Origin of the sequence: Nonomuraea ceibae (assembly GCF_019396325.1) — a bacterium.
In the GTDB taxonomy this organism is placed as follows: Bacteria; Actinomycetota; Actinomycetes; order Streptosporangiales; family Streptosporangiaceae; genus Nonomuraea; species Nonomuraea ceibae.
In genome coordinates this window covers 1-54,324 of record NZ_JAHKRO010000014.1, presented here as the reverse complement: position 1 = coordinate 54,324, position 54,324 = coordinate 1, and the positions used below count along the sequence as shown (strand labels likewise).

Here is a 54,324-nt window from a genome sequence, read left to right as displayed (position 1 = left end):
CGCGTGGATGCGCGCCACGTCGCCGGGGTCGGCCCACAGGTGCACCAGCGTGTACGTGAGCCCGTCGGCGACCGGATCGTCGGGTGGATTGCCCAGGTAGGCGTGCGCCTGCGCCATCAGCCCGGTCACGAACGCGGTCACCGCCCGGTCATGGTCGGCCGGGGTCAGCTCCCCCGGATCGGGCAGCGCGCCCTGGACCGCGCTCTCGTCCAGCTCGTAGGTGTGCTCGACCGCGCCGCGCACCTTGCGTTCGCCGGTGACGTGGACGACGCCCGCGTCGGTGAGCCACCGGATGTGCCGGTAGAGGCTGCTGTAGGGCACCTCGGGCAGCGCCTGGCGGAGCTGCGTGCCGGTGTGGGGGCCGAGCGCCAGGATCTGCACCACCCGGACCCGTACGGGGTGCAGCACACCTACATCGCTCACTGACGTCCTCCCGATCTCCCGACCCCGGAATCGTAGCGCGGCCGTGGCTATTGATTTCATTTGTGGCTATAGTCTCAAAAATGAAGTCAATCGTCCCCGGAAGGACCCCCGCCATGCCCGATCTGCAAGAACGCCTCACCACGCTCGCCGAACGCCACCGCGTCCCCGGAGCCGTGATCGCCGTCCTGCACGACGACGCCGTCACCGAAGCCGCCACCGGCACCCTCAACCTGCGCACCGGCGTCCCGGCCACCACCGACTCCCTGTTCCAGGTCGGCTCGATCACCAAGACGTGGACGGCCACGCTGGTCATGCAACTCGTGGACGACGGCCTGCTCGGCCTCGACCGGCCGATCCGCGACCGGCTGCCCGGCTTCACGCTGCCCGACGAGGACGCCGCCGCCGCCATCACCGCGCGCCACCTGCTGGCCCACACCGCCGGCTTCTCCGGCGAGGACCTCGACGACTACGGCCGCGGCGACGACGCCATCACCCGTCTCGTCGCCAACCTCTCCCGCGCCGCCCAGATCGTCCGCCCCGGCACCCTGTTCTCGTACAACAACGCCGGGTTCGTCGTCCTCGGCCGCCTGATCGAGGTGCTGACCGGCCAGAGCTGGAGCCAGGCCGTGCACCGGCGGCTCATCGCGCCCCTCGGCCTGACGGCCACGGTCACCCTGCCCGAACAGGCGCTCCTCCACCGGGCCGCCGTCGGGCACGTCGAGGCGGGCGGCACCGTCCAGCCCGCGCCCGTGTGGTCGCTCCCCCGGGCGCTCGACCCGGCAGGCGGGCTCTGCATGTCCGCCGCCGACCTGCTGGAGTTCGCGCGCCTGCACCTCACGCTCGGCCTCGCCCGCGACGGCTCCCGCCTGCTCTCCACGGCCTCCGCCGAGGCGATCCGCACCCACCAGTCGTCCCCGCCGCCGCTGTCGGGGTTCCCGGCCTCGTACGGGCTCGGCATGGAGCTGTACGCGTGGGACGGCCGCGCGGTGATCGGCCACCACGGCGCCACCATCGGCCAGACGGCGTTCCTGCGCATGGTCCCCGACACCGGCACCGCCGTGGTGCTGCTGACCAACGGCGGCGCGCCCGCCGCACTCCACGACGAGCTGCTGCTCCCGCTGCTGGCCGAGCTCACCGGCGTCCGCCCGCCCGCCGCCGTGACGCCGCCCGCCGTCCCGGTCCCCTTCCACCCCGGCCGGTACGTGGGCGCGTACGACATGGGCCTGGCCTCGATCCGCATCAGCCACGAGGGCGGCCCGTCGCTCACCATGACGATCGTCCCGCACGGCGCCATCGCCGAGGCCGTGGTCACCAACCCGATCACCACGCTGGTGGCGCTCGACGACACGCACTTCGTCGAGACCGAGCCGGACGGCGGCCTGCACCGCGGCGTCGCCTTCCTGGACCCCGGCGCCGACGGGCGCTTCCGCATCCTGCACAACAGCCGGGCGCTCCCCCGCACGGCCTGACCGCCTCGGACAGCGCGAGCGGCCGGTACCCTTTCCCGACATTTCACGAAAGGACAGGTCACCGGCATGCCTCTCACCGCCCGGCAGCTCAACCGGGCCACCCTCGACCGGCAACTGCTCCTGCGCCGCGCCCCGCTCGGCGTCAGCGACGGCATCCGCCGCATCGCCGCCCTGCAGGCCCAGGAAGCGGCCTCGCCCTACCTGGCCCTGTGGAACCGGCTGGCCGGCTTCGACCCGGCCGACCTCGACGCCGCCTTCGCCACCGGGACCGTCGTCAAGGCGACGCTGATGCGCATCACCCTGCACGCCGTGCACGCCGCCGACTACCCGGCCTTCCACGGCGCGATGCGGGCCAACCTGCGCGCCGTCCGGCTGTACGACCGCCGCTTCACCTCGACCGGCCTGACCGCCGACGACGCCGACGCCCTGCTTCCCCACCTCGCCGCCTTCACTGCCGTCCCGCGCACCGCCGCCGAGATCGAAGCCCTCCTGGAGTCCCGTCTCGGCGAGCACGGCCGCCGCATGTGGTGGGCGCTGCGCACGTTCGCGCCCCTGCGCCACGCCCCCACCGGCGGCCCCTGGTCGTTCGCCGGCCGCGCCTTCGTCGCCTCGACCACGCCCCCGGCCCCGGAGGACGACTCCCTCCGCCACCTGGCCCTGCGCTACCTGGAGGCGTTCGGCCCCGCCACGGCGCCCGACCTCGCCCAGTTCACCCTGCTCGACCGCCCGGTCGTCCGCCGCGTCCTCCAGTCACTCACCGGCCAGGTCGTCGAGCTCGACGGCCCCGGCGGTGTCACGCTGTACGACCTGGCCGGCGCCTCCCTGCCCGCCGCCGACACCCCCGCCCCGCCGCGCCTGCTCCCCATGTGGGACAGCATCCTGCTCGCCTACGCCGACCGCAGCCGCGTCATCCCGCCCGCCTACCGCCCCCTGGTCACCCGCCGCAACGGCGACGTCCTGCCCACCCTCCTGGTGGACGGCCACGTCGCCGGCGTCTGGCGCCCGGTCGACGACGGCATCGAGGCCACGGCCTTCCACCCGCTGGACGAGGAGACCTGGCAGTCCCTCGCCACTGAGGCCGCCGCCCTGGCGACCTTGCTGGCGGCCCGCGACCCGGCCACCTACCGCCGCTACGCCCACTGGTGGACCAAACCCCTCCCCGCCGCCCAAGTCCGCATCCTCGGCTAGGAAATCTTCAGGAGCCCATGTTGTGGTGCATGTAGGACGGAAACGTGGAGCCGGAACACGGCAGGCGCATCCCGGTCGCCGTCAGAGCGTCCACGATGTTGCCGGCGCCCACGTCGTTGAGCTTCCCATCACGGCACGCCCGAGCCAGAATCCAAAGGGAGCCATGCACTTCCAGTCCGTGTGCTCTCCCTACCGCCACCGCCTCACGGTCGTCGGTGATGGCGATCCCGTGATGCAGTTCGGCGGCGGAGAACACGCTGGCCTCTCCCAGGTTCCGCTGCTCGGAACCGATACGCTGCACCCACTTGACGAAGCACTTGATCTCGTCCAGTTCGTCAAGCCTCGCCAGACCGAGCCAGTCGGCGTCGAGCACGGCTTGCAGGAGCGGGTGCGCCCCGCAGCCCGCCCGTATTTCTTCCCGCACCACGTGCGTTGTGAGACACGTGACCCCGGACAGCAGATCACGTAGGACGTCAAGTCGCTCGGCGCGCGAGAAGTGGCTGAGACACGTCGCGTCGAACACCAGGACAGGGTCCGGCTCCACGCTGCTCAAAGCTCGGGATCCGCATCGTCACGTAACGGCAGGTCGGCTGCCACGATCTGACCTCGCATCAACTCGACCGCACGGTGGGCAGTGATGAGCGACTTCTTGTAGGACTCCACCACCGCGTGAGCGTAGCCGGGCGGAACTCGTACGGTCTCCAGGTCAGGTTGCGGAGTCCATCCGACCGCCTCCATCAGCTCCGCACGCGTCGGATTCCGGCGGCGCATCTCCTTCGCCGCGCCCCTGTCGATGGCTTGCGCTTCGACGGCTTGCCGTACGGTCAGCGACCATGAGGTCCTGAAGCGTGCGGCGAGAACCACCAGGTCCTCCCGCGTCGCCCGCCCGTCGCTGCGGGTGACCGTACCGAAGGCCTCCACCGGCAACAGAAGCTCTGCGGAGAAGGCGTCGATGATCGCCTCGCGTTCATCCCTTGAGGCATGGATGCCCATGTCCGAGGAGTACTCGTCCCCGATGATCATGTGGCCGAGCTCGTGAGCCGCTGTCGACCTCCGGCGGCCCGGTTCGCCCGCCTTGCTGACGACCGCCACGGCGAGATCGCCGTCAATGAGGGAGGCGCCATCGCCTGGCGCCTCCACCACGGCGACCAGTTGCCCCAGCCGTTCGCAAACGCTCATGAGGGAATTGATGGGTCCTGTTTCGAGGGCGAGCCGAGCCCTCACCCAGTGAGCCGCACGGCGAGCACTGCGGACATCCTCGATCGCCTCCGGGTACTTTTCGCCGCGTGGCGGCGCATATTCACCGAGTTCCACAAGCTGGCGAATGTCGCCGAGCCAGGTGGAGAGTGCGATTTCCATGCCAAAGGACTGCCGGGCCGCGTCGGTCGCCGTGTCTTCAGCCAACTCGGTCCGGCGGGACACGACCCGTGGCGGCGGAGCGAGGAAGTAGTTCAGCGGAACCCTGAGCACCGTGGACAGGCGGGACAGCTCAAGCGCGTCGACACGACGAACTCCACGCTCGATCTTGGCAATCATCGTGCGATCGAGCTTCAGGGCCGACGCGAGCTGCTCTTGAGACATGTCCGCTGCTACACGGCATTCCCGGACACGCTCGCCAATATCGGCCCACTCCCCGGGCTCCTTCATAGTGCGATATTCGCACACGCCGATCCGAGGAACGAGGCATCCCCGATTCTTTTCGGCAATCGTTACCTCGAATGAAGCTCCCTGCTGACGGCGAACAAGTGCGGCATTCGGGGCATCCAACCTGGCATGTTGATCACGTTGCTCGCCGCCACGCTGGCGCTGTCGCCTGTCCAGGTGCCCGAGAACTTCCTGCTGACCGAGAAGGAAGCCCGTACCCCGCTGTCCGAAATGGAGAAGTCGGAGGTGTGGTGGAAGATCAGCGACAGGAAGACCGCGCCCCTCACCCTGAACCCGTGCGGCCGCAAGCGCGTCCCGGCGGCGGGCCGGGCGGCGGTGCGTACGATCACGCACGACACCAGCGCGCCCTCGCACTCCGCCGAGCAGCTCGTGATCCACCGGAGCGAGGTCGCCGCCAGGAGCGCCATGCGCGGCCTTCTCGCCGACGCCCGCCGCTGCCGCACGAAGCCGGACGGCAAGCCGTACTCGTGGTCCGGCGACGGGAGGACGCGCTGGGAGGTGGCGCGCACGCGGGTGGGCGACGAGGCGGCGGTGGTCCGGCTGATGATGTACGACAAGCTGAACAGGGAGTGGGCGCCCCTGATGTCGGGCATCGCGACGCGCAAGGGCCGGGCGCTGATCCTCTACACCGGCGACCTGGACACCCTCGGCCACTCGCGGAAGGGCGCGGTCAAGAAGCTGCGCGCGTCGGCCTCCCGCATGGCGGCCAAGGTGTGCTCGCTGCCCAAGGTGTGCTGACCGGCAGGTCGTTGGACAGGTTGATGCGGATCTCCGTATTGCGGTATCCGGCGCGCCGGAACGCGGCGGCCATCGGCGCGTTGCCCACGTCGGTGGTGGCGGTGACGCGCGGCTCCCCGTTCGCCGCGTGGAAGCGGGTGATCTCGGCCAGCACCTCGTCCACGTAGCCGCGCCCCCGCAGCTCGGGGACCACGCCGAGGTAGCCGACGTTCCGGTGGTACGGCGTCGCCGACGGGATGGCCAGCCCGCGACCTCGCCTTCCGGTGTGTACGCGAGCCGCCACCACGCACGCTCGCCCGGCGCGTCCAGGTAGAAGTCCATCTCCTCGCGGGCGGTCGCCTCGACGCCGTTGGCCGCCACGCTCACCCGGGTGTGCGCGTCCAGGCTGCCTTCGGCGATCCGCGCGAACACGGCCAGGAACTCCTCGTCGGACGCCTCGGCGAACCGCAGCGTGCCTGCCGTCGCGGGCGCGCCGTCGGCGGGCGTCCACTCGAACTGCAGCCGTTCGACCTCCCTGGTGAGGCCCGCGGCGTGCGCCGCCGCCCGCCGCCACGCCACGGCGGGGTCGTCGCGCCGGTCGCCGGCCACCTTGATCGCGTACTGCACCGGCTCCCCGAACCCGGCCAGCGCGGCCCGGACCAGCTCGGCGGCCACGGCGGCGCGATCACCGGCGGCGGGGTCGTCGGCGCTGATGCTGCGGAAGGAAATCACTTGCGCACCCTAACGGCGGACGCAACCGGGGAGCGGCCATCGGGATAGAGGGATATGTCAGCGTCTCGGACACGAGAGGAATCCATCATGGGGCTACGGCCGGCGTGGTGAGCCGACCCGCGGAGCAGCTCGACGACTCGGCGATCGTCGCCATCTCCTCGCACGACCCCGAAGCGTTCGGCGAGCTGTTCCGCCGCCACGCGCCGCGCCTGCACGCCTACGTCAAGCGCCGCCTCGGGCCCACGCTCGCCGACGACGTCGTGGCGGAGACGTTCGCCACGGCGTTCCGGCAGCGGGAACGGTTCGACGGGCGGGCGGAGTTCGCCGCCTGGCTGTGGGGCATCGCCGCCAACGCGATCGCCAGGCACCACAGGCAGGAGACCCGCATGTACAAGGCGTTCGCCCGCACGGGCGTGGACCCGGCCGAGGACGGCATCGCCGACCTGGTCGGCGACCGCGTGGCCGCCGCCGCGCACGCCCCCCGCCTGGCCAGGGCCCTCGCCACGCTGAACGCCCAGGACCGCAACGCCATCCTGCTGCTGGCCTGGGGCGAGCTGTCGTACGCCGAGATCGCGGCGGTCCTCGGCCTGCCCCTCGGCACCGTCAAGGCCAAGATCCACCGCGCCAGGGCCAAGCTCCGCAAGGCCATCCCGAGGGAGGACCACGATGGATGAACTGAACGCGCTCCGCCGGATGCGCGTCTCCCTGGCCGAGCAGGAGAGCCCGGAGACGCTCGCCCTGCGCGCCGACTGGCGCGCCACCCCGCCGCGCCGCCGCCGGGCGCCCGTGATGAGCATGCTGGCGACTGCCGCCCTGGTCGCGGCCACGCTGGTCGCCGTCGCCCTGCCATCGTCTCGGGACGAATCGCCGCGGGACGACCGGCCCGCGCCCCGCCCGGAGAACGCCCTGCTGGTGGCCGCGGCCAACGTCCGCGCCGACCCGCCCGGCACGTACTGGCACACCACCCGCGTCAGCGGGAAGATCTACGCGGTCGGCACGAGCGCGGCGAACCACTACAAGGTCGATTCCAGGATGCGCTACGACCAGTGGACCGACCGGACCGGCGCGTCCTGCACCGCGCTCCGGGACCTGCCCGCCCGCCCCTGGACCGCCCGCGACCGGCGCAGATGGCAGCAGGCGGGCTCGCCCGCGAAGGTACGTGAGCCCGGCGGCGGCACCCTGTTCTTCGAGGCGTCCGGCCACGAGCCGGCCTGCCGCCGGATGAGCGACCCGCGCGTCCACGGCATGACGCCCCGCGACCTGGCCGCCCTGCCCACCGACCCGGAGCCGCTGAAAGAAGCCCTGCTCGACCTCGAAGGCAACTGGGAGCCCTACGCCCCGAAGGTGAAGAGGCAACCGATTCGCGCCCTCGACGGCGAGGCCCGCGTCCGAGCGCTCAGCGACGTGGCCGGCACCCTGCTGGCCCAGGCCCCCGCCCCACCGGCCGTCCGCGCCGCCGCGTACCGCATGCTCGCCACCCTGCCCGGCGTCACGATCGAGGGCCGCGCCCCCGACCCCCTGGGCCGCACCGGCGTGGTGATCTCCCTGCCGCTGGAGACGACCATCCCCCTCGGCACCTCGACCGCGCCGCAGCAGCTCGGCACCTACCGACGCCAGTGGATCATCGACCCCGCCGGCGGCACCCTGCTGGCCATGCGCGACCTCGTGGCGACACCCCCGCACGGCTCCCGCGCCCTCCCGCCCGGCGACGACGGCAAACCGCGCCGCCTGACCGCCGCCACCCAGCCCGAACGCTTCCACCAGCCGGGCGAGGTGTCCGCGTACGAGACGTACGAGGTGGAATGGACCGACACGCCACCGGAGAGCGGCCGGCCTGGCTAGCGGGCACCGCGCCGGACCACCCATTCAGCCACCACCACATTGATCACCCACCCGGCGCCGAGAAGCAGCGCCTTGGCCGACTCCCCCGGAACCCCCACCGCGGAAACCCACAGCGCCTGCGTGAATGCCTGGGTCCCCGCCCCCAGGCCGATGGCGTACCCCCGGATCATCCACGCCCGATGCCGGGCGACCTCCCGCCGCCGGATCGCGGCGAACCCGAGCACGATGCAGACGGCCATCGCCGTCCCGAACCCGACCCTGATGCCCACCAGCAGCCACCCGTCCTCAGGACGAACGGCCATCCACACCCCCGTGAACGCCGCGACCAGCCCGAACCCGACCAGCCCCCGCCCCACCCGCCGATGCCAGCCGTTCCCCCCACGCCCCCGTAACCTCGGGACGAACTGGAACGCCCCCAGCACGGTGTACGCGGTCACGCAGAGGATGTGCGACACCAGCGGCACCGGCATCCCGGAAGCCGCGCTCTCCGGCATGCCCACCGGCCCCCCGGCCAGCTCGACCATCCGCATGCCCCCCGCGACCAGCGGGACGACACCGAGCCCGATCAGCCCGGCCGGAACCCGCCACCCGCCACGCGTTGCCGCCTTCGCATCCCTCATGCCTCCGATGGTGACGACCGGCGCCCCGAACCACCTCAGCCATAAGATCCCGCCCCGAACCGTACTTTCGGCTGATGAGACAGTGACCAAGCATGGACACCACCGGGATGCTGCACCACGTCGAAATCTGGGTCCCCGACCTCCACCGGGCCCGGACCAGCTGGCAATGGCTGCTGGAATCGCTCGGCTACGTCGCGTTCCAGAGCTGGGCCGACGGCCGGAGCTGGCGCCTGGGAGCCACGTACATCGTCCTGGAGCAGTCCCCCGCACTCACCGCCGACCACCACGACCGCTCCCGCCCCGGCCTGAACCACCTCGCCTTCCACGCCGGCCCCCGCCCCCGCCTGGACGCGCTGGTCGAACGAGCCCCCTCCCACGGCTGGACCCTGATGTACGCCGACCGCCACCCGTACGCGGGCGGAAGGCAGCACTACGCCGCCTACCTGGAGAACGAGGACGGCTTCGAGGTCGAACTGGTCGCCACCACCGAGCCCTCTGAGCCCAGGTGACTCCTGCTGCCCGGCGAAATTGTCCTTCCCCTCCGCCATGATTGCTCCGCTCGCATCCGCTCACGTGATCCCGAGGGAGCCGTCATGACCGCCAACGCATCCGCCGGATGGTCCGATCTGGGGTGGCACTCCTGGGACGACCTCGCCCTCGTCCGCGCCAGGCTCGACGCCGGCGCCGACCCGAACGACGGGGCGTACCCGTACACGCGTCCCCTGCACGCCGCGGCGGAACGCGGCTCCCCGGAGGTGATCGCCGAGCTGGCCGCCCGGGTCGACGACGTCGACGCGGAGTGTGAGGGCCGCACCGCGCTCTGGGATGCGGTCTTCAACAAGCGGCCCGGGATCGCCCGCGCCCTGGTCGCCGCCGGAGCCGACCCGTGGCGCACCATGATGAACGGCTGGTCGCCCGGCCGCCTCAGCCTGGCCGGCCCCACCCCCGGCCTGTTCTTCCCCTTCCCCCAGGGTCACGCAACCCTGACCGAGGCGGAGGCCGCCGCGGTCGCCGAGGCCGACCGCCTGATCGCCGTGCTGGACGAGCTGGAGGACGAGGACGGCTTCAGCCTGGCCTGCGTCCGCGGCATCACCGCCGCCGAAGCGGCACGCCGCCTGGCCGCCGAACCCGCCGACGAGGCAGAGGTGGACGAGATCCTCGAAGACCCCTTCCACGACGAGGCACTGCGGCTCATCGGCGTAACCGACGTCCCCGGCGGCTGCGTCGTCAGCCAGGCGTCCGGGTACATGGCCGACGCCCCCGGCGTCATGAAGGCCCTTTCCGCCGGCACGGTCGCGTACGGCATGTTCGCCAACCCCAAGAGCGGCAACCAGGGCTGCGTCTTCCGCGACGGCGAGGTCGTCGACTGGGACACCCACCCGGGCGGCGGCAACGTCTCCCCGGACGCCTCGGCCGAGGAGATCCTGCTCGAGTTCCTGTACGAGGGCCACGCCGAGGCCTACTGCTTCGCCGCCGCCGGCCTCCGCCCCACCGACACCCGCTCCCTCACCAGCCCCGACACCCACCTACGCCTACCAGAAGCCGACTACTGGCCCTGATCCGACCGCTTCGGCGGGTGCCTCCGTGACCCGGCCTACGCGTTCGGGCTCATGGCGCAACCTGTACCGGCCCGGAGTCCCCACTCGTAGGCCGGCGCGCCTCGGCGTATCGCGCAGGGTCAGCCTTGATTCTGGCTGTGGCCCGCCAGCCCGCGATGACCTCATGGGCGACGCCGTCGACATGCGGCTCGGCCTCGTCGGAAAGTGCTCCGCCGAGCTCCAGCATGAAAGCACGAAGTTCGTCGGGAGCCAGGTGGCGAACCCACGGTTCACCCTCAGGCCGCAGGAGCACGTGGAAGGATCCGTACTTCCAGATCGGCGTCCAGAGCTCGGGCCAGACGCTCGAGGACCGGCAACGTCGGAACGGTGCCTCCAGCCTCGAAACGAGCCACGGCCGACTGCGTCATGTCGGCAGCCCGGGCCAACTCGCTCTGGCTCCAGCCACGGGATTCCCTCATGCGCCGCACTGCCCGACCGAGTTCGAAGGCAAGACGAGTCGCATCGTAAGCCTCGGCCGCACCCGGCTCGGACAGCCGTCGATCCCGGAGATCGGCCCAATCGGTCCGCTCGGTCATCACCACTCCTCGTCTACCGAGTGCGCCTCGTCCCTACAGCGGTACAGCGCCCGCCGCGCCCGGTCAACTTCTCGATCTTCCCTCATTCGCGTTTTGCGGAAAACGGTCAGAAGGATGACCCGCCGCTGCGGTGCGATCCAGTAGCTGATCCGCATGGTCAGATCATCAAGGTAGAACCGTAGCTCGCGCAGCTTGCCATCAAGCTGTCGCGTGTATGGGTCCCCGAGGAGCGGACCCTCCGCCGCCAACAAGTCGATGTAAAAAGCCGCACGCGCGAACGACTCCGCCGATAGTTTCTCCAGCCACTCCCGAACCTCCGGCTCGAGCTCCACGGTACCCCAGGCCATAGCAACGATGCTATGGCCGCGCGAGCACAGCGTCCTGCGATTACCAGGATTCGGCTACTAAGAGTCACGTACCCGAGTCCCCCTGCAAACCGCTACGCCTCACCGGGCCTCAAGCCGACCGGCCAGGCCACGCCCTTGCCAGTGCCGCAGAAGGATGTCCCCCAGGCCCGCACCTCACCCACCAGAGTTCCGGCGCCGCGCGGTCGAGCTCGCACGCCAAGGCGACAAACCACTCGTCCAGCTCGCCAAGACCTGCGCGTCAGCCGGTCGCGCCTGCAGAACTGGCTACGACAGGCCGACGCCGACGACAACCGCGGTGCCGCCGACATCCGTGCGGCCCTCACGCAGCCTAGACAGCGACCACCTGCACTGCTTTCCCGCACAGCTTGCTCATGTCGTCCTCATCAGACGTCAGGACGACGGCAGGGCGCACCGAACGCAGCGCGGTGGCCGCGACCACGGCGTCAATGGCGTACTTGTGCCCATGCAGCCGGGCATCTCGAAGAAGCTCGATCGCTCGCGAGGAGATGTCCTCGGTCACCGGTTCGATCTTCAACCGGGACAGATACCACCTGAGACGATCCCCTTTGACCCGAACGTCTTGCGCCTCGATCGGCGTCATGGCGCTGACCACAACCCTAAAATCGTTGTCCTGCGCCTCCCTGACGAACGCCGTCACCCGCTGGTCGGCCTCGCACCACTTCACCAGCCCCTCGCAATCGAGGACGACGGTGCCCGCGCTCAACCGGCTTCGTGCGCGCGCCATGAGTCCTCCTCTTGGAGTTCGGGCGCGGACTTCACGTGGCGGAACAACTCCGCCGCCTCGTCACGCAAGTCCTGCGGGATGGGCCCGGAGGCGGCCTCGTTCACCTGCAGGGCTTCCTCCAGAAGGTCCCGCTCGATCTGACGCTCCACAGCGGCATCAACGTAGGCGGAAAACCCGCGGGCTCCGACCCGCTCTCGGACAGCGCGGATGTTGCCCGTTCTCAGAGACACACTGACCTTGGCAGCCGGACCGTCCCCCGGCCCGAAGTCTCGTTCTGGCATGCTCATGGCCTGAGTTTACTACTCGAAGTAGCAAAATGCTGACTCCGCCCTGGCTGCCGGTCAGCCGCACAGCACCTCCCCGCCGCCACACGTTGGGCAGCCCAGTGAGCCAGCAGTGAGCCAGCGCCGGGAAGCGAGGCATGAAAGAGCGACCCCCTCGTACTGGTACACCCTATTCGCAATAGAGGACGCTCCTTAACACACCCTAAGCTCTCTGTGAAGGAAGGCCCGGCTTTCCAAATCGATGTACTTCACTTACCCCTATTTGCTCTCGGCGAGAAGTGTCGGATGTGCCATTTACCCTCGCACCATGGTTTCCGTACGATCTCACTTGCGGCGCCTCAGGAGCGGCAAGACCGTTCGAGTTAGGGCCCACACGCGACGCGGTTCCGCCGCCGTCGCTCCCGCGCCCGTCGTCGGTTCCGACGCCGGCATGTCCGGTGTGTTTTTGTTGGTGCTGTTGCTGCTCTTTCTCGGGCTGCTGTCCGGCGGGGTCACGGCCTTGGTGAACTCGTCGCCGGTCGCTTCCGAGACGAACAAGAAATCGCAGTCAGCGCCCCCCGAGCCGTCCAGGCTCCCCGAAGGCCCCGAAGGACGACTGGCCGCGCAACTTCGCGACATACGCGAGAAGGCCGGCCTTTCACGGGAAGAGGCCGCAGCCCAGTCGGGGATCGCGGAAGCGACGATCAACGACTTCGAACATGCGCTGGCCGTTCCGAGCGCCCAAACCCTAAAGGCGCTTTCTTCCGTCTACGAGATGTCGTTCGACGAATGGACGATGCTTGAGATCGCGCGCGCAGAACTTCACTAGCCGAACGACGGCTGATGCGGTGGGGCAAGACTGAGGAACGAAGCCCTGGAGCGTCGATCGCCCTCAGCCTCCATCGAGCATCAGCCGCTCTGGCAACCCGTGAAGCGATCTAAAATAGGGCGGCTGGGCCCGTATACCTGACTACGGGCGGCTTGGCCTCTCTCCGCCGGGACAGTCCCCAAGGCCGCACGCCCGGCGGGAAGGCGGCCGTGCTGCCGCCCGCGCTGGCGGCGCGCAGCCGTCGCCGCCACAACCTCGTAGTGAAGGCTGTACCCCAAGACAGCGCTGGCCCATCATCGACGCCGAACGTATCGGCGACCATGGGCCACGATCCAACTATCTCCCCCCAGGTCTACGCGTCGCCGGAGGTCAGCCCCGCAGGGCAGCTCACGCCTGTGCCGCCGATGCCGCAATACCCGTCGGGCACCTTGAAGAGGTACTGCTGGTGATACTCCTCCGCAAAGTAGAACGGTCCCGCCGGTGCCACCTCCGTCGTGATGGCCCCGTAGCCCGCCTCCGTCAGCACCTTCTGGTACGCGTCGCGCGAGGTCTCGGCGGCCTTCTGCTGCTCCGGCGAGTGGTAGTAGACGGCCGACCGATACTGGGTGCCGACGTCGTTGCCCTGGCGCATGCCCTGGGTGGGGTCGTGCGCCTCCCAGAAGACCTTCAGCAGCTCCTCGTACGAGATCACGGCCGGGTCGAAGACGACGCGCACCACCTCGGTGTGTCCGGTGCGGCCGCTACAGACCTCTTCGTACGTCGGGTTGGGGGTGTAGCCGCCCTGGTAGCCGGCGGCCGTGGTGACGACGCCGGGCGTCTGCCAGAACTTGCGCTCCGCGCCCCAGAAGCAGCCCAGGCCGAAGTCCGCGACTTCCACGCCCGGCGGGTAGGGCGGGGCCAGCGGGGCGTCGAGGACGGCGTGGCGGGCGGGGACGGGGATCGGGTCGGGGCGGCCCGGCAGGGCGTCCTCGCGACTGACCATCGATGTCTTGGTTCCGAACAGCCAACCCATAGCGCACCTCCACGGTTCACTCTACAGAGGGCACAACGCTTTACACCTTCTACATAGTCCCGTATAGATGTGCACATTTGTGTTTAAGCATGGTAATGCCCGAAGATAGGGGACATGCCTGACTTGCGACGCGGTGTGCTGTTCGGGGTGGCCGCTTATGCCATGTGGGGACTGTTCCCCCTCTACTGGCCGCTGCTGAAGCCGTCCGGAGCGGTGGAGATCCTCGCGCACCGCATCGTCTGGTCGCTGGTCGCCGTCGTGGCGGTGCTGCTCGTGCGCCGGCACTGGTCGTGGGTCAAGGAGCTGGTACGGCAGCCGCGCAAGCTCGGGCTGCTGACCGTGGCCGCGGTGGTGATCACGGTCAACTGGGGCACGTACATCTACGCGGTCAACACCGGCCACGTGGTCGAGAGCGCGCTGGGCTACTTCATCAACCCGCTGGTCAGCGTGCTGTTCGGGGTGTTGCTGCTGAAGGAGCGGCTGCGGCCGTTGCAGTGGACGGCCGTGGGGTTCGGGGCGCTGGCGGTGCTGGTGCTGACCGTCAACTACGGGCGGCCGCCGTACATGGCGCTGGTGCTGGCGGTGAGCTTCGCCGTGTACGGGCTGGTCAAGAAGCAGGCGAACGTGGGGGCGGCCGAGAGCCTGACCGTGGAGACGCTCGTGCTGCTGGTGCCGGCGCTGGCGTATCTGACGTTCCTGCAGCAGCAGGGGCAGTCGACGTTCGGCACCCTGGGGGCGGGGCACGCCGCGCTGCTCGTGGGGGCGGGGGTGATCACGGCGCTGCCGCTGCTGGCGTTCACCGCCTCGGCGATCCGGGTGCCGCTCAGCACGATCGGGCTGCTTCAGTACATCGCGCCCGTGCTGCAGTTCCTGGTCGGGGTGCTGATCGCCAAGGAGACGATGCCGCCGAGCCGGTGGGCCGGCTTCGCCATCGTGTGGATCGCGCTGGCGATCTTCACGTACGACAGCTTCCGCGCGGCACGGGCGCGGCGGCCGAAGAAGAAGGCGTCAGCCCGACCGCTCGACCACGTAGTCACATAGCGCCAAAAAGGCGGACTTGGCCGGGATGTCAGGCAGGCCGGAGATGTCGTGCCGAGCCCGGTCCACCCACGCGTCCAGCTCGGCCCGCGCCTGAGCCATCGCCGGGTGCGCCCGCAGCAGCGTCAGCGCCTCGTCCAGGTCCGACTCGGCCACCGGCCCCGACAGCAGCTCGGCCAGCCGCGACGACGGGTCGGAGGCCAGCACGTAGAGCACCGGCAGCGTCTTGATGCCCTCACGCAGGTCGGTGCCGGGCGTCTTGCCCGACTCGGTGGAGGTGGAGGCCACGTCCAGCAGGTCGTCGCCGAGCTGCCAGGCCACGCCGATCGCCTCGCAGGCCCGGCTCAGCCGCTCCTCCACGTCGGCGGGAGCACCGGACAGCAGCGCCCCGAAGCGGCCCGAGGCCGCGATGAGCGAGCCGGTCTTGTCGGCCAGCACGCTGATGTAGTGGGCCACCGGGTCGTCACCGGCCTGAGGGCCGATGGTCTCGCGGATCTGCCCCTGTACGAGGCGGGAGAACGTCTGCGCCTGGACCCGGATCAGCTCGGGCCCGAGGTCGGCGAGCAGGTCGGAAGCCTGGGCGAACAGGTAGTCGCCGGTCAGGATGGCCACGGTGTTGTCCCACCGGGCGTTGGCCGACGGGGAGCCCCGGCGCACCGGGGCCTCGTCCATCACGTCGTCGTGGTAGAGCGACCCGAGATGGGTCAGCTCGATCACCACGGCGCCGGGCACCACGCCCGGCGCCGACGGGTCGCCGAACTGGGCCGCCAGCAGCACCATCAGCGTGCGGAAACGCTTGCCACCGGCCTCGATGAGGTGCTTGGACGCCTCCGTGACGAAGGCGTCCTCGCTCTCCACCGACGAGCGCAGCAGCTTCTCCACCGCGGCCAGCCCGTTGGACACGTCCTGCGCCAACCGCTCGTCCTCGATGGGAAGGTCAACAACGGGAGGCGCGGACATATGGGATCCCCTATCTAACGAAAAGGCCAGATGCAGCCTGCTGGGCAAGGTCGAGCACGGGCTCCGGGTACAGCCCGACTCCTACCGTAACCAGCAGCGAGACCGCGATGACCGCCACGGTCCCCGCACTGGGGATCGCGATGGCCGGGCCGTCGGCCGCGGGCTCGCTGAAGAACATCAGCACGATGACGCGGACGTAGAAGAACGCGGCGATCGCCGAGGCGATGACGCCGACCACGACCAGTCCGGTCATCCAGCCGCCCAGCGAGTCGCCGGCCTCGGAGGCGCTGCCCAGCGCCGCCGTGAAGACCGCGTACTTGCCGAAGAAGCCGCTCGTGAGCGGGATTCCGGCGAACGCCAGCAGGAAGAAGGCGAACACCCCGGCCAGGATCGGCGACCGCTTGCCCAGCCCCGCCCAGCGGGAGAGGTGGTTGGCCTCGCCGCCGGGATCGCGCACCAGCGTGACCACGGCGAACGCGCCGACCGTGGTGATGCCGTACACGAGCAGGTAGAACAGGATCGCCTGCAGCGACACCGCGTTGCCCTCGGCGGCCGAGTAGGTGGCCATGACGCCCACCAGCAGGAAGCCGGCGTGCGCGATCGAGGAGTAGGCGAGCATCCGCTTGATGTCGGTCTGCGTGATCGCCAGCACCGCGCCGACGATCATCGTCAGGGCCGCGATGACCCAGATGACCGGACGCCAGTTCCAGTCGAGGTTGCCCAGCGCCACCCAGAAGACGCGCAGCAGCGCGCCCACGGCGGCCACCAGCGTGCCGGAGGCCATGAGGGCGGTGATGGGCGTCGGGGCGCCCTGGTAGACGTCCGGCTTCCACGCCTGGAACGGCGCCGCGCCGATCTTGAACAGCAGGCCCACGCCGGCCAGCGCGAAGCCGATCAGCAGCAGCGGGTCCAGCGCGGCCCCGGTCGTCATGGCCTGGCCGATCCCGGCCAGCGACACGGTCCCGGCGTAGCCGTACAGCATCGCGATGCCGTACAGGAAGAACGCCGAGGAGAACGCGCCCAGCAGGAAGTACTTCAGCGAGGCTTCCTGCGAGAGCAGGCGGCGACGCCGGGCCAGGCCGCACAGCAGGTACAGCGGCAGCGACATGACCTCAAGGCCGACGAACATGGTCAGCAGGTCGTTCGCGGCGGGGAACATGAGCATGCCGCCCACCGCGAACAGCGCCAGCGGGTAGACCTCGGTGTGCGCGCTGCCGGCCCGCTCGGCCTCTTCCTCGTCGGCGCTGCCGGGCACCGACGCCGCCGAGGCGACGAAGTGGCCCTCGTCGTTGATCAGCAGCACGCAGACGATGGACAGGACGAGGATGACGCCCCAGATGAACAGCGCCGGCCCGTCGACCGCGAGCGCCCCCATCGCGACCGGCTCGGTCGGCACGCCGCCGCCGACGACGGTCACGAGCACCAGCGCGAACGCGCCGACCAGGCTGAGCAGCGTCAGCGGCACCTGGATGGACCTGCGCAGGTAGCGGGGCGCGAACGCCTCCACCAGCACGCCGACGACGGCGGCCGCGAACACGAGCAGCAGCGGCGCCAGCGTGCCGTACTCGATCGTCGGCGCCTCGATGACGTTGTTCACTGACCGGCTCCCTTCTCAGCGATAGCCGGGTTGTCGACCTGCACGTTGGACAGCGTGCTGGTCACCGCGGGTGTGATCACGTCGAGCAGCGGCTTGGGGAAGAACCCGAAGCCGATGATCAGGGCGACCAGCGGCGCGAGCACCCACACCTCGCGCGCGTTCAGGTCCTTGAACGCCTTGACCGGCTCGGCGGTCGGCCCGTTGAGCGTCCGCTGCACCATCCACAGGATGTAGACGGCGGCCAGGATGACGGCCAGCGCGGAGACGATCGCCGCGACGGTGAGCGCCCCCGACCCGAACGCCGGGCTGGAGTAGGTGCCGATCATCACCATGAACTCGCTGACGAACGAGGACAGCCCCGGCAGCGAGAGCCCGGCCAGACCGGCGACCAGGAAGAAGCCGGCCAGCAGCGGCGTGACCTTCTGCGCGCCGCCGTAGTCGGCGATGTGCGGGGAGCCGCGCCTGGCGATGAGGAACCCGGCCGCCAGGAACAGCGCGCCGGTCGCGAAGCCGTGGTTGACCATGTAGAGGGCGGCGCCCTCCTGGGCCACCTGCGACATCGCGAACACGCCCATGACGATGAAGCCGAAGTGCGAGATCGACGTGTAGGCGATCAGGCGCTTCATGTCGGTCTGGCCGATGGCCACGATCGCGCCGTAGATGATGCTGATGACCGCCAGCACGATGATCGGCATGGTGAACGCCTTGGCGGCGTCGGGGAACAGCTCCAGGCAGAACCGGAGCATTCCGTACGTGCCGACCTTGTCCAGCACGCCGACCAGCAGCACCGCGGCGCCGGCCGGAGCCTGCGCGGCGGCGTCGGGCAGCCAGGTGTGCACCGGCCAGAGCGGCGCCTTGATGGCGAAGGCGATGAAGAAGCCCGCGAACAGCCACTTCTGCGTCACCGGGTCCTGGATGGCGCCGACGAGCTCGGGGAACATGAACGTCCCCTTGCCCGCGACGACGTACAGGCCGATGACCGCGACCAGCATGAGCAGGCCGCCGAAGAGCGAGTACAGCAGGAACTTGACCGCCGCGTAGGACCGCTGCGCCCCGCCATAGGACCCGATCATGAAGTACATCGGGATCAGCATGGCTTCGAAGAAGACGTAGAACAGGAAGATGTCGGTCGCCGCGAAGACGCCGATCATCATCGCTTCCAGCACGAGCAGCAGCGAGAAGTACGTCTTGACCGACCGCTTGGGCGCGACCACGGTGCCGTCGGCGGCCTTGACGCCGGAGGCGTCGTGCCACGAGGCGAGCACCACGATCGGCACCAGCACGGCCGACAGGGCGATCAGCACCAGCGCGATGCCGTCGACGCCCACCCCGAAGTGCACCCCGAAGCTCGGGATCCAGTCGTACGTGGCCGCGAACTTGAACCGGTCACCGGGGGCGCCGGTGAACTGGAACGCCATGACGAGCGTCAGCGCCAGCACGACCAGCGAGACCAGCAGCGTGACCTGCTTGGCCAGCTTGTCGCTGCCCTTGGGAAGCAGCGCTACCACGATGGCGCCCAGCACGGGCACCGCCATGAGTATCGGGAGCCAGAGTGACGACATCAGATGTTCCCAACGAGGAGCAGGGCGCCGGTCAGCAGGGCGGCGCCGATCAGGATGGACAACGCGTACGTTCTGGCGAAGCCCGTCTGGAGCCGCCGCAGGCGCCCTGAGCTCCCGCCGATGCCCGCGGCCAGGCCGTTGACCAGCCCGTCGATGCCGCGGTTGTCGAAGTACACCGCGATGCGGGTCAGCCACTGGCCGGGGCGCATGAACAGCGATTCGTTGAGCGCGTCGCCGTACAGGTCACGCCGGGCGAAGGTGGTGAGGAACGAGCCGCGCGGCTGCACGGCCGGCACCTGGGCGCGGCCGTACTTCATCCACGCGATCGCCGCGCCGACGGCCACCAGCGCCAGCGTGGACAGACCCACCGTGGTGGTGCTGAACACGTGCGGGACGGGCGCGTGCTCCGGCATGCCCACCGCGGGCGCCAGGAAGTGCATGAGCCTGTTGTCCATGATGAGGAAGTAGCCGAGCACGATCGAGCCGATCGACAGCAGGATCAGCGGCACGGTCATCACCGAGGGCGACTCGTGCGGGTGCGCGTCCTTCTCCCAGCGCTTCTCGCCGAAGAACGTCATGAAGATCATGCGGGACATGTAGAAGCCGGTGATGCCCGCGCCGAGGACGGCCAGCCAGCCCATCCAGGCGCCGTGCTCCATGGCCGTCTCGATGATCCCGTCCTTGGTGTAGAAGCCGGACAGGAACGGGAAGCCGATGATGGCCAGGTAGCCGACCATGAACGTGGCGAAGGTGATCGGCATGTACTTGCGGAGACCGCCGTACTTGCGCATGTCGACCTCGTCGTTCATGCCGTGCATGACCGAGCCGGCGCCGAGGAACATGTCGGCCTTGAAGAAGCCGTGCGCGATCAGGTGCGCGATGGCGAAGGCGTAGCCCGCCGGGCCGAGGCCCGCGCCGAGCATCATGTAGCCGATCTGCGACATCGTCGAGCCGGCCAGGCCCTTCTTGATGTCGTCCTTGGCACAACCGATGATCGCACCGGCGAGCAGCGTGGCCACACCGACGATCGTGACGACCAGCGAGGCCACGTCGGACGCCTCGAAGAACGCGCCCGAGCGGACCACCAGGTAGACGCCGGCGGTGACCATGGTCGCGGCGTGGATGAGGGCCGAGACCGGGGTCGGGCCCTCCATCGCGTCCAGGAGCCACGACTGCAGCGGGAGCTGCGCCGACTTGCCGCACGCGCCGAGGAGCAGCAGCAGGCCGATGGCGGTCAGCGTGCCGTCGGAGGCCGTGCCGATCTGCTGGGCGCCCAGGTCCTTGAAGGCCAGCGAGCCGAACGACGTCCAGATGATGAACATGCCGACCAGCAGCCCGAAGTCACCGACGCGGTTGACGACGAACGCCTTCTTCGCCGCGACCGCCGCCGACGGCTTGAACTGCCAGAACCCGATGAGCAGGTACGAGGCCAGGCCGACGCCCTCCCAGCCGATGAACAGCCCGACGTAGTTGTCGGACAGCACCAGCAGGAGCATCGCGGCGACGAACAGGTTCAGGTAGGAGAAGAACCTGCGCCGGTCGGGGTCGTGCGACATGTAGCCGATCGAGTAGATGTGGATCAGCGATCCGACACCGGTGATCAGCAGCGCGAAGCTGACCGACAGGGGGTCGACGAGCAGCCCCATGTCGAGCTTCAGGCTGGGGATGAACTCGTACAGCCGCACGGCCCTGCGGCGCTGATCCTCGCCGAGTCCGAGCAACTCGACGAACGCCAGCACCGCCACGGCGAACGAGGCGAGGGACATGGCCACGCCCAGCAGATGGCCCCACCGGTTGGTGAACCGGTTGAACACCAGCAGGATGAACGCCCCCAGCAACGGGAGGGCGATCATCAGCCAGGACACGCCGATCGCGCCACCAGCGGTGTGCTGGATGATCTCAGCAGGAGATTCCACCAGTCACCTCTTAGTACTTCAGCAGGTTGGCGTCGTCGACCGACGCGGACCTGCGGGTTCGGAAGATCGTCACGATGATTGCCAGGCCGACCACGACCTCGGCCGCGGCCACCACCATCACGAAGAACGCGATGATCTGGCCTTCGAGGTTGCCGACCTGCCTGGCGAACGTGACGAACGCCAGGTTGCAGGCGTTGAGCATGAGCTCCACGCACATGAACACGACGATCGCGTTGCGCCGGATCAGCACGCCCATGGCGCCGATCGCGAACAGCAGGCCCGACAGGATGAGGTAATGCGTCGTCACTTGGACTCCTCCTCGGCCCGGTGCTTGATGGCCTCGGCGAGCTTGGGGTCCTCGGGCAGGTGCCCATGCTCCACGTCGTAGCGGGCGATGTAGCGGTTGACCGAGGACTCGGCCACGGACCCGTCGGGCAGCAGCGCCGGCATGTCGATGGCGTTGCCGGTCGCGTACGTGCCCGGGCCGGGCAGCGGCGACGGGCGGTCGCCGAGGAAGCGGGCCTTGGACAGGTCCTTCTGCGTGGCCTTCTTGGCCAGCCGCTCGCGGTGCGCCAGCACCATCGCGGCGAGCGCGGCGGTGATGAGCAGCGCCGAGGTGACCTCGAACGCGAAGACGTACTTGGTGAACAGCAGCAGCGCGATCGAGCGGATGTAGCCGCCCTGACCGGTGGCCATCGCCAGGCCCGTCTGCGGCGCGAAGATCGCGTTGCCCACGGCCAGGATGATCAGCGCGGCGAATCCGACGCCCGCGATGATCGCCCAGAACCGCTGGCCGCGGAGCGTCTCCACGAGCGAGTCGGAGGAGTCGACGCCGACCAGCATGAGCACGAACAGGAACAGCATCATGACGGCGCCGGTGTAGACGATGATCTGCACCGCGGCCAGGAAGGGCGCGTCCTGCACGGCGTAGAGGACCGCGAGGCAGAGCATCACGGTGCCGAGCATCAGCGCCGAGTAGACGGCCTTCCGGTTGAAGACCACGCCGAGCGCGGCGCCGACGGACACGACGGCGAGCACCCAGAAAGTGATGGTCTCACCCATTGGTCCGTCCCAGCCGGTAGTAGTCCTCTTCGGTCTCGCCGAGCCGCATGGGGTGCGGCGGCTGCTCCATGCCCTGGGTGAGCGGCGCGAGGAGCATCTCCTTGGTGTAGATGAGGCTCTCGCGGTTGCTGTCGGCGAGCTCGTACTCGTTGGTCATGGTGAGCGCCCGGGTCGGGCACGCCTCGATGCACAGGCCGCACAGGATGCACCGCAGATAGTTGATCTGGTAGGTGCGCCCGTAGCGCTCGCCCGGCGAGAAGCGCTCCTCGTCGGTGTTGTCCGCGCCCTCCACGTAGATGGCGTCGGCCGGACACGCCCACGCGCACAGCTCGCAGCCGACGCACTTCTCCAGCCCGTCAGGCCAGCGGTTGAGCTGGTGCCGCCCGTGGAAGCGCGGAGCCGTCGGCTTCTTCTCCTCCGGGTAGTTGGTCGTGACGGGCTTCTTGAACATCGTGTGGAAGGTGACCCCGAAGCCCTTGACGGGGTTCAGCCAATCAGTTAGTCCCACTGGGAATCTCCTTGTGCTGCACCCCGTGGTAGTGCGGCAGATCGAGCGGCGGCACAGGGAAGCCGCCTGCCGTCGGCTCGTTGGACAGCTCCTCGAACTCGGCTTCGACCTCCGCCTTCCTGGCTTCCTTGCGCCGCTGGTTCACGGTGTCGAACCGCATCCAGATGGCCAGCGCCCCGATGACGACGATCGCGCCGAGCCCGGCGGAGACGTAGATGCTCCCCTCGAACGTGCCGTTGTTCACGTAGATGATGTTGCGAACGGCGGCGACGAGAAGGATCCACGCCAGGTTGACCGGGATCAGGACCTTCCAGCCCAGCGACATCAGCTGGTCGTACCGGACACGCGGCAGCGAGGCGCGCACCCAGACGATGAAGCAGAACGTCAGCACGAACTTGATGAAGAACCAGAGCACCGGAACCCAGCCCGTGTGCGCCCACTCCCAGCTCATCGGGAGCGGTGCCCGCCAGCCGCCCATGAACAGCGTCACGGCGATGGCCGAGGCGGTGAAGGTGTGCAGGTATTCGCCCATCATGATCAGGGCGAACTTCAGCGACGAGGAGTATTCCGTCTGGAACCCGCCGACCAGCTCGCCTTCACCCTCGGGCAGGTCGAACGGGATGCGCGCGGCCTCGCCGAACATGCAGACCACGTAGACCAGGAACGACGGCAGCAACAGCACGGCGTACCAGGTCTGCTGCTGCGCGCCGACGATCTCCGAGGTGGACAGCGTCCCGGCGAACAGGAAGATCGCCACGAACGACAGGCCCATCGCGATCTCGTACGAGACCACCTGCGCCGCCGACCGGAGGCCGCCGAGCAGGGCGTACGGCGAGCGTGACGACCAGCCGGCCAGCACCACGCCGTAGACCGAGACGGCGCCCATAGCCAGCATGAACAGCACGGCCACCGGCAGGTCGACGAGCTGGAGCGGCGTCTGCACGCCGAACAGGTTCACCATCGGCCCGAACGGCACGATGGAGAAGGCCAGGAAGGCCGGGATCACCATGATGACCGGGGCCAGCAGGTAGAGCACCTTGTCCACGGTCCGCGGGAAGATGTCCTCCTTCAGACCCATCTTCAGACCGTCGGCCACCGACTGGAGCAGGCCGAACTTGCCCGCCCGGTTGGGGCCATAGCGGTTCTGCATCCGGGAGATGAGCTTGCGCTCGAACCAGACACCGAACAGGATGCCCAGCATCAGGAAGGCGAACAGCATGACCGCCTTGATGATGGTGATCCAGAGCGGGTCCTTGCCGAAGTCTTCGACGGTCGGACTGGCCGCGAGAACGAAGGTCATGAGGCGCTCCCGATGGTGACGATGTCGCCGGCCACCGCGCCGAGGTCGCGCGTGACCGAGCAGCCGCCCGAGTTCGACGGCACCCAGACCACGCGGTCGGGCAGGTCGGCGATGCGGACGGGCAGCGTGACCGCGTTCGGGCCGGGCCCGCCGACGACGACCTTGTCACCGTCGGCGACGCCGATCTCCGCGGCCGTGCTCTCCGACAGCAGCGCCTCCGCGGCCCGCGCGGTGCCGGCCAGGTACGGCTCGCCGTCCTGGAGGCGGCCGTCGTCGAGCAGCAGGTGCCAGGTCGCCAGCACGGCCCCGCCGGCGGCGGGGGCGGCGGGCGAGCCGGCGCCGACGCTCGGCGCGGCGACGCGGGTGCCCCGGTAGGAGCCGATGCCCGACAGCTCGCGCCGGGCCGCCTTGGCGTCCGGCAGGCCCAGGTGCACGTCCATGCGGTCGGCCAGGTCGCCGACGACCGCGAGGTCGCTGCGCAGGCCGGGCACCTTGAGCGGGGCCTCGAACGAGCGGCCCCGGCCCTCCCAGTTGACGAACGTGCCGCTCTTCTCCTGCACGGTGGCGACCGGCAGCACCACGTCGGCCCGGTCGGTGACGGCGCTGGCGCGCGTCTCCAGGCTGACGATGAACGGCGTGTTCTCCAGCGCCTCCAGCGCGGCGACCGGGTTGGCCAGGTCGTAGGGGTCGACGCCGGCCACGACCAGCGCGTCGAGCTCCCCGTCACGGGCGGCGGCGAGCATCGCGTCGGTGTCGCGGCCCGGGGTGGCGGGCAGCGAGGACACGTTCCAGGCGCGGGCGATCTCGGCCCTGGCGCTCTCGTCGTCGACCGGGCGGCCGATCGGCAGCAGGTTGGGCAGCGCGCCCGCCTCGACCGCGCCGCGCTCGCCGGCCCTGCGCGGGACCCAGGCGATGCGGGCGTCGGAGGCGGCGCCCAGCCGGACCAGCGCCGACAGCGCGCCGGGGACGGTCGCCAGGCGCTCGCCGGCGAGCACGATCGTGCCCTCGGCCAGCGTGCCGACCAGGTCGCCGATCGCGTCGGCCTCCCCGCCCGGCGCGGTGCGGATGAGCGCGCCGCCCATCTTGGCCAGGCCGTTGGTGGCGAACGGGGCGATCGCGGTGACCTTGAGGCCGCGCTTCTGCCACGCCTTGCGCAGGCGCAGGAAGACGATCGGCGACTCCTCCTCGGGCTCGAACCCGACGAGCAGCACCGCGGGGGCGCTCTCCAGGTCGGCGTAGGAGACCTCGATCCCCTTGCCGGCGACCGCGTGCGCGAGGAAGCGGGCCTCCTCGGCGGAGTGCGGCCGGGCGCGGAAGTCGACGTCGTTCGTGCCGAGCGCGAGCCGGGCGAACTTGGCGTAGGCGTAGGCGTCCTCGACCGTGACCCGGCCGCCGACCAGCACGCCGGCCTTGCCGCGGGCGGCGGCCAGGCCCTGGGCGGCGACGCTCAGCGCCTCCGGCCAGGAGGCGGGCTCCAGCACGCCCTCCTCGTTGCGGACCAGCGGCGTCCTGAGCCGGTCGGGCTGCGTGGCGTAGGTGAACGCCCAGCGGCCCTTGTCGCAGTTCCACTCCTCGTTGACCTGCGGGTCGTTGCCCGCCAGGCGGCGGGTGACGCGGCCGCGCCGGTGGTCGGTGCGCAGGCTGCACCCGGAGGCGCAGTGCTCGCACGCGCTCGGCGTGGACACCAGGTCGAACGGGCGGGCCCGGAACCGGTAGGCGGCGCCGGTCAGCGCGCCCACCGGGCAGATCTGCACCGTGTTGCCCGAGAAGTAGGACTGGAACGGCTCGCCGTCGGCGACGCCCACCTGCTCCTTGGCCCCGCGCTCGAAGAACTCGATGAACGGGTCACCGGCGATCTGGTCGGAGAAGCGGATGCAGCGCGCGCACTGCACGCAGCGCTCGCGGTCGAGCAGCACCTGGGTGGACAGCGGCAGCGGCTTGGCGAACGTCCGCTTCTGCTCCTGGAAGCGCGACTCGCCCTGGCCGTTGGACATGGCCTGGTTCTGCAGCGGGCACTCGCCGCCCTTGTCGCAGACCGGGCAGTCGAGCGGGTGGTTCAGGAGCAGGAACTCCATCGCCGCCCGCTGCGCCTTCTCCGCCACCGGCGAGGTCAGCTGGGTCTGCACGACCATGCCCTCGGCGACCTCGATCGCGCACGACGGCTGCGGCTTGGGGAAGCCGCGGCCGTTGCCGGCGTCGGGGATGTCGACGAGACACTGGCGGCAGTTGGCCGCCGGGTCGAGCAGCGGGTGGTCGCAGAACCTGGGGATCTGGATGCCCAGCAGCTCGGCCGCCCTGATGATCAGCGTGCCCTTGGGGACGCTGACCTGGAACCCGTCGATCGTGAGGGTCACCAGGGTGGTCTCAGTTTCTGTCACGGTCACTGGTCACCCCACAGAGTGGACTTCTTCGCGTCGAACGGGCAGCCGCCGACCTCGAAGTGCTTGAGGTACTCCTCGCGGAAGTACTTCACCGAGGAGTGGATCGGGCTGGTGGCGCCGTCGCCGAGCGCGCAGAACGAGCGGCCCAGGATGTTGTCGGCGATGTCGGTGATCGTCGACAGGTCGTCCTCGGTGCCCTGACCCTTCTCCAGGCGCTTGAGCACCTGCTTGAGCCAGTAGGTGCCCTCACGGCACGGCGTGCACTTGCCGCACGACTCGTGGGCGTAGAACTCGGTCCAGCGCAGCACCGTGCGGACCACGCAGGTGGTCTCGTCGAAGATCTGCAGCGCCCGGGTGCCGAGCATGGAGCCCTTCGCGCCGACCGCCTCGAAGTCGAGCGGCACGTCGAGGTGCTCGTCGGTGAAGATCGGCGTGGACGAGCCGCCCGGGGTCCAGAACTTGATCCGGTGCCCGGCGCGGATGCCGCCCGCCATGTCGAGCAGCTCGCGCAGCGTGATGCCGAGCGGAGCCTCGTACTGGCCCGGCCTGGTGACGTGGCCGCTCAGCGAGAAGATGCCGAAGCCCTTGGACTTCTCGGTGCCCATCCCGGCGAACCAGTCGGCCCCGTTGGCGATGATCGAGGGAACACTGGCCACGGACTCGACGTTGTTCACGACAGTAGGCGAGGCGTAAAGGCCCGCCACGGCCGGGAACGGAGGCTTGAGCCGCGGTTGACCCCTGAAGCCCTCCAGCGAGTCCAGCAGCGCCGTCTCCTCGCCGCAGATGTACGCCCCGGCGCCGCTGTGCACGACGAGCTCCAGGTCGTAGCCCGTGCCGAAGATGTCCTTGCCGAGATAGCCCTTCTCGTACGCCTCGCGCACGGCCGCGTGCAGCCGCCGGATGACGTGCAGCACCTCGCCGCGCACGTAGATGAAGGCGTGGTTGGCGCGGATCGCGAACGCCGTGATGATGACGCCCTCGACCAGCGAGTGCGGGTTGGCCATCATGAGCGGGATGTCCTTGCAGGTGCCCGGCTCCGACTCGTCGGCGTTGACGACGAGATAGTGCGGCTTGCCGTCACCCTGCGGGATGAAGCCCCACTTCATGCCGGTGGGGAAGCCGGCGCCGCCGCGGCCGCGCAGGCCCGAGTCCTTGACGGCCTGGATGACGGCGTCCGGGTCCATGCCCAGCGCCTTCTTGGCCGCCTCGTACGGCCCGTAGCCGTCGATGGTGAAGGAGTCGGGGCGGTCCCAGTTGGCGGTCAGGACCGGTGTCAGGGTCGTGCTCATGCCTCGGGGGCCTTCCATCCGTTGGCCTTGGCCAGCTTGAGGCCCTCCAGCGAGGGGCCGGCGGCCGAGGGGCCGTCGCCCGCCAGCTCGTCGGGCAGGCCGGAGAGCACCCGCGACGCCTCCTTGAACGTGCACAGCTTCTTCGGACCGCGGGTGGGCCGCACGTCCTTGCCGTCACGCAGGTCGTCGACGAGCTGCTTGGCCGATTCGGGCGTCTGGTTGTCGAAGAACTCCCAGTTGACCATCATGACCGGGGCGAAGTCGCAGGCCGCGTTGCACTCCAGGCGCTCCAGCGAGATCTTGCCGTCGCCGGTCGTCTCCTCGTGGCCGACGCCGACGTGCTCGGACAGCTCGTCCCAGATCTCGTCGCCGCCCATGACGGCGCAGAGCGCGTTGATGCAGACGCCGACGTGAAACTCGCCGGCGGGCTTGCGCTTGTACATGGTGTAGAAGGTCGAGACGCCGACGACCTCCGCCTTGCTCAGGCCCAGCATCTCCGCACAGAACTCGTGCCCGTCGTCGGAGACGTAGCCGTCCTCCGACTGCACCAGGTGCAGCAGCGGAAGCAGCGCCGACCGCGTCTTCGGGTAACGGCCGATGATCTCCTTGGCGTCGCGTTCGAGACGCTCGCGGACTTCCGGTGAATAAGTCACCGGTCCACACCTCCCATGACGGGGTCGATAGAAGCCACCGCGGCGATCACGTCGGCGACCTGGCCGCCCTCCGCCATGGCGGGGAAGCTTTGCAGGTTGCAGAACGACGGCTCGCGGAAGTGGACGCGGTAGGGCCGGGTGCCGCCGTCGCTGACGACGTGCGCGCCGAGCTCGCCCTTGGGCGACTCGATCGGCGCGTAGGCCTGGCCGGCCGGCACGCGGAAGCCCTCCGTCACCAGCTTGAAGTGGTGGATCAGGGCTTCCATGGAGCTGCCCATGATGTGCGCGATGTGGTCGGGGGAGTTGCCGAAGCCGTCGGGGCCGAGCGCGAGCTGCGCGGGCCAGCCGATCTTCTTGTCCTCGATCATCACCGGGTCGCCCTTGAGCGGGCCGGCGATCCGGTCCAGGGCCTGCTCGATGATCTTGAGGGACTCCTCCATCTCCTGCATGCGCACGAGGTAGCGGGAGTAGACGTCGCAGCCGCGCTGGGTCGCCACGTCGAACTCGTAGGTCTCGTAACCGCAGTAGGGCTGCGACTTGCGCAGGTCCCACGGCAGGCCGGCGGCCCGCAGGATGGGGCCGGTGATGCCGAGCGCCATGCAGCCGGTCAGGTCGAGGTAGGCGACGTCCTTGGTGCGGCGGACGTACACCGGGTTCTCGTCGAGGAGCTTGCGGATGTCCTTGATCCGCTTGGGCATCTCCTTGAGGAACTCGCCGACCTTGTCCACGGCTCCGGCGGGCAGGTCGACGCTGACGCCGCCCGGCCGCACGTAGGCGTGGTTCATGCGCAGTCCGGTGATGTACTCGAACAGCTCCATGACCATTTCGCGGTCACGGTAGCCGAACAGGAACGGCGTGGTCGCGCCGAGCTCCATGCCGAACGTGCCCATCGCGACCAGGTGCGAGGCGATCCGGTTGAGCTCCATCATCATGACGCGGATGGCCTGCGCCCGGTCCGGGATGCGGTCCTCGATGCCGAGCAGCTTCTCCACGCTCAGGCAGTAGGCCGTCTCGTTGAAGATCGGCGACAGGTAGTCCATGCGAGTGACGAACGTGGTGCCCTGCGTCCACGTCCGGTACTCCATGTTCTTCTCGATGCCGGTGTGCAGGTAGCCGATGACGCCGCGCGCCTCGGTGACCGTCTCACCGTCGAGGGTCAGGACCAGGCGGAGCACGCCGTGCGTGGACGGGTGCTGCGGGCCCATGTTGACGACCAGGCGCTCGTCGTCGGAGTCGCGGACCCCGCTGACGACCTCGTCCCAGTCGGCGCCGGTGACCGAGTAGACCTTGCCCTCGGTCGCCTCGTCATATGCGGTGCTCACGCGTGATCCTCCCTCCGGTCGTCAACGCGCTGCTCGAAGAACTCGCTCACGCGTACGACCTCCTTTGGTCGGGCGAGGGGATGGTCGCCCCGCGGTACTCGACCGGGATGCCGCCCAGCGGGTAGTCCTTGCGCTGGGGGTGCCCGTCCCAATCGTCCGGCATCATGATCCGGGTCAGGCCCGGGTGGCCGTCGTAGATGATCCCGAAGAAGTCGTACGCCTCGCGCTCGTGCCAGTCGTGGCCCGGGTAGACGCCGACGGTCGACGGGATGTGCGGGTCGGCGTCGGGGCAGCTCGTCTCGACGCGGACGCGCCGGTTGTGGGTGATCGAGCACAGGTGGATCACCGAGTGCAGCTCCTCGCCCGCCAGGTGCGGGTAGTGCACGCCGGTGACGCCCAGCGACAGCTCGAAGCGCAGCGCCGCGTCGTCGCGCAGCTTCTGGCAGACCTCGACCAGCCGCTCCCGCTTGACGTGCAGGGTCAGCTCGCCGCGGTCGACGACCACGCGCTCGATGGCGTCGTCGAGGCCGAGGGCGTCGACGAGCTCGTCGAAGTAGCCCCCGTACGGGCGCGGCGTGGAGATCTGCGGCGCGCGGCGGACGACGAGGCCGCCGTAGCCGGAGGTGTCGCCGGAGTCGGCGGCGCCGAACATGCCGCGCCGGGCGACGGGCGCCTCCGGGGTCTTGGCGACCTCGGGCACCTCGGCGCCGGGGACCTCGGGGAGGTTGTCAGGGGAGGTCACTTGGCGGCCCCTTGGTCGATCAGCGGCAGCGTGCGCAGCGCCTTGAGCTCGAGGTCCTCGATCTGCTTGGCCCGGTGCGCGCCGAACTTCATGTTCTGGATCTTGTCGTGCAGCTTGACGATCGCGTCGATGAGCATCTCCGGGCGCGGCGGGCAGCCGGGCAGGTAGATGTCGACGGGCACGATGTGGTCGACGCCCTGCACGATGGCGTAGTTGTTGAACATGCCGCCGCTGGAGGCGCACACGCCCATGGCGATGACCCACTTGGGCTCGGCCATCTGGTCGTAGATCTGCCGCAGGACGGGAGCCATCTTCTGCGACACGCGACCGGCGACGATCATCAGGTCGGCCTGCCGGGGAGACGCCGAAGCGCGCTCCATGCCGAAGCGCGCCAGGTCGTAGTGGGGGCCACCGGTGGCCATCAGCTCGATGGCGCAACAGGCGAGCCCGAAGGTGGCGGGCCATACGGAGTTCTTGCGTGCCCAGCCCGCGGCCTGCTCGACCGTGCTGAGGATGAACCCGCTGGGGAGTTTCTCTTCAAGTCCCATTTTCAGTCCCAGTCCAGACCCTTGCGGCGCCACACGTACGCGTAGGCCACGAGCACGGTGACGATGAACAGCAGCATCTCGACGAGCGCGAACACCCCGAGGCCGGAGGAGATCACGCTGCCCGCGTCGTTGGTGAGCGGAGCGAACGAGACCGCCCACGGGTAGAGGAAGATGATCTCGATGTCGAAGACGATGAAGAGCATCGCCGTGATCATGTATTTGAGCGGGAACCGTCCGCCACCGACAGGCTGGGGCGTCGGCTCGATGCCGCATTCGTAGGCGTCAAGCTTCGCGCGGTTCCAGCGCTTGGGACCGGTGAAGGGGGCGATGGCGACCGAGAAGATCGCGAAGCCCCCCGCGAGAACGGCGAGCACCAGGATGGGCACGTACAGGTCCATCGCTACGCCTCCTCCGGAGTCGCCGCGCGCGCGGGCGCGCAGCCTGATCTATGGATGGGTGTGGGATTCATGCTCGTGGCGCGACCTTCGAGAGTGCGTTGATGATCTTGTCCGACGCATCGCCTCGCCGGTCGGTGAGATTACCAAGGAGTTTGAGCGCGAAGCGCATCAGCCTCGGGTGGGGAAGCCCGTGCCTGGTGCCGAAGCTCATCACACCCGGCTTCCCGATCGCCTGCACGAACAACCTGCCCAGCGTGAAATATCCGCCATAGGCGTCCTTCAACGTCTGAGGATACGTCCGCAGGACACGTTCTCGCTGCGCCGGGGTGGTGCCCTTGAGGGCCTTGGCGACGACCTCGGCGGCGATCTCGCCGGTCTCCATGGCGTAGGCGATGCCCTCGCCGTTGAACGGGTTGATCGAACCGCCGGAGTCGCCGGCGAGCAGGAGGCCGCGCGTATAGTGCGGCTGCCGGTTGAAGGCCATCGGGAGCGCGGCGCCGCGGATGGGGGCCGTCATGTTCTCCTCGGTGAAGCCCCACTCGGCGGGCATGGACCGGCACCACCGGCGCAGCAGGTCGCGGTAGTCGATGTTCTTGAAGTGGGTGCTGGTGTTGAGCAGGCCGAGCCCCACGTTCGCGGTGCCGTCGCCGACGCCGAACACCCAGCCGTAGCCGGGCAGCAGCGTCTGGTCGTCCCACAGCTCCAGCCACGTCTCCAGGTAGTCGTCGTCGTGGCGCGGGCTGGTGAAGTAGGTGCGCACGGCCACGCCCATCGGGCGGTCCTCGCGCCTTTGCAGCCCCATGCCGAGAGCCAGCCGGGTGCTGTTGCCGTCGGCGGCCACGACCAGCCGGCCGCGGTAGACCGTGCCGTCCTTGGTGGTGACGCCGGTGATGTGGCCGCTGCGGTCGTCGAGGACCGGCCCGGTGACGGTCACGCCCTCCATCAGGCGCGCGCCGGCCTTGACCGCGTGGGCGGCCAGGATCTCGTCGAAGTCCTGGCGGGTCCGTACGAGACCGAAGTCGGGGAAGCGCTCCAGCTTGGGCCAGTCGAGCTCGAAGCGCAGGCCGCCGCCGACGACGCGCAGGCCCTTGTTGCGCACCCAGCCGGGGGCGTCGACGTCGACGCCCATGTTGAGGAGCTGCTTGACGGCTCGCGGGGTCAGGCCGTCACCGCAGACCTTCTCCCGGGGGAAGCGGGTCTTCTCCAGGACCAGCACGTCGAGACCCGCCTGGGCCAGGTAGAAGGCGGTCGCGGATCCGGCGGGACCGGCGCCGACGACGATGACGTCAGCGTCAACTGCTGGCACGGTCACTGGACTGTCCTGTCCTACACGCTCGAAGGCCTGGCCTCGGGGTGTCTCGCCTTCGTTCCTTTGTGAACCCCTTCACAAACTTGTCGGCCCGCAGTCTAACCCTTTTCCTGGACAAAGTGGCAGCCGGGGGGCCGTCAGAGCCTAGTAGATCACGCGGCTTTGAACGCGCGGTGCATGGCCACGATCCCCAAGTCGAGGTTGCGCCAGGCGACCCGCCGCCATCCGGCGTCCTGGATGATGCGCGCCAGCGTCGCCTGGTCCGGCCAGTCACGGATCGACTCGGCCAGATATTCGTACGAATCGTCGTTGGAGCCGAAAATCTTGGCCACCTTCGGCAACAGCCGCATCAGATATTCGCGGTAGACCAGATCGAACGGCGCGAACGTCACGTGCGAGAACTCCAGGATCACCAGCCGGCCGCCCGGCTTGGTCACCCGCAGCATCTCGCGCAGCGCCTGACCGGTGTCCTGCACGTTGCGCAGCGCCACCGAGATCGTCACCGCGTCGAAGACGTCGTCGGCGAACGGCAGCCGCATCGCGTCGCCCGCGACGAACGGCACCCCCTCGCCCGTGAGCGCGTTGCGTCCGCGGCGGCGCACGCCGGTGCTCAGCATGCCGAGCGAGAAGTCGGAGGCGATCGCCCGCGCGCCCAGCGTCGTGAACGTGTCGGTCGAGGTGCCGGTGCCGGCTCCGAGGTCGAGCACGACCTCCCCAGGCCCGGCGTCGACGGCCGCGGCGACGGCCTTGCGCCACACCCTGACCTGGCCCATCGAGATCACGTCGTTGACGAGGTCGTAGCGCCGGGCGGTGCGATCGAACATCGCGGCGACCTCGTCCGGCTGCTTGTCCAACTGAGCGCGCGTCATGCGTAACAGCCTAGGGCCATTCCCGACAATCAACGGAAAGTAGCGGCACGACTACATTGCGTCTGCTAAGAATGGGCAAATGCTTGCCCGAGTCGCCCTTGCGGCGATCATCGCAGCGGCTCCCGCCGCGCACCCTCGCGTGGTCTCGGCCAACCCGGTCGACCACACCCCGCACGTTCTCGACGGCATCGTCAACGCCATCACGCTCGTCGGCGACACCGTGGTGGTCGGCGGCTCGTTCTCGGCGGTCGCCGACGCCACCAGGACCACCACCTACCGGCGCGACAACCTGTTCGCCTTCGACCTCACGACCGGGCGGGTGCTGCCCCGCTTCGCCCCCGGCGTGGGCGGGCCCGTGCACAGCCTGGCCGCCGGCGACGACGGCACCGTCTACGTCGGCGGCGACTTCCACGAGGTCGACGGCCACCGCGCCAGGTCGCTGGCGCAGGTGAGCCTGGCGACCGGCCGGCCGGTGCCCTCGTTCCGCCCGGCCGTCTCCGGAGGCGCGGTCGCGACCCTGGCCAGGCGCGGCGCCCACCTCTACGCCGGCGGCGACTTCACCCGCCCGCGCACCGCGCTGGCCCGGCTCGACGCCACGACCGGCCGCGCCGACCCCGCCTTCACCATCACGCCGGGCGATCCGCTGAGCCGGCGGGTCCGGGTGCACGCGATCGCCGCCACGGCCGACCGGCTGGCCGTCGACGGCAGCTTCACCACGCTCGACGGGCAGTCACGGCCGCAGCTCGGCCTCATCGACATCGGCGGCCCGGCGCCCAAGCTCGCCCCGTGGCGGACCGACGCGTACACGGGCAAGTGCATGGACGTCTTCCCCTGGTACGTGCGCGGCCTCGACTTCGCGCCCGACGGCCGCTATTTCGTGGTCGTCACCACCGGCGGGCCCAGGCGCGGGACGTGCGACAGCGCGGCCAGGTTCGAGACGTACGCCACCGGCAGGAACGTCAAGCCCACCTGGGTCAACAAGACAGGCGGCGACTCGCTCTACGCGGTGTCGGTCACGGGCAGCGCGGTCTACGTCGGAGGGCATCAGCGCTGGCTGGACAATCCGCAGGGCCATGACTCGGCCGGCCCGGGGGCGGTGCCGCGCGAGGGCATCGGGGCCATTCATCCACGGACGGGAAAGGCGCTCAGTTGGAATCCCGGCCGCGAGCGCGGGATCGGCGTCAAGGCTTTTCTGGCGAACAGGACAGGACTACTAGTCGGTAGCGACACAACCCGACTCGGGCGGGAGTACCATGCCCGGATTGGCATGTTCCCTCTGCCCTAGTCGTCCTGCGGCTTGGCGCGGTCGATCCTGCCGCTGATGCGCGCGCTCATGGCGTCGCGCTGCTTGGAGAGCAGGACATAGCTGGCGATGCCGCTGATCGCGAACGCGGCCACCAGCAGGACCAGCAGGTTCGGCACGCCGAGGAGCCAGAGCACCAAGAAGGCGATGCCGAACAGGCCGATCCTGGACAACGTGTAAACGAGAACGGGATGCACGGGTTCGAGATTACTCGGCCCATGCCTCCGGTCGCTCTTCGCATCGGGCACGAGCGCTGCTACTGTGCCCAGTAAGGGTGTTTCGTAAAGAAACACCCACGAGAGCCCCAAAGAGGCTCTATCATATAACAATCGGGCAGTCAGCTGATAACAACCCGTGATCTTTGCAGAAAACCACGGATAAATCAGGCTTCGCTCGACACACTGGTTACCTGTCCGCCCGCTGGCAGGAAGCGGGATGCGAGGGGGAGAGATTGGTGGAGAGTAGCAGCGAGCGTCTGCTGACCCCTGGAGAGGTTGCCGCCCTCTTCCGGGTAGACCCAAAGACGGTTACGCGCTGGGCTGCGGCAGGCCGCATCAGCAGTATCCGCACCCCCGGAGGGCACCGGCGCTTCCGTGAATCGGAAGTGCACGCCCTTCTTCGAGGCGAGGACGTTCTGACGGCCGACAGGCCGACAGGGGAGTCCCCGCGTGTTTGACGTACCGCCCAGTCGGTGATCCTGCCAGCCAGGATCACCGAGACGGCGTGCTCGCCGGCCCATCCGTAAGGCGAGCGCGGGAAGGCGCCATCCGCCGACCGTGGCTGGCGCCTTGGCGGAATCCTGCCCCTCAGTCGCCGTCCTGGTCGGCCTTGTACGCCAGGAACTCCCGCTCCAACTCGTCGTTCTCCTCCGCCCAGCGGCGCCGCCGCTCGGCCGCCTCCTCCTCGGTCAACGACTCCTGCAACCACTCGTCGTAACCGGGCTCGCCGGGCTCCACCTCGACATACGCGTTCCCGATCAGGCGCCCGTCTTCGCTGGCCAGGCTCCTCGGCACCCGCAGGGTCCCGTCAGCGAGCCGGATGACGTACATGGCCGATCACCTAGATTCCGTAGCGCCGGTTGAAGAACAACATGACGTCGAGCGCCATCCGCGTGTTGCCGCCGAGCATGTCGACCAGCGCGGGGCGCTGCCGTGAGGCGATGGCGGCGAACGCGTCGGCGAAGAACTCCTTGCGGCCCAGCCCCCCGCCCTGGCGGTGGAACGACGACGCCAGCAGCGGCGTGACCCTCTCGAACAGTGCCACGAACTCCGGCGTGTCCGACACCCATACGCCGAACACCGAATCGATGTCGTCGATCGCGTGCCCGACCTCGTGCATCATCACGTCCGGCGTCGGCGAGGGCCGGTCCCCCACCACGACCTTCCGGTCCCCGTACGCGCCCGCGCACACGTCCCACGTGGCCCGGCCCGACGGCAGCGGCGCGCCGCGCAGATAGCCCATGTCGTCCAGGTCCGGCACGCCGCCCGGCCCGACGTAGATGCCCTCCAGCCCCTCGGCCAGCCGCTCCTTCAGCCGGTCGGGCAGCCTGGCCAGGCTCTCCACGGCCCGGACGAGATCGGGCGGCGGCGGCCCCAGCCGGGCGTCCCACTGGCGGTGCAGGATCGCCTCCAGCTTCCCGCAGTGCCGCAGCCCGTCGCCCAGCGGCGGCACGTCGGGCGGATGCGGCCGGGCCCGCGCGTGTGAACCGTCGAGCTCGAAGTCCTGCCACGTGTAGCGGGGCCGCTCCGGGGCCGTGGCGGGCGTCCGCTCCGGCCGCCGCCTCCCCTGCTCGTCCGGTCCCCCGCCCTCCCAGGGACGGCGGTCGGCGTCGGGCCGGCGCGTCGGCTGGTCACGGCGCTCGGCGTCGGGGCGGCGCGCCGGCTGGTCACGGCGCTCGGCGTCGGGGCGGCGCGCCGGCTGGTCACGGCGCTCGCGCTCGCGCCGGCGGAAGCCCGGCGTCTCCGTGCCCTCCCCGGCGGCCCGGCCCACCTCACTGTGGCCTCGCCGATAGGCTCCCCGCGCGTTGGCCCAGAAGGACCGGTCCGCGTCGGGCGGAGCCTCGGTGCGGCGCGAAAAGAGGTACGACCCGCGCCGCCACCAGCGACCTCGCCGATGGCGCCCCTTGTCGTTGGAAATGGCCATCGCACCCCTCACCGCCCCGTGGCGCCGAATCGGGTTCCACGGTACGACGCTGATCTTCGCCAGTCATCCGAAATGCGACATCAGGTGGCACGAACACGCTGGAGATGGCTTACAGTTCGGGGCATGGCAGGTGTCATTGTCGGCCTGGCTCTGCTGGCCTTCTGGCTGTTCACGTTGTTCGACGTCATCACCACCCCCGAGGAAGAGGTCAGGCACTCCCCGAAAGCCGTGTGGCTCATCGTCGTCGCCGTGCTTCCCCTCATCGGCGGGCTGTTCTGGATGCTGCGCGGACGTCCCCGGCCCATCCAGGAGTCCTGGCCGGTGCAGCCGCGTTCCACCGCGGGCATCCCCAAGGGCCCCGACGACGACCCCGATTTCCTTCGCGAACTCGACCGTCGCATGCGCGGCGAAGAGAAGTAACCGCCCCTCCGAAACGCCTGTCACTCACTTTTTCAGGTAAATCTTTCCAGCGTCCGCCTTCTGGGAGCGCCGCAGACGCCACCAGAAGGCGGAGTGAGGCTCCGGGCGGAGGGAACCGCCCGGAGCGCCTCCACGGCGCTCTCAGCCTCAGGCGTAGCTGTGCAGGCCCTCGATGAAGATGTTGACGCCGACCAGGTTGAACAGCAGCGCCAGGAACGCCACGAGCTGCACGACGGTCGCCGCCCGGCCACGCCATCCGGCCGTAACGCGGGCGTGCAGGTAGGCCGCGTAGCCGACCCAGGTGATGAACGACCACACCTCCTTGGGGTCCCAGCCCCAGTAGCGGCCCCACGCCCGGTCCGCCCACAGCGCGCCCGCGATGACGGCGAACGTCCACAGCGGGAACGCCAGCACGATCGCCCGGTGCGCCGCCTTCTCCAGCTCGGCCTTGGCGGGCAGCCGCGACAGCCCGTCGCCGCGCACCAGGAAGAGCACCCCCGCCACGCCCGCGAGCACGAACAGCCCGCTGGCGATGATGGCGGCGGTGACGTGGATGGCGATCCAGTAGGAGTTGAGCGCGGGCACGACCGGCCCGGCCGAGGTGTAGAAGACCTTGGACGCGAGCCCCAGCCCCAGCGCCGCCGGCACCATGACGAACCCGCCGAGGAAGCGGATGTTGGTGCGCGTCTGGGTGATGAGGAACGCGGAGACGGCGGCGAAGCAGATGGCGACGATGAACTCGTACATGTTGCCCCACGGCCACCGGTCGACCGCGAGGCCGCGGGTGACGATGGCGCCGAGGTTGGCCGCCCAGCCGAGCCAGGCCAGGACGACCCCGGCGATGCCGCCGCGCAGGGCGAACGCGGGGACGGGCTGCTGCGGCGCGTCGTCGGAGGGCATGCCGGCCTCCGCCTCCGAGGAGGCGGCGCCCACCGTCACGGGGGTGCGGGCGCGGCCCTTGACGGGCGCGTCGGCACGGGCGCGGCCGAAGGCCAGCTCGAGCGCGAAGCCCACCATCGCGAACAGATAGAGCAGCACTGCCGCGACCACGAACAGGTCGCTCAGCTCCGCGAGTGGTTCAGCGCTCATCCTTGTCTCCTGCTGCTAGAACCTTGACGATGTCGTCGAACTCCTCCGCGAACCCGGCCGCGGACCCTTCGGTGCGGGTCAGCCCGCCCACGTCGACGGTGCCGTCCTTGACCCGCACCCACACCCGCCGGCGCCGGATGACCAGCGAGAGCACGATGGCGACGGTGGCCGTCGAGGCGGCGAGCAGCGCGGGCAGCCGGCCGGGGTCGTAGGCGATCTGGAGCGTCATCCACTCCTTGACCTCGACGAACTCCAGCTTGCCCGCCCCGTCGGGCAGGTCGAGCGTTTGGCCGGGAGCCAGCGGCGCGGGCACGTCCTTGCCCATGACCAGCGGCTTGAGCTTCTTCATCAGCTCGGGCGGCGCCAGCTCGTAGACCGACCTGGGCTCCCCCGAGCGCATGCCGAGGTCGCCGGAGAACGCCCCCAGGACCTGCACGCCGGGCTGGATGGCCCCGGGGAAGGCCGAGGCGTAGCTGCCGTCGGTCAGCGGCACGCTGGTGGGCAGGAAGCGCATCAGGAAGCCGAGCGGCGTCGGCTGCGCGTCGGGCACCTTGACCACGCAGTCGGAGGTGAGCGTGGGCTTGTCGGCGATGATGCACGGCACCGGCCCCTCGAACGCGACGTGCCCCTTGGCGTCGGTGACGCGGAAGACGGGGGCGTAGCCGTGGCCGATGAGGTAGGTCTGGGTGCCGTTGACCTCCAGCGGCTCGTTGACCTTGAGCTCGTAGTCGCGCGGCGCGGCCCCGGGAGCGTCGGTGACCTTGAGGAAGGCGGAGTAGTCGAGCTCCTGCCCGCGCTTCTCCCCCTCGACCTGGTAGGTGGCCTGGAAGTCGGTCATCTCGAAGCTGAACGGCTCCAGCGACTCGGCCGACACCTGGGGGCCGGGGATGAACCGGTCGTAGGCGGCCACGGTGTTGGCGAACCCGTCGCCCTCGGCGACCAGCACGTTGCCCCGGTAGCCGTACAGGGAGCCGAAGCCGACGGCGACCAGCACGCCGAGCAGCGCGATGTGGAAGAGCAGGTTGCCGGTCTCGCGCAGGTAGCCCTTCTCGGCGGCGACCCAGCCGTCGCCGGTCTCGACGCGGAAGCGCAGCTTGCGCAGCCGCCTGGCGGCCTCGGTGACCGTGAGGTCGCCGTCGAAGGAGGCGGAGTGCGGGAGCCTGGTCAGGTTGCGCGGCGCGGCCGGCGGCTTGCGGCGCAGCTCGCGCAGGTAGGTGGCGGTGCGCGGGATGATGCAGCCGATCAGCGAGGTGAACAGCAACAGGTAGATGGCCGCGAACCAGACCGAGGTGAAGACGTCGAAGAGCTGGAAGCGGTCGTACCACTCGGCCAGCGCCGGGCTGTCCTTGTAGACCAGCGCGACCTTGTCGGGCTCGACGCTGCGCTGCGGGATCAGCGAGCCGGGCACGCTGGCCAGCGCGAACAGGAAGAGCAGGATGAGCGCGGTCTTCATCGAGGTGAGCGTGCGCCAGCACCAGCGCAGCCAGCCGGTCAGGCCCATGCCCGCGGGCTTGGCCGCGCGCTCCCTCTCCAGCTCGTCGACGCTCATCAGATCACCGGCCGGAAGTTGCCGATCAGGCCCTGCATGGTGGCGATCATCTCTCCCCAGAGGCCGGTGACCAGCGCGATGCCGACGGCCACCATCATGCCGCCGCCGATCCGGGTGATCAGGCGCGAGTGCTTGCGGATCGCCCGGAACGTGTGCAGCGCCTTGCTGTAGGCCAGGGCGGCGGCCACGAACGGCAGCCCGAGCCCGAGCGCGTAGGCCACGGCGAGCAGGGCGCCCCGCGAGGCGCTGCCCTCGTTGAGTCCGAGGGTGAGAACGACGGCCAGGGTAGGGCCGATGCACGGCGTCCAGCCGAGCCCGAACACCACGCCGAGCAGCGGCGCGCCGGCCAGCCCCGCGGAGGGCATCCTGTGGATGCGCACGTCGCGCATCAGCCCGGGGACCACGCCGAGGAACGCCAGCCCGAGCAGGATCGTGAGCACGCCGAGCACCCGCGTGATGATCTCGGCGTTGCCGAGCAGCGCCGCGCCGAGCCCGCCGAACAGCGCCCCGCTGACGACGAACACGGCGGCGAACCCCGCCACGAACAGCAGCGTGCCCAGCACCAGCCGCCCCCGCTTGGGGTCGGCGCTCATGCCCGTGACGTACGACAGGTAGCCGGGGACGAGCGGGAGCACGCACGGCGACAGGAACGAGACCACGCCGGCCAGCACCGCGATCGGCACCGCCAGCAGCAGTGAGCCGGACGCGACCACGTCACTCATCGCGCACCTTGGTCACCGTGTCCATCAGGTCGGTGTAGCGGACGGCGCCGAGCGCCCGGGCGGCGATCCGGCCCTGCCTGTCGATGATCAGCGTGGACGGGATGGCCGCGGGCGGGACCGTGCCCTGGAAGGCGAGCGCGATCTTGCCGGGCTGGTCGAAGATGCTCGGGTAGCCGGTCTTCTCGGTGCGTTCGAAGGCGAGCGCGTCGGCCTTGCGGTCCTTGAAGTCGATGCCGATGAACTCCACGCCGGTGCCCTTGGTCTTGGCCGCGACCTCCTTGAGCACGGGCGCCTCGGCCCGGCAGGGCCCGCACCAGGAGGCCCAGAAGTTGAGCACGACGACCTTGCCCTTGTGGGCTGCCAGGGAGGCGGTGCCGTCCTCCAGCGTGGGCCCTTCGACGGCGGGCGCCGGCTCGCGCTCGGCCGTCGCGAACACCTGCATCTTCCCGTCGCCGGCGACGAAGCGGGTGTCACCCGCCGCGGGCTGACCGCCCTGGTTGCCCGCGCAGCCCGCGGCCAGGACGGCGATGAGGGCCAGTGAGATTGACGTCGCGCGCACGGGAGGATGATCTCCTTGTACTACAAGCGGTAGAGCTTGCAACTCTACCGGCGCTGTCATGCGCCCGGGACGCTGGGTCCCCGGTCCAGCGACCCCGCCGGCTCGCTGTAGCCGACGCTGACGAGCCGGTTGCCGTCGAAGGTGAACGTGGTGAGGCTGGCCAGCGCGCACTGCCTGCGGCGAGGGTCGTGCCAGAGCCTGCGCCGGCCCTCGGCCGCCATCCGGATCGCCCAGATCGGGAGCTGGTGGCTGACGAGCACCGCCTCGTGCCCGCGCGCCGCCTCCCTGGCGTCCTCGACCATCGACTTCATCCGCGCGACGATCACCGGGTAGGGCTCGCCCCACGAGGGCCGCATCGGGTTCCAGAAGTAGCGGTAGTTGCGCGGGCTGCGCAGCAACTGCAGGCCGGGCCCGGAGATCCGGCCCTCCAGCAGGTTGCCGGCCTCCAGCAGCCGGTCGTCGCTGACGATGTCGAGGCCGAGCGTGGCGGCCAGCGGCGCGGCGGTCTCCTGCGCACGCTCCAGCGGCGAGCTGTAGAGGGCGACGATGTCGCGCCCCGCCACGGACTTGGCGACGGTCTTGGCCATCAGCTGGCCGGTCTCGGACAGGTGGTAACCAGGGAGCCTGCCGTAGAGGATGCCGCCAGGGTTGTGCACCTCACCGTGGCGCAAAAGGTGAACGACAGTGGTTTCAGCCATGGTGGGCTTCAGCTTAGCCGCTCGCCGGGCCCGGCTCGCGGGTGGATGGAGTCTGGCCGGTCGGAAGGAGACCACCGGCTGCTGGCCGCGGGGGTCATCCTGGGCGGCCTGGTGGCCATCGCCCTGTCCTAGGTGACCGCCCAGGCGTTCTCGTGGCGGCTGCTGGAGCGTACGAGCGCCTCGACGGTGGCGCGGATCGCGGGGCGGCGGGCCGCGTCGGTGCGCCAGAGCGCGTAGATGCGGCGGCTCTGACCAGGACGGATCGGAATGAAGCGGATGCCGTCGGGCACCGGGTCGCGGCCCATCCTGGGCACGATCGCGCAGCCCAGCCCGGCGGCCACGAGGGCGAGGTGGGTCGGATACTCGTCGGCCATGCAGGCGATCTCCGGCTCGACCTCGGCGCTGCGCAGCGTGAACACCAGCCAGTCGTGGCAGATCGTGCCGGGCGTGGAGCTGATCCAGCGCTCGCCCTGGAGCGCCGACAGCGCGATCTCCTTGTGGCCGGCCAGCGGGTGGTCGGCCGGGACGGCCACGTCGGCCACGTCTTCGAGCAGCGACTTCCGGGACAGTCCTTCGGGGATGGCGATCGGCCGGTTGAGCCAGTCCTGGACGATGACCAGGTCGAGCTCGCCCCTGGCCACCTCGCGGATCACCCGCTCGGGCTCGCGCTCGTACAGCTGGATGAGCAGGTCGGGGTGGCGCTCGCGCAGCTCGGCGAGCGCGGCGGGCATCAGGCCGCGCGCGGCGGTGGGGAACGCGCCCACGTTGAGCCGGCCGACGACCTGGCCGCGCAGCGCCTCGAAGTCGGCCTCGGCGGTCTCGACCAGGGCCAGGATGCGCTCGGCGTGCTCGGCGAGCAGCCCGGCGGCGTCGGTCAGCCGCACGCCGCGCCCGTTGCGCTCGACCAGCCTGGCGCCGGTCTCGCGCTCCAGCTTGGCGATCTGCTGCGAGACGGCCGACGGCGTGACCATGAGCGCGTCGGCGGCGGCGCCGACCGAGCCGTAGACGTGCACGGCATGTAGGGCCTTGAGCCGGTTCAAGTCCAACATGTAAGCCAGTCTAAAGGGTTAAGCATAGAAAGTCTCGCTTGTCGTTAAAGGTGTAGCGTTGGAAAATATATGCATGCGAATCCTTAAGACGAAGAAGCAGACCCACCAGACCACCTCCTACCTGAAGGCCCTCGCCGAGCAGGCCCGCGAGCAGCGCATCCGCTACCGCAAGACGTCCGCCGCGTGAGACCTGGCCACCTGGCCCTCGCCGTCGGCCTCGCGGCCGTCTGGGGAGTGAACTTCGTCGTCATGCAGGTGGGGCTGGAGCACTTCCCGCCCCTGCTGTACGCGGGCCTGCGGTTCGCGCTGGCGGCGTTGCCCGCGCTGCTCCTCGTGGGGCGGCCCGGAGTTCCCTGGCGATGGGTCGGCGCGGTGGCTGCCACTCTCGGAGTCGGCCAGTTCGGGCTGTTGCTCATCGGCATGCGCGCCGGGATGCCGGCCGGGCTGACTTCCCTGGTCCTGCAGGCGCAGGTCCTGTTCACCATCGTGTTCGCGGTGACGCTCCTCGGCGAGCGGCTCACCGCCCGTCGCGTCGCCGGCCTGGCCGTCGCCTTCGGCGGCCTGGCCCTGGTCGCCGTCGACTTCGGCCTGTCCGGGCCGGCCGGCGCCTTCGCCCTCTGCGTGGCCGCGGCCGCCGCCTGGGGTCTCGGCAACGTCGCCCAGCGCAAGGCCGCCCCGCCCGACTCGCTGCGCTTCATGGTCTGGGTGAGCGCCCTGTCGGCGCCCCCGCTCCTGCTGCTGTCGCTGCTGGTCGAGGGCGTCCCGTCACTCGCAGCCCCGGCCGAGGGCTGGCTGTCGCTGGCGTACGTGGCGTTCGTCTCGACGCTCGGCGGCTTCAGCGTGTGGGGCTATCTGCTGCGCCGCTACGACGCCTCCACCGTGGCCCCGTACACGCTGCTCGTGCCGGTCTTCGGCATGTCGTCGGCCGCCCTCTTCACCGGTGAGCCGCTGACCTGGCTCAAGGCGGTGGCGGCCGTGCTCATCGTGGCCGGGGTGCTGTTCGCCAATCAGAGGACCGCGGCGGCCGCCTTGGCGGCGGCGGGCAGCGCGTCGGCGACCCGCTCCAGCGCCTCCTCGTCGTGCGCCGCCGACAGGAACCACGCCTCGTACGCCGACGGCGGCAGGTAGACGCCCCGGTCGAGCATCGCGTGGAAGAACGCCTTGTACGCGGCCGTGCTCTGCGTCTGGGCGTCGGCGAAGTTCGTCACCTGCCGGTCGGTGAAGAAGATCGAGAACAGGCTGCCCGCCGTCTGCAGCCGGTGCGGCACCCCCGCCTCCGACAGCGCCTCGGTGGCCGCTCGCGCCACCGCCGAAGCGGCCGCGCCAACCTTCGCGTAGGCGTCGGCGTCGAGCGTGCGCAGCGTGGTCAGCCCGGCCGCGCAGGCCAGCGGATTGCCCGACAGCGTGCCCGCCTGGTAGACGGGACCCTCAGGCGCCAGATGGGCCATCACCTCGGCCCGGCCGCCGAACGCCGCCGCCGGCAGTCCGCCGCCCATCACCTTGCCGAACGTCATCAGGTCGGCCTCCACCGGGTCCAGCCCGTACCAGCCCGACGGCGAGACGCGGAAGCCGGTCAGCACCTCGTCGACGATGAGCAGCGCCCCGTTGGCCGTGCACAGCTCGCGCAGCCGGGCGTTGAACCCGTCGAGCGGCGGCACGATGCCCATGTTGGCCGGGCACGCCTCGGTGATGACGCAGGCGATCTCGGCCGAGGCGAACGCCTCCTCCACCGCCTTGACGTCGTTGTAGGGCAGCACGATCGTGTCGGCCGCCGACGCCCCCGTCACCCCGGGCGTGTCCGGCAGCCCGAACGTCACGACACCCGACCCCGCCGAGGCCAGCAGCGCGTCGACGTGCCCGTGATAGCACCCGGCGAACTTGATCACCTTGGACCGTCCGGTGAACCCGCGCGCCAGCCGCACCGCGCTCATCGTCGCCTCGGTGCCGGAGCTCACCAGCCGCACCTTCGCCACCGGCGCGACCCGGCGGACGATCTCCTCCGCCAGCTCCACCTCGCCCGGCGTGGCCGTCCCGTACGAGAACCCGTGGGCCACCGCCTGCGACACGGCCTCCACCACGGCCGGATGCCGGTGCCCCAGGATCATCGGGCCCCACGAGCACACCAGGTCGACGTAGCGGTTGCCGTCGACGTCCGTGATGTACGGGCCCTGCCCGGAGGCCATGAAACGCGGAGTGCCGCCCACCGCCCCGAACGCGCGGACCGGCGAGTTGACACCCCCCGGCACGACGGCGCTGGCGCGGGCGAACAGGTCCTCGGAGATGCGTGTACGGCTCACCAGACCAGGTTAGTCCCCTAGTCGGCCAGCCATTCAAGCAGGCGGAGCGGGTCGGGCAGCGGCCGGCCGTCGGGCGGGCGCAGCCACGAGACCGGCTGTCCGGTGGGCAGCGTGGAGGGCGGGGCCAGCACGTAGCTGTCGCGGCAGTGCCAGCGCAGCCCCGGCGTGTCCTCGATCGTGGCCGGGTCGCAGTCGAGCTGGCACGACCACCACTCGTCCTCGTCCTCCGGGTTGCCGCGCGTGGCCACGTAGAACAAGACCCGGTCGCCGTTGGCGGCGACCGGGCCGGAGTCCGCGCCTGCGTTGTCGATCCGGGTGAGGGCCGACAGGCCGAGCGCGAGGGGCACGTCGAAGACGTCGAACACCCGCCCCGTGGGCAGGATGACGTTGGCCTCGGGCTCCCGCTGCCACCAGCGGGTGAGCTGGGTGGCGTCGGTGGTGGCCTGAATGCTCCAGGCGGGGGAGATGGGGTGCGCGCCCGGGTCGGGACAGCCGAGCCGGTCACAGGAACACGCTCGAGTGCCCCGCCGCAGCGGGAAGGCTCCCGGCACGCTCGGCCAGCCCAGTGCGGCGTAGCCCAGCACGGCGTCGATCCGCGTCGGCCGGGACCGTTTCCTGGTACGCCGAGCCAGAGGTACCCCCACCATTGGTGTCTCCCGTCGCTTCGGTGCCTGAGGAGGCCCCGGCTCTCCGGGCTCAATAGCCACGCGGGACACACCAGCACTTGTCATGGCACTCTAACGCACAGGTCCCAGGACCCGACGGGAAACCCCCTGTTAGAGGCGGCGTGCCACCTCGGTCGCCCAGTAGGTGAGGATCAGGTCGGCGCCGGCGCGCTTGATCGCCACCAGCGACTCCATGATCGTGCGCTCGCGGTCGATCCAGCCGTTGGCGGCGGCGGCCTCGACCATCGCGTACTCGCCGCTCACCTGGTAGGCGGCCACCGGCACGTCCACCTCGTCGCGGAAGGCGCGGATGACGTCGAGGTAGGCCAGCGCGGGCTTGACCATGACGGCGTCGGCGCCCTCGGCCAGGTCGAGCCGCACCTCGCGCAGCGCCTCCTCCAGCGGCCCGGCGGGGTCCTGCTGGTGGGTGCTGCGGTCGCCGAACTGCGGCGCGCACTCGGCGGCGTCGCGGAAGGGCCCGTAGAAGGCGGAGGCGTACTTGGCGGAGTAGGCGAGGATCGGCACCCCGGAGAAGCCCTCCGCGTCGAGCGCCGCCCGGATCACGCCCACCTGGCCGTCCATCATGCCGCTCGGCGCCACGACCTGGGAGCCCGCCCTGGCCTGCGCGACCGCGATCGAGGCGTAGCGCTCCAGCGTGAGGTCGTTGTCGACGTCGCCGGACTCGGTGAGGATCCCGCAGTGCCCGTGGTCGGTGAACTCGTCGAGGCAGGTGTCGGCCATCACCACGATGGCGTCGCCCACCTCGGCGCTCACCTCGCGCAGCGCCACCTGGAGGATGCCGTCGGGGTCGTCGCCCGCCGAGCCGCGCGCGTCCTTGACCGCCGGGATGCCGAACAGGATCAGCCCGCCGACCCCGGCCTCGGCGGCCTCGTGGGCGGCCTTGCGCAGCGAGTCGCGGGTGTGCTGGACGACGCCGGGCATCGACGCGACCGGGCTCGGCTCGTCGATGCCCTCCTTGACGAACATCGGCAGGATCAGGTCGGCGGGGTGCAGGCGGGTGCCGGCGACCATCCGGCGCAGCGCCGGGGAGCGGCGCAGCCGTCGCGGACGGGCGACGGGGAACTCGGCACTCACTTGGCTCTCCTCCTGGCTCCTCTGCGGTTCTGCGACGGCCTGCGCGGCGTGTCACCGGCGGCCAGCGCGGCGCTGCGCTGCTTGGCGCCGTACTCGGCGAGCGCGGCCGCCAGCGCCGACGCGGACGCCTTGTCGGCCATCACGTCGACGCGCAGCCCGAACTCCTCGGCCGTCTTGGCCGTCTGCGGCCCGATGACGGCGATCACGGTGACGTTGTGCGGCTTGCCCGCGATGCCCACCAGGTTGCGGACCGTGGAGGACGAGGTGAACAGCACCGCGTCGAACCCGCCGCCCTTGATGGCCTCGCGGATCGGCGCGGGCGGCGGCGCGGCCCGCACGGTGCGGTAGGCCGTCACGTCGTCGCACTCCCAGCCCAGCTCGGTCAGCCCGGCCACGAGGGTGTCGGTGGAGATGTCGGCGCGCGGCAGCAGCACCCGGTTGATCGGGTCGAGCATCGAGTCGTAGGGCGGCCACTCGGCCACCAGGCCCTCCGACGACTGCTCGCCCGACGGCAGCAGGTCGGGCTTGACGCCGAACTCGACCAGCGCCCGCGCGGTTGCGTCGCCCACGGCGGCCACCTTGAGCCCGGCGAACGCCCGCGCGTCGAGCCCGTACTCCTCGAACTTCTCGCGCACCGCCTTGACCGCGTTGGCGCTGGTGAAGGCCACCCACTCGTAGCGGCCGGTGACCAGGCCCTTGATCGCGCGGTCCATCTGCTGCGGGGTGCGCGGCGGCTCGACCGAGATGGTCGGCACCTCCTCGGGCACCGCGCCGTAGGAGGTGAGCTGCTCCGACAGGCTCTTGGACTGCTCCTTGGTGCGCGGCACCAGCACCCGCCAGCCGAACAGCGGCTTGGTCTCGAACCACGACAGCTTGTCGCGCAGCCCCACGGCCTCGCCGACGACGATCAGCGCCGGCTCGGTGAAGCCCGCGTGCTTGAGGTCGGCCTGCAGCCTGCCGAGCGAGGAGACGACCGTGTACTGCTCGGTGGTGGTGCCGCCGCTGCTGACGGCCACCGGGGTGCTGTCGGGCTTGCCGCCGGCGATCAGCGCCTTGCCGATCGCCACGGCCTCGGTGATGCCGTTGTAGATCACCAGCGTGCCGGGACAGGCCGCGTGCGAGGACCAGTCCTGGTCCTGCGTGGCGTCGACGACCCGGAACTCGGGCACCGACGACGCCGGCGGGATGCCCGCGTAGCCGAGCACGGCCGTCGCGGGCGGCACCCCGGGCACGATCTCGAAGTCCACCTCCGCCGCGGCGAGCGCCGCGGCCTCCTCGGTGATCGAGGAGAACAGCATCGGGTCGCCCTCGCACAGCCGCACCACGAGCCGGCCTGACTTGGCGTGCTTGACGAGGTCGTCGGCGGCGACCTCGACCCCGGGGCGGCAGTGCTTGAGCAGGGGGCCGTGCAGGTCCTCGTCGAGGATCACCACGTCGGCCTTGCCCAGCAGCTCGGCGCCGCGGAGCGTGAGAAGGTTCGGGTCGCCGGGCCCCGCGCCTACGAACGCGACGAAACCGGAGGTCGGACTATCGGAGCTCAATGGGAATGCTCCCCCATCAATCTGTCGGCCCCTTCGTGAAGCATCTCGGCCGCGAGCCGGCGACCCAGATCTTCCGCCTCCGAAGGAGAGCCGGCGGTGGACTTGCGCACCGCGCGGGCGCCGTCGATGGCGACGACCGCTGCGGTCAGGTTCAGAGTGTGCCCGTCATCGAGCGCGAACGCACCCACGGGCGCCGAGCAGCCTGCCTCCAGGGCGGCCAGCACCGACCGCTCGGCGGCCACCGCGGAGCGGGTCCGCGGGTCGTCGAGCTGCCCGAGGAAGGCGACCAGGTCGTCGCGGTCGGCCAGGCACTCCACGGCCAGCGAGCCCTGGCCGGGGGCCGGGAGCAGCTCCTCGACCTCGAAGATCTGGGCGATCTCGGCGGTCCGCCCGATCCGGGTGAGGCCGGCCGAGGCCAGCACGACGGCGTCGAGCTCGCCGGAGGTGACCTTGCCGATCCGGGTGTCGGCGTTGCCGCGGATCGGCACGTACTCCAGATCGGGGCGCATGGCCCGGAGCATGGCGACGCGGCGCGGCGAGCCGGTGCCGACCTTGGCGCCGGCCGGGAGGTCGGCGAAGGAGCAGCGGCCGACCAGCGCGTCGCGGTGGTCGTGGCGGGCGGGCAGCGCGGCCAGCGCGATGCGCGGGTCGGGCTTGGTGGGCAGGTCCTTCAGGGAGTGGACGGCGAAGTCGACCTCGCCCTCGATCAGCTTGTCGCGCAGCGCGCTGACGAACACGCCGGTGCCGCCGAGCTGGGCCAGGTGGGCCTTGCTCACGTCGCCGAACGTGGTGACGCCGACCAGCTCGATCGCCCTGCCGGTGCGCTCGGTGTAGGCGTCGGCGACCATCTGGGACTGCGTCGTCGCCATCAGGCTGCGCCTCGTGCCGAGCCGCAGCGGCCCCGTCTGCGGAGTCACAGCTCCACCTCCCTCACGGCCTCGGGCATCTTCGGATCCAGGTCGAACAGCTCGCGCAGCGCCTCGGCATAATGATCGCCTCCGGGCGAGGTGGCGAGCCGCTTGACACGCACGGTCGGCTCGTGGAGCAGTTTGTCAACGACCCGTTGCACGGTGAGCGTCACCTCGTCCTTGATTTTGCCGTCAAGCTCGGGGACCCGCATCAGCAGGCGCCCCAACTCCGACTCGACCACGCCGGCCGCCTTGCTGCGCAGCGCCACCACGGTGGGGGTCACCCGGGCCGCCCGCTCGGCGTCGAGGTAGGCCGTCAGCTCCTCGGCGACCAGCGCGCGCACGGCCCTGACCGCGTCGCCCTCGCGCGAGCCGATGCCGGACTCCTGGATCGTCTCCAGGTCGACCAGCGTCACGCCGGGGACGGCGCGCACAGCCGGGTCGATGTCGTGCGGCAGCGCCAGGTCCAGCAGGAACGCGCCGCGCGTGACCATGTCGGCGGTGATCACGTGCTTGCCCGCGCCGGTGCAGGTGATCACCAGGTCGGCCTCGGCCAGCTCACCGGCGACCGCGGCGAACTCCACCGCCCGGCCGCCGACGGTCTCGGCCAGCCGCGCGCCGCGCGAGTACGTACGGTTGGCGATCACGATGTCGGTGACGCCGGCGCGCGCCAGCGTGGCGGCGGCCAGCGAGCTCATCGAGCCCGCGCCGACCACCAGGGCGCGCAGGCCGGTCAGGTCGCCCGCCAGCGCCAGCCCGGCGGTCACCAGGGAGGCGCCCGCCTGGTCGATGCCGGTGTCGGTGTGGGCGCGCTTGCCCACGCGCAGCGCCTGCTGCGCCAGCTCGTTGAGGGTCGCGCCGACCGTGCCCTGCTTCTGCGCCAGCTTGAGCGCCCGCCGGACCTGGCCGAGGATCTGGCCCTCGCCCACGACCATCGAGTCGAGGCCGCACACCAGCGAGAACAGGTGCTCGACGGCCCGCTCCTCGTAGTGCACGTAGAGGTGCGGGGTCAGCTCGTCGACCGGCACGCCCGAGTGGAGGCTGAGCATCCCGGTGACGGCGTTGACGGCGGCGTGGAAGCGGTCCACGGCGACGAAGACCTCGACCCGGTTGCAGGTCGAGACCACGAAGGCCTCGGCCACGCAGGGGTCCTGCTGCACGTCGTGCAGGAGCTTGACGAGCGCGTCACCCGTTACGGAGACACGCTCCAGCAGGGCCACCGGCGCCGTGCGGTGGCTGAGCCCGATCGCCAGAACACTCATTGACTGTCCACTGCCATGAGTGGCCCCCCAGCTTTGCGTTGCTCGTGGAACGCAAGGATCTGCAGTTCGATGGATAGGTCGACTTTACGGACATCGACGCCGTCCGGAACGGTGAGCACGACCGGGGCGAAGTTGAGGATGCTGGTCACCCCGGCGGCCACCACACGATCGCATACTTCCTGTGCGGCCGCCGCCGGTGTCGCCAGAACCACGATCGAGACTCCACGCCGCTTGATCACGGCTTCCAGTTCGTCGATGTGCTCCACATTCAACCCCGCGATGTCGTCGCCCACGATTTCGGGGTCGGCGTCGAACACGGCGGCGATGCGGAATCCCCGCGACACGAACCCGCCGTAACCGGCGAGCGCGCGGCCCAGGTTGCCGACGCCGACGATGGCGACGGCCCAGTCCTGCGTGAGACCAAGCTCACGGGAGATCTGGTAGACGAGGTACTCGACGTCGTAGCCGACGCCACGGGTGCCGTAGGAGCCCAGGTGTGACAGGTCCTTGCGGAGTTTGGCCGAGTTGACGCCGGCGGCCACGGCGAGGTCCTCCGAACTCACGGTCGCCACCCCGCGCTCGGCCATCCCGTGCAACGCCCGCAGGTAGAGCGGCAGCCGGGCGACCGTTGCCTCGGGAATGCCGCGATCACGGGGGTGGGACGGGCTCTTCACGTGCCGGAGCTCCAGGGGAACGGGCGGCCTCAGGCCGCGTGAGTGGATTAGAACCGTCTTTCAGGTTAATCCTTTTGTGAACCGATGCACAAAGTCACCTTCCAGCGAGCGCTACCGTGGAGGCCATGCACCGCATCACCCTGCTCGGAAAGCCCGGCTGCCACCTGTGTGACGACGCGCGCGAGATCATCGCCCGCGTGGCCGGCGAGCTGGGCGTGCCGTGGGAGGAAGTGAACATCGACTCCTCCGACGAGCTGCGCGAACGCTACTGGGAGATGATCCCGGTCACGTTGATCGACGGGGAGCAGCACGACTTCTGGCGGGTGTCCGAGGAGCGCCTGCGGGCGGCGCTCACCGGCTAGAACATGGCGGTCGGCAGCGGCACGACCTTGGCCGCGTTGACGTTGAGCTCGATGATGTTGGTGGCCAGCACCATCGACTGCCGGTCGGCGATGAAGCGCTCGATGTGCGGCTGCCGCTGGTGGTCGCGGTAGGCCACCTCGTCGCGGTAGAGCTCGTAGACGATGCGCTGCAGCGGCGCCGACTTGACCGAGTGGCAGGCGTAGACGAGCGTGTCGGGCTCGCCCCGGCGCACCGCCTCGACGGTCTGCTCGGCGAGCCGGTCGAAGGCCGCGCCCGAGCCGTCCATGAGCGTGAAGACGGTGAGCATGCCGTAGATGCTCGGCGAGAGCCTGCCCGTCTGCGGGGCGGGCTGCACGACCGGCTGGGGCACCGACTGGGGGCCGGTGCGCGGGGAGAACAGCTCGGCGCCCGAGAAGGCGGCGCCGGCGGCGGGCATCGAGCCGGTGGACGGCATCGTGGGGTCGGGCCGCTCGCTCGGCGCGGGCATGGCGTAGTCGGCGCGCTCGCCGTTCATGATGTAGCCGGTCGACGGGCCAGGGTCGGACGGCGGCGACATGCGGGCGGCGTAGTCGACGTCGTCGGTGGCCCGGTATTCGGCCACCAGGTCGCCCAGCCCCGACTTGCGCGGCCGTACCGGCTCGGCGATCGGCTCGGGCGCCTCACGGCGGCCCACCGGCTCCTGGCGGTGCCCGGCCACCGGCCGGTCGTCGCGGTGCCCGGCCGCCCGCTCGGCGCGCCGGCTCTCCGCCGCGGCGAGCTCGTCGTCCTCGTCGTCGTCCTCGTACGGGGCGAGCGGGCGCAGCACGCAGTACCAGATCGCCGCGGCGGCGACGAGGAGCAGCACGATGATGAAGAACCCGTTGCTCAGGAACTGCATCGCGCCCATCAGCGCGAGCCCCGAGGGGGCGATGATGACGGTGGCGTGGAGGTTGTCGGTGTCGTACTCGTCGCCGTTGCGCCAGCGCAGCGCGGCGACCACCACCGCCGCCAGCATGATCAGCGCGGCGATCGCGTGCACGCCGGTCAGCAGCGACGACGGGATGAGCGCCCAGTGCGCCGACGCGTCGGGCAGCGACTTGCCCATCTCGTCGCTGACGAGCGGGTCGACGACCATGATGACCAAGGCGACGAACGTGTAGGCGATGCCGAACAGCCAGCCGAGGAACTTCGGCGGCGTCTTCTCCGCCAGGAGCTGGATCAGCCCGATCGCCAGCCAGAGCGGCGCCAGCAGCGATCCGGTGATCTGGACGAGCTTGAACGTGACGGTCCCGAACCCCATGAGGTGGCCGAATCCCGCCACGCCCAGCGCGAGGCAGAGCGCCGCCGCTGAAACGGTCCAGGCGATCAGCCAGCCCTCGGGCTCCTCACGCAACCGGCTGACCAGGGCGCCCGAGGCGACTCCTGCCAGGATGGCTCCGGCGAAGGCGATGACAGCAACGAGGATCTCCATGGTGACTCCAATGCTGCCGGACTACGCCTCTCAACCGGTAGCCGAAAAGGGAACGGGTGCGTCCACACCGTATCTGCCGATTGCGGGGAGTCTTACCAAGAGGATGCGGATTGTGGAATTTCCGGTTGATTTCTAGAGTGTTCGAGCACGCCGCACCCCTTCGCCCTAGGGATAACGGATGCCTGACTCGTGGCCGTTCGCCGGGCTGCTCGCGCCAGCAGTCGCTGGCCCCGCTCCGGCGACCGAGCCTGCCGTGCGCGAAGACCTCCCCGACGACCTGCGCACCCTCGTCCTGCACGCCAAGACCGGCGACTCGGACGCCTTTGGCACGCTCTACGACCGCTACGTGGACCTCGTCTACCGCTACATCTACTTCCGGGTCGGCTCCCACCCGCTCGCCGAGGACCTGACCAGCGAGACCTTCCTGCGGGCGCTGCGGCGCATCGCCGACTTCACCTGGCAGGGCCGCGACTTCGGCGCCTGGCTGGTGACCATCGCCAGAAACCTGGTGACCGACCACTTCAAGTCCGGACGCTACCGCCTGGAGGTCCCGACCGGCGAGGTGCTCGACGTCCCCCTGGACGGCTCGCACATCCCCGAGAACGCCGTGGTCACCGCCATCATCAACGACCGGGTGCTGCGCGCCGTCCGGGATCTCAACCCCGAACAGCAGGAGTGCGTCGTCCTGCGATTCCTGCACGGCCTGTCGCTCGCGGAAACCGCGCTGATCATGGGGAAGAAGAGTGGAGCGATCAAAGCGCTGCAGTTCCGTGCCGTCAGGGCGCTGGCCAGGGCGCTCAAACACGACCTTGCGTAACCTTTCGCCACGGAACGTCGTTAGGCAGGTATCACCACAGGACCGAGCCGCGGGGGCATCAGGGGGCCGCCATGAGTAGGGCGCGCAGATCGCAGGAGCGGGTGCTGGAGCATCTCGCCGAGCTCGGCAGGACCCCGCTGGGCGGCGGCCCGGACCCGGCCTTCCGCTCCCGCCTGCGCGACGAGCTCGCCGCCGCCCGCGCCGCGACCACCCCGGCGGCCACCACGGCAGCCACCGCGAGGGCCGCCGGGGCCGCGGCC

The 54,324-nt window shown here is 70.2% G+C and carries 60 protein-coding genes and 1 pseudogene (1 of these 61 only partly in view); 17 read left to right on the top strand and 44 right to left on the bottom strand.

Annotation, left to right across the window (positions count from 1 at the left end):
* Nucleotides 1-423 carry the 5' portion of a helix-turn-helix domain-containing protein gene (locus tag KME80_RS12525; RefSeq protein ID WP_219504542.1) on the bottom strand. 102 nt of this gene lie to the left of the window's left edge, so 423 of the gene's 525 nt are visible here — the first part of the coding sequence; the start codon lies at nucleotides 421-423; its stop codon lies off the left edge, out of view.
* Nucleotides 424-536: 113 nt separating this feature from the next.
* On the opposite strand from KME80_RS12525, the gene KME80_RS12520 reads away from it, so the two are divergent.
* Nucleotides 537-1,892, top strand: a complete 1,356-nt coding sequence (locus tag KME80_RS12520; RefSeq protein WP_219504541.1) for a serine hydrolase domain-containing protein — start codon at nucleotides 537-539, stop codon at nucleotides 1,890-1,892.
* A 66-nt stretch (nucleotides 1,893-1,958) separates the two neighbouring features.
* Nucleotides 1,959-3,080, top strand: a complete 1,122-nt coding sequence (locus KME80_RS12515) for a winged helix DNA-binding domain-containing protein (protein ID WP_219504537.1) — start codon at nucleotides 1,959-1,961, stop codon at nucleotides 3,078-3,080.
* A 7-nt stretch (nucleotides 3,081-3,087) separates the two neighbouring features.
* Here KME80_RS12515 and KME80_RS12510 read toward each other — a convergent pair whose 3' ends face one another.
* Both KME80_RS12510 and KME80_RS12505 read right to left on the bottom strand, forming a co-directional pair.
* On the bottom strand, nucleotides 3,088-3,603 hold the full coding sequence (locus tag KME80_RS12510) for a PIN domain-containing protein (protein ID WP_219504535.1): 516 nt from the start codon (nucleotides 3,601-3,603) through the stop codon (nucleotides 3,088-3,090).
* A gap of 26 nt (nucleotides 3,604-3,629) precedes the next feature.
* Nucleotides 3,630-4,727, bottom strand: coding sequence for a helix-turn-helix domain-containing protein (locus tag KME80_RS12505; RefSeq protein WP_219504532.1), 1,098 nt, complete (start codon nucleotides 4,725-4,727; stop codon nucleotides 3,630-3,632).
* A 126-nt stretch (nucleotides 4,728-4,853) separates the two neighbouring features.
* Here KME80_RS12505 and KME80_RS12500 point away from each other — a divergent pair, with 126 nt between their 5' ends.
* Nucleotides 4,854-5,483 (top strand): hypothetical protein, encoded by a 630-nt coding sequence (locus KME80_RS12500; RefSeq protein ID WP_219504530.1) that lies wholly within the window; start codon nucleotides 4,854-4,856, stop codon nucleotides 5,481-5,483.
* On the opposite strand, the gene KME80_RS12495 is transcribed toward KME80_RS12500, so the two are convergent.
* On the bottom strand, nucleotides 5,416-5,769 hold the full coding sequence (locus tag KME80_RS12495) for a GNAT family N-acetyltransferase (protein ID WP_219504528.1): 354 nt from the start codon (nucleotides 5,767-5,769) through the stop codon (nucleotides 5,416-5,418). The two genes, KME80_RS12500 and KME80_RS12495, sit on opposite strands and share 68 nt — an antisense overlap.
* 86 nt (nucleotides 5,770-5,855) lie before the next feature.
* Between KME80_RS12495 and KME80_RS12490 the strand changes: the two genes are divergently transcribed.
* Genes KME80_RS12490 through KME80_RS12480 form a run of 3 tightly spaced genes read left to right on the top strand, consistent with a single transcriptional unit; the run spans nucleotide 5,856 to nucleotide 8,036 of the window.
* Nucleotides 5,856-6,242, top strand: coding sequence for a hypothetical protein (locus KME80_RS12490; RefSeq protein WP_219504525.1), 387 nt, complete (start codon nucleotides 5,856-5,858; stop codon nucleotides 6,240-6,242).
* A 59-nt stretch (nucleotides 6,243-6,301) separates the two neighbouring features.
* Complete coding sequence (locus tag KME80_RS12485) at nucleotides 6,302-6,868, top strand: RNA polymerase sigma factor (RefSeq protein ID WP_219504523.1); 567 nt, start codon at nucleotides 6,302-6,304, stop codon at nucleotides 6,866-6,868.
* The gene (locus KME80_RS12480) at nucleotides 6,861-8,036 is read left to right on the top strand and encodes a CU044_5270 family protein (RefSeq protein WP_219504522.1); all 1,176 of its coding nucleotides are present in this window, start codon (nucleotides 6,861-6,863) and stop codon (nucleotides 8,034-8,036) included. The genes KME80_RS12485 and KME80_RS12480 overlap by 8 nt, the downstream gene beginning before the upstream one ends.
* Here KME80_RS12480 and KME80_RS12475 read toward each other — a convergent pair.
* Nucleotides 8,033-8,656 (bottom strand): DUF2306 domain-containing protein, encoded by a 624-nt coding sequence (locus tag KME80_RS12475; RefSeq protein WP_219504521.1) that lies wholly within the window; start codon nucleotides 8,654-8,656, stop codon nucleotides 8,033-8,035. The two genes, KME80_RS12480 and KME80_RS12475, sit on opposite strands and share 4 nt — an antisense overlap.
* Nucleotides 8,657-8,748: 92 nt before the next feature.
* On the opposite strand from KME80_RS12475, the gene KME80_RS12470 reads away from it, so the two are divergent.
* Both KME80_RS12470 and KME80_RS12465 read left to right on the top strand, forming a co-directional pair.
* Nucleotides 8,749-9,165 (top strand): VOC family protein, encoded by a 417-nt coding sequence (locus KME80_RS12470; protein ID WP_219504520.1) that lies wholly within the window; start codon nucleotides 8,749-8,751, stop codon nucleotides 9,163-9,165.
* Between the two features lie 84 nt (nucleotides 9,166-9,249).
* The gene (locus tag KME80_RS12465; RefSeq protein WP_219504519.1) at nucleotides 9,250-10,215 is read left to right on the top strand and encodes an ankyrin repeat domain-containing protein; all 966 of its coding nucleotides are present in this window, start codon (nucleotides 9,250-9,252) and stop codon (nucleotides 10,213-10,215) included.
* 275 nt (nucleotides 10,216-10,490) lie between these two features.
* Here the strand turns inward: KME80_RS12465 and KME80_RS12460 are convergent, their stop codons facing one another.
* The 4 genes from KME80_RS12460 to KME80_RS12445 form a co-directional block, all read right to left on the bottom strand.
* Nucleotides 10,491-10,790: a helix-turn-helix domain-containing protein gene (locus KME80_RS12460; protein ID WP_219504518.1), complete on the bottom strand. Its 300-nt coding sequence runs from the start codon at nucleotides 10,788-10,790 to the stop codon at nucleotides 10,491-10,493.
* Entirely contained in the window at nucleotides 10,790-11,137 is a 348-nt protein-coding gene (locus tag KME80_RS12455) for a type II toxin-antitoxin system RelE/ParE family toxin (protein ID WP_219504517.1), read from the bottom strand. Before KME80_RS12455 ends, KME80_RS12460 begins: the two co-directional genes overlap by 1 nt.
* A 349-nt stretch (nucleotides 11,138-11,486) precedes the next feature.
* Nucleotides 11,487-11,903, bottom strand: a complete 417-nt coding sequence (locus KME80_RS12450) for a type II toxin-antitoxin system VapC family toxin (RefSeq protein ID WP_219504516.1) — start codon at nucleotides 11,901-11,903, stop codon at nucleotides 11,487-11,489.
* Nucleotides 11,879-12,190 (bottom strand): hypothetical protein, encoded by a 312-nt coding sequence (locus KME80_RS12445; protein ID WP_219504514.1) that lies wholly within the window; start codon nucleotides 12,188-12,190, stop codon nucleotides 11,879-11,881. The genes KME80_RS12450 and KME80_RS12445 overlap by 25 nt, the downstream gene beginning before the upstream one ends.
* Before the next feature lie 427 nt (nucleotides 12,191-12,617).
* On the opposite strand from KME80_RS12445, the gene KME80_RS12440 reads away from it, so the two are divergent.
* A complete protein-coding gene (locus tag KME80_RS12440; RefSeq protein WP_219504512.1) occupies nucleotides 12,618-12,995 on the top strand; it encodes a helix-turn-helix domain-containing protein in 378 nt (125 codons plus the stop codon).
* 352 nt (nucleotides 12,996-13,347) lie between these two features.
* On the opposite strand, the gene msrA is transcribed toward KME80_RS12440, so the two are convergent.
* A complete protein-coding gene (gene msrA / locus KME80_RS12435) occupies nucleotides 13,348-14,007 on the bottom strand; it encodes a peptide-methionine (S)-S-oxide reductase MsrA (protein ID WP_219504510.1) in 660 nt (219 codons plus the stop codon).
* A 114-nt stretch (nucleotides 14,008-14,121) separates the two neighbouring features.
* Here msrA and rarD point away from each other — a divergent pair, with 114 nt between their 5' ends.
* Nucleotides 14,122-15,048: an EamA family transporter RarD gene (gene rarD, locus KME80_RS12430; protein WP_219504509.1), complete on the top strand. Its 927-nt coding sequence runs from the start codon at nucleotides 14,122-14,124 to the stop codon at nucleotides 15,046-15,048.
* Here rarD and KME80_RS12425 read toward each other — a convergent pair.
* The 17 genes from KME80_RS12425 to KME80_RS12345 all read right to left on the bottom strand — a co-directional run bounded on the left by KME80_RS12425 (nucleotide 15,016) and on the right by KME80_RS12345 (nucleotide 33,461).
* Nucleotides 15,016-16,005 (bottom strand): polyprenyl synthetase family protein, encoded by a 990-nt coding sequence (locus tag KME80_RS12425; RefSeq protein WP_219504508.1) that lies wholly within the window; start codon nucleotides 16,003-16,005, stop codon nucleotides 15,016-15,018. The genes rarD and KME80_RS12425 overlap by 33 nt on opposite strands.
* Nucleotides 16,006-16,015: 10 nt before the next feature.
* Nucleotides 16,016-17,602, bottom strand: a complete 1,587-nt coding sequence (nuoN, locus tag KME80_RS12420) for an NADH-quinone oxidoreductase subunit NuoN (RefSeq protein WP_219504506.1) — start codon at nucleotides 17,600-17,602, stop codon at nucleotides 16,016-16,018.
* A complete protein-coding gene (locus KME80_RS12415; protein WP_219504504.1) occupies nucleotides 17,599-19,164 on the bottom strand; it encodes an NADH-quinone oxidoreductase subunit M in 1,566 nt (521 codons plus the stop codon). The genes nuoN and KME80_RS12415 overlap by 4 nt, the downstream gene beginning before the upstream one ends.
* Complete coding sequence (gene nuoL / locus KME80_RS12410; RefSeq protein WP_219504694.1) at nucleotides 19,164-21,017, bottom strand: NADH-quinone oxidoreductase subunit L; 1,854 nt, start codon at nucleotides 21,015-21,017, stop codon at nucleotides 19,164-19,166. Before nuoL ends, KME80_RS12415 begins: the two co-directional genes overlap by 1 nt.
* Before the next feature lie 73 nt (nucleotides 21,018-21,090).
* Nucleotides 21,091-21,387 (bottom strand): NADH-quinone oxidoreductase subunit NuoK, encoded by a 297-nt coding sequence (gene nuoK / locus KME80_RS12405; protein WP_082309927.1) that lies wholly within the window; start codon nucleotides 21,385-21,387, stop codon nucleotides 21,091-21,093.
* Nucleotides 21,384-22,142, bottom strand: coding sequence for an NADH-quinone oxidoreductase subunit J (locus tag KME80_RS12400; RefSeq protein ID WP_219504501.1), 759 nt, complete (start codon nucleotides 22,140-22,142; stop codon nucleotides 21,384-21,386). Before KME80_RS12400 ends, nuoK begins: the two co-directional genes overlap by 4 nt.
* Nucleotides 22,135-22,650, bottom strand: coding sequence for an NADH-quinone oxidoreductase subunit NuoI (gene nuoI / locus KME80_RS12395; protein ID WP_219504500.1), 516 nt, complete (start codon nucleotides 22,648-22,650; stop codon nucleotides 22,135-22,137). Before nuoI ends, KME80_RS12400 begins: the two co-directional genes overlap by 8 nt.
* Nucleotides 22,637-23,950, bottom strand: coding sequence for an NADH-quinone oxidoreductase subunit NuoH (gene nuoH / locus KME80_RS12390; RefSeq protein WP_219504498.1), 1,314 nt, complete (start codon nucleotides 23,948-23,950; stop codon nucleotides 22,637-22,639). Before nuoH ends, nuoI begins: the two co-directional genes overlap by 14 nt.
* A complete protein-coding gene (locus KME80_RS12385) occupies nucleotides 23,947-26,334 on the bottom strand; it encodes an NADH-quinone oxidoreductase subunit G (protein ID WP_219504496.1) in 2,388 nt (795 codons plus the stop codon). Before KME80_RS12385 ends, nuoH begins: the two co-directional genes overlap by 4 nt.
* Nucleotides 26,331-27,620, bottom strand: a complete 1,290-nt coding sequence (gene nuoF, locus KME80_RS12380; protein ID WP_219504495.1) for an NADH-quinone oxidoreductase subunit NuoF — start codon at nucleotides 27,618-27,620, stop codon at nucleotides 26,331-26,333. The genes KME80_RS12385 and nuoF overlap by 4 nt, the downstream gene beginning before the upstream one ends.
* Entirely contained in the window at nucleotides 27,617-28,273 is a 657-nt protein-coding gene (gene nuoE, locus KME80_RS12375) for an NADH-quinone oxidoreductase subunit NuoE (RefSeq protein ID WP_219504492.1), read from the bottom strand. Before nuoE ends, nuoF begins: the two co-directional genes overlap by 4 nt.
* Nucleotides 28,270-29,595 (bottom strand): NADH-quinone oxidoreductase subunit D, encoded by a 1,326-nt coding sequence (locus tag KME80_RS12370; protein ID WP_219504490.1) that lies wholly within the window; start codon nucleotides 29,593-29,595, stop codon nucleotides 28,270-28,272. Before KME80_RS12370 ends, nuoE begins: the two co-directional genes overlap by 4 nt.
* 46 nt (nucleotides 29,596-29,641) lie before the next feature.
* Entirely contained in the window at nucleotides 29,642-30,337 is a 696-nt protein-coding gene (locus KME80_RS12365) for an NADH-quinone oxidoreductase subunit C (RefSeq protein WP_219504488.1), read from the bottom strand.
* Nucleotides 30,334-30,885, bottom strand: a complete 552-nt coding sequence (locus KME80_RS12360) for a NuoB/complex I 20 kDa subunit family protein (RefSeq protein ID WP_219504486.1) — start codon at nucleotides 30,883-30,885, stop codon at nucleotides 30,334-30,336. Before KME80_RS12360 ends, KME80_RS12365 begins: the two co-directional genes overlap by 4 nt.
* Before the next feature lie 2 nt (nucleotides 30,886-30,887).
* Nucleotides 30,888-31,283 carry an NADH-quinone oxidoreductase subunit A gene (locus KME80_RS12355; RefSeq protein WP_219504483.1) on the bottom strand — a complete coding sequence of 132 codons (396 nt, stop codon included), beginning with the start codon at nucleotides 31,281-31,283 and terminating at the stop codon, nucleotides 30,888-30,890.
* A 67-nt stretch (nucleotides 31,284-31,350) separates the two neighbouring features.
* Nucleotides 31,351-32,595: a geranylgeranyl reductase family protein gene (locus KME80_RS12350; protein ID WP_219504481.1), complete on the bottom strand. Its 1,245-nt coding sequence runs from the start codon at nucleotides 32,593-32,595 to the stop codon at nucleotides 31,351-31,353.
* A gap of 149 nt (nucleotides 32,596-32,744) precedes the next feature.
* Nucleotides 32,745-33,461 (bottom strand): demethylmenaquinone methyltransferase, encoded by a 717-nt coding sequence (locus KME80_RS12345; RefSeq protein ID WP_219504479.1) that lies wholly within the window; start codon nucleotides 33,459-33,461, stop codon nucleotides 32,745-32,747.
* A 79-nt stretch (nucleotides 33,462-33,540) separates the two neighbouring features.
* Here KME80_RS12345 and KME80_RS12340 point away from each other — a divergent pair, with 79 nt between their 5' ends.
* Nucleotides 33,541-34,746 (top strand): hypothetical protein, encoded by a 1,206-nt coding sequence (locus KME80_RS12340; protein ID WP_219504477.1) that lies wholly within the window; start codon nucleotides 33,541-33,543, stop codon nucleotides 34,744-34,746.
* Here the strand turns inward: KME80_RS12340 and KME80_RS12335 are convergent.
* Nucleotides 34,743-34,961, bottom strand: coding sequence for a DUF4229 domain-containing protein (locus KME80_RS12335; RefSeq protein WP_219504476.1), 219 nt, complete (start codon nucleotides 34,959-34,961; stop codon nucleotides 34,743-34,745). The two genes, KME80_RS12340 and KME80_RS12335, sit on opposite strands and share 4 nt — an antisense overlap.
* A gap of 257 nt (nucleotides 34,962-35,218) precedes the next feature.
* Between KME80_RS12335 and KME80_RS12330 the strand changes: the two genes are divergently transcribed.
* Nucleotides 35,219-35,440 carry a BldC family transcriptional regulator gene (locus KME80_RS12330; protein ID WP_181616591.1) on the top strand — a complete coding sequence of 74 codons (222 nt, stop codon included), beginning with the start codon at nucleotides 35,219-35,221 and terminating at the stop codon, nucleotides 35,438-35,440.
* A 130-nt stretch (nucleotides 35,441-35,570) separates the two neighbouring features.
* On the opposite strand, the gene KME80_RS12325 is transcribed toward KME80_RS12330, so the two are convergent.
* Both KME80_RS12325 and KME80_RS12320 read right to left on the bottom strand, forming a co-directional pair.
* Nucleotides 35,571-35,813, bottom strand: coding sequence for a hypothetical protein (locus KME80_RS12325; protein WP_219504474.1), 243 nt, complete (start codon nucleotides 35,811-35,813; stop codon nucleotides 35,571-35,573).
* Between the two features lie 10 nt (nucleotides 35,814-35,823).
* Complete coding sequence (locus KME80_RS12320) at nucleotides 35,824-36,753, bottom strand: hypothetical protein (RefSeq protein WP_308125723.1); 930 nt, start codon at nucleotides 36,751-36,753, stop codon at nucleotides 35,824-35,826.
* Nucleotides 36,754-37,029: 276 nt separating this feature from the next.
* Here KME80_RS12320 and KME80_RS12315 point away from each other — a divergent pair, with 276 nt between their 5' ends.
* On the top strand, nucleotides 37,030-37,326 hold the full coding sequence (locus KME80_RS12315) for a PLD nuclease N-terminal domain-containing protein (protein WP_219504470.1): 297 nt from the start codon (nucleotides 37,030-37,032) through the stop codon (nucleotides 37,324-37,326).
* Nucleotides 37,327-37,473: 147 nt separating this feature from the next.
* Here KME80_RS12315 and ccsA read toward each other — a convergent pair whose 3' ends face one another.
* The 6 genes from ccsA to KME80_RS12285 all read right to left on the bottom strand — a co-directional run bounded on the left by ccsA (nucleotide 37,474) and on the right by KME80_RS12285 (nucleotide 42,992).
* A complete protein-coding gene (gene ccsA, locus KME80_RS12310; protein ID WP_219504468.1) occupies nucleotides 37,474-38,415 on the bottom strand; it encodes a cytochrome c biogenesis protein CcsA in 942 nt (313 codons plus the stop codon).
* The gene (gene resB, locus KME80_RS12305; RefSeq protein ID WP_219504457.1) at nucleotides 38,405-39,964 is read right to left on the bottom strand and encodes a cytochrome c biogenesis protein ResB; all 1,560 of its coding nucleotides are present in this window, start codon (nucleotides 39,962-39,964) and stop codon (nucleotides 38,405-38,407) included. Before resB ends, ccsA begins: the two co-directional genes overlap by 11 nt.
* On the bottom strand, nucleotides 39,964-40,686 hold the full coding sequence (locus KME80_RS12300; protein WP_219504455.1) for a cytochrome c biogenesis CcdA family protein: 723 nt from the start codon (nucleotides 40,684-40,686) through the stop codon (nucleotides 39,964-39,966). Before KME80_RS12300 ends, resB begins: the two co-directional genes overlap by 1 nt.
* Nucleotides 40,679-41,245: a TlpA family protein disulfide reductase gene (locus tag KME80_RS12295; RefSeq protein ID WP_308125722.1), complete on the bottom strand. Its 567-nt coding sequence runs from the start codon at nucleotides 41,243-41,245 to the stop codon at nucleotides 40,679-40,681. The genes KME80_RS12300 and KME80_RS12295 overlap by 8 nt, the downstream gene beginning before the upstream one ends.
* Before the next feature lie 56 nt (nucleotides 41,246-41,301).
* Complete coding sequence (locus KME80_RS12290; protein WP_219504451.1) at nucleotides 41,302-41,943, bottom strand: histidine phosphatase family protein; 642 nt, start codon at nucleotides 41,941-41,943, stop codon at nucleotides 41,302-41,304.
* A gap of 128 nt (nucleotides 41,944-42,071) precedes the next feature.
* The gene (locus tag KME80_RS12285; protein ID WP_219504448.1) at nucleotides 42,072-42,992 is read right to left on the bottom strand and encodes a LysR family transcriptional regulator; all 921 of its coding nucleotides are present in this window, start codon (nucleotides 42,990-42,992) and stop codon (nucleotides 42,072-42,074) included.
* 249 nt (nucleotides 42,993-43,241) lie between these two features.
* Between KME80_RS12285 and KME80_RS50230 the strand changes: the two are divergent.
* A pseudogene (locus KME80_RS50230) lies at nucleotides 43,242-43,937 on the top strand (EamA family transporter); the annotation flags it as partial.
* Nucleotides 43,938-43,999: 62 nt separating this feature from the next.
* Here the strand turns inward: KME80_RS50230 and hemL are convergent.
* The 7 genes from hemL to KME80_RS12250 form a co-directional block, all read right to left on the bottom strand.
* A complete protein-coding gene (hemL, locus tag KME80_RS12280) occupies nucleotides 44,000-45,289 on the bottom strand; it encodes a glutamate-1-semialdehyde 2,1-aminomutase (RefSeq protein ID WP_219504446.1) in 1,290 nt (429 codons plus the stop codon).
* Nucleotides 45,290-45,306: 17 nt separating this feature from the next.
* Nucleotides 45,307-45,936: a bifunctional DNA primase/polymerase gene (locus KME80_RS12275; RefSeq protein WP_219504444.1), complete on the bottom strand. Its 630-nt coding sequence runs from the start codon at nucleotides 45,934-45,936 to the stop codon at nucleotides 45,307-45,309.
* Between the two features lie 129 nt (nucleotides 45,937-46,065).
* Nucleotides 46,066-47,049 carry a porphobilinogen synthase gene (gene hemB, locus KME80_RS12270; RefSeq protein WP_219504435.1) on the bottom strand — a complete coding sequence of 328 codons (984 nt, stop codon included), beginning with the start codon at nucleotides 47,047-47,049 and terminating at the stop codon, nucleotides 46,066-46,068.
* The gene (locus tag KME80_RS12265; RefSeq protein WP_219504433.1) at nucleotides 47,046-48,590 is read right to left on the bottom strand and encodes a bifunctional uroporphyrinogen-III C-methyltransferase/uroporphyrinogen-III synthase; all 1,545 of its coding nucleotides are present in this window, start codon (nucleotides 48,588-48,590) and stop codon (nucleotides 47,046-47,048) included. The genes hemB and KME80_RS12265 overlap by 4 nt, the downstream gene beginning before the upstream one ends.
* Nucleotides 48,587-49,507 carry a hydroxymethylbilane synthase gene (gene hemC, locus KME80_RS12260; protein WP_219504431.1) on the bottom strand — a complete coding sequence of 307 codons (921 nt, stop codon included), beginning with the start codon at nucleotides 49,505-49,507 and terminating at the stop codon, nucleotides 48,587-48,589. Before hemC ends, KME80_RS12265 begins: the two co-directional genes overlap by 4 nt.
* Entirely contained in the window at nucleotides 49,504-50,760 is a 1,257-nt protein-coding gene (locus KME80_RS12255) for a glutamyl-tRNA reductase (RefSeq protein ID WP_219504428.1), read from the bottom strand. Before KME80_RS12255 ends, hemC begins: the two co-directional genes overlap by 4 nt.
* Nucleotides 50,757-51,434, bottom strand: a complete 678-nt coding sequence (locus KME80_RS12250; protein WP_219504427.1) for a redox-sensing transcriptional repressor Rex — start codon at nucleotides 51,432-51,434, stop codon at nucleotides 50,757-50,759. Before KME80_RS12250 ends, KME80_RS12255 begins: the two co-directional genes overlap by 4 nt.
* Nucleotides 51,435-51,559: 125 nt before the next feature.
* On the opposite strand from KME80_RS12250, the gene KME80_RS12245 reads away from it, so the two are divergent.
* A complete protein-coding gene (locus KME80_RS12245; RefSeq protein ID WP_219504426.1) occupies nucleotides 51,560-51,796 on the top strand; it encodes a glutaredoxin family protein in 237 nt (78 codons plus the stop codon).
* On the opposite strand, the gene KME80_RS12240 is transcribed toward KME80_RS12245, so the two are convergent.
* Nucleotides 51,793-53,247: a putative quinol monooxygenase gene (locus KME80_RS12240; RefSeq protein WP_219504425.1), complete on the bottom strand. Its 1,455-nt coding sequence runs from the start codon at nucleotides 53,245-53,247 to the stop codon at nucleotides 51,793-51,795. The genes KME80_RS12245 and KME80_RS12240 overlap by 4 nt on opposite strands.
* A gap of 178 nt (nucleotides 53,248-53,425) precedes the next feature.
* Between KME80_RS12240 and KME80_RS12235 the strand changes: the two genes are divergently transcribed.
* Both KME80_RS12235 and KME80_RS12230 read left to right on the top strand, forming a co-directional pair.
* Nucleotides 53,426-54,064 (top strand): sigma-70 family RNA polymerase sigma factor, encoded by a 639-nt coding sequence (locus KME80_RS12235; RefSeq protein WP_219504424.1) that lies wholly within the window; start codon nucleotides 53,426-53,428, stop codon nucleotides 54,062-54,064.
* A gap of 71 nt (nucleotides 54,065-54,135) precedes the next feature.
* On the top strand, nucleotides 54,136-54,324 hold a 189-nt coding region (locus tag KME80_RS12230; protein ID WP_219504423.1), incomplete at its 3' end, for a hypothetical protein.

Coding starts and splice junctions, on each gene's coding strand:
- KME80_RS12520 (WP_219504541.1), top strand. CDS start 537: ATGCCCGATCTGCAAGAACGCCTCACCACGCTCGCCGAACGCCACCGC.
- KME80_RS12515 (WP_219504537.1), top strand. CDS start 1,959: ATGCCTCTCACCGCCCGGCAGCTCAACCGGGCCACCCTCGACCGGCAA.
- KME80_RS12505 (WP_219504532.1), bottom strand. CDS start 4,727: ATGAAGGAGCCCGGGGAGTGGGCCGATATTGGCGAGCGTGTCCGGGAA.
- KME80_RS12500 (WP_219504530.1), top strand. CDS start 4,854: ATGTTGATCACGTTGCTCGCCGCCACGCTGGCGCTGTCGCCTGTCCAG.
- KME80_RS12480 (WP_219504522.1), top strand. CDS start 6,861: ATGGATGAACTGAACGCGCTCCGCCGGATGCGCGTCTCCCTGGCCGAG.
- KME80_RS12475 (WP_219504521.1), bottom strand. CDS start 8,656: ATGAGGGATGCGAAGGCGGCAACGCGTGGCGGGTGGCGGGTTCCGGCC.
- KME80_RS12470 (WP_219504520.1), top strand. CDS start 8,749: ATGGACACCACCGGGATGCTGCACCACGTCGAAATCTGGGTCCCCGAC.
- KME80_RS12465 (WP_219504519.1), top strand. CDS start 9,250: ATGACCGCCAACGCATCCGCCGGATGGTCCGATCTGGGGTGGCACTCC.
- KME80_RS12460 (WP_219504518.1), bottom strand. CDS start 10,790: ATGACCGAGCGGACCGATTGGGCCGATCTCCGGGATCGACGGCTGTCC.
- KME80_RS12455 (WP_219504517.1), bottom strand. CDS start 11,137: ATGGCCTGGGGTACCGTGGAGCTCGAGCCGGAGGTTCGGGAGTGGCTG.
- KME80_RS12450 (WP_219504516.1), bottom strand. CDS start 11,903: ATGGCGCGCGCACGAAGCCGGTTGAGCGCGGGCACCGTCGTCCTCGAT.
- KME80_RS12445 (WP_219504514.1), bottom strand. CDS start 12,190: ATGAGCATGCCAGAACGAGACTTCGGGCCGGGGGACGGTCCGGCTGCC.
- KME80_RS12440 (WP_219504512.1), top strand. CDS start 12,618: ATGTCCGGTGTGTTTTTGTTGGTGCTGTTGCTGCTCTTTCTCGGGCTG.
- msrA (WP_219504510.1), bottom strand. CDS start 14,007: ATGGGTTGGCTGTTCGGAACCAAGACATCGATGGTCAGTCGCGAGGAC.
- rarD (WP_219504509.1), top strand. CDS start 14,122: ATGCCTGACTTGCGACGCGGTGTGCTGTTCGGGGTGGCCGCTTATGCC.
- KME80_RS12425 (WP_219504508.1), bottom strand. CDS start 16,005: ATGTCCGCGCCTCCCGTTGTTGACCTTCCCATCGAGGACGAGCGGTTG.
- KME80_RS12415 (WP_219504504.1), bottom strand. CDS start 19,164: ATGTCGTCACTCTGGCTCCCGATACTCATGGCGGTGCCCGTGCTGGGC.
- nuoL (WP_219504694.1), bottom strand. CDS start 21,017: ATGATCGCCCTCCCGTTGCTGGGGGCGTTCATCCTGCTGGTGTTCAAC.
- KME80_RS12400 (WP_219504501.1), bottom strand. CDS start 22,142: ATGGGTGAGACCATCACTTTCTGGGTGCTCGCCGTCGTGTCCGTCGGC.
- nuoH (WP_219504498.1), bottom strand. CDS start 23,950: ATGACCTTCGTTCTCGCGGCCAGTCCGACCGTCGAAGACTTCGGCAAG.
- nuoF (WP_219504495.1), bottom strand. CDS start 27,620: ATGAGCACGACCCTGACACCGGTCCTGACCGCCAACTGGGACCGCCCC.
- KME80_RS12360 (WP_219504486.1), bottom strand. CDS start 30,885: ATGGGACTTGAAGAGAAACTCCCCAGCGGGTTCATCCTCAGCACGGTC.
- KME80_RS12355 (WP_219504483.1), bottom strand. CDS start 31,283: ATGGACCTGTACGTGCCCATCCTGGTGCTCGCCGTTCTCGCGGGGGGC.
- KME80_RS12345 (WP_219504479.1), bottom strand. CDS start 33,461: ATGACGCGCGCTCAGTTGGACAAGCAGCCGGACGAGGTCGCCGCGATG.
- KME80_RS12340 (WP_219504477.1), top strand. CDS start 33,541: ATGCTTGCCCGAGTCGCCCTTGCGGCGATCATCGCAGCGGCTCCCGCC.
- KME80_RS12325 (WP_219504474.1), bottom strand. CDS start 35,813: ATGTACGTCATCCGGCTCGCTGACGGGACCCTGCGGGTGCCGAGGAGC.
- KME80_RS12315 (WP_219504470.1), top strand. CDS start 37,030: ATGGCAGGTGTCATTGTCGGCCTGGCTCTGCTGGCCTTCTGGCTGTTC.
- ccsA (WP_219504468.1), bottom strand. CDS start 38,415: ATGAGCGCTGAACCACTCGCGGAGCTGAGCGACCTGTTCGTGGTCGCG.
- resB (WP_219504457.1), bottom strand. CDS start 39,964: ATGAGCGTCGACGAGCTGGAGAGGGAGCGCGCGGCCAAGCCCGCGGGC.
- KME80_RS12300 (WP_219504455.1), bottom strand. CDS start 40,686: ATGAGTGACGTGGTCGCGTCCGGCTCACTGCTGCTGGCGGTGCCGATC.
- KME80_RS12290 (WP_219504451.1), bottom strand. CDS start 41,943: ATGGCTGAAACCACTGTCGTTCACCTTTTGCGCCACGGTGAGGTGCAC.
- KME80_RS12285 (WP_219504448.1), bottom strand. CDS start 42,992: ATGTTGGACTTGAACCGGCTCAAGGCCCTACATGCCGTGCACGTCTAC.
- KME80_RS12275 (WP_219504444.1), bottom strand. CDS start 45,936: ATGGTGGGGGTACCTCTGGCTCGGCGTACCAGGAAACGGTCCCGGCCG.
- KME80_RS12255 (WP_219504428.1), bottom strand. CDS start 50,760: ATGAGTGTTCTGGCGATCGGGCTCAGCCACCGCACGGCGCCGGTGGCC.
- KME80_RS12245 (WP_219504426.1), top strand. CDS start 51,560: ATGCACCGCATCACCCTGCTCGGAAAGCCCGGCTGCCACCTGTGTGAC.
- KME80_RS12240 (WP_219504425.1), bottom strand. CDS start 53,247: ATGGAGATCCTCGTTGCTGTCATCGCCTTCGCCGGAGCCATCCTGGCA.
- KME80_RS12235 (WP_219504424.1), top strand. CDS start 53,426: ATGCCTGACTCGTGGCCGTTCGCCGGGCTGCTCGCGCCAGCAGTCGCT.